Raw genomic sequence first — 55,804 nt, 5'->3', positions numbered from 1 at the left:
GCCCGAGGAGTTGCTGGAGTCCTGGCGGGCCGCCTTCCACCCCGACCACGTGGACCACTTCCGCGGTGACGACACCCAGGCACTCGCCGAGCGGATCGGCCCGCTGCTCGCCGGGAGGGCCATCGGTCCGGTGCTGCCCTCCAGCCTGCTCGCCGTGGACGCCGAGGACCGGGTGGTCGCCGGGGCCGTGCTCACCGACCGCGACGGCCTGCCGTGGGTCGCCGAGGTCTTCCGCCACCCCCGACGCGGCTACCGCGGCCTCGGCGCCGAGCTGCTGCGCCGGGCGATCGCCGACGCCGCCGAACGCGGGCTGGCCGACGTGCACCTGGTGGTGTCCGAGGGCAACCCGGCCCGCCGCGTCTACGAGTCGCTGGGATTCCTGCTGCAGGAGACCTCGCTGACCGTGATCGTGCCGGACGCCGGCTAGCGACCGAGGCCCCGGGTTCCAACGGCTCACGGCGCACAGCTCAGGGCGCACAGCTCAGGGCACAGGGCGCAGGGCTCACGGCCGGGCGAGTTCCAGGACGGCGATCCCGCCCAGGACGGTGAGCGCGGCGGTCAGCCGCAGCCGCCCGAGGCGCTCCCGGAACACCACCGTGGTGACCAGCGCGGCGATCCTGGCCTGATGGCTCTTGTTCCACGGCCCACGCTTGTGTCGCTCGCTGCGCGAGACCAGTGTCTTGACGTCCTCCCCGCCCCAACGGACGGGGACTCCCCCGCGCCTGCGGCACGGATACCCGTGGTCCGCAGGTCGCCAAGGCGGGTTCCCCGTTCAACGGGCCGTGCCTGGCGCGGGATCGCCACGCCGGGTCTCACCGGCCCTCCAGGGGCGTTTAGCCTGTCCGCCTGCCCGGCGGCCAGGATGTTCCGAGCAGCATTGAGGTCACGGTCGTGCACCACGCCGCACGCCGGACAGGCCCACTCCCGAACGTGCAGGGGCTTGGGCCCGTCGCGGTGTCCGCACTCCGAGCAGAGCTGGGAGGACGGGAACGCGCGGTGCACGACGACGACCGTGCGCCCGTAGCGGGCGGCCTTTTCCTCGAGCAGACGGCGGAAAGCGGACCACCCGGCGTCGTGCACGGACTTGGCCAGCGGGCCGCGGGCCAGGCCGCGCACATTCAGGTCCTCCAGGTACACCGCTTGAGTTTCGCGGATGATCCTGGTGGTCTGCTTGTGCAGCCAGTCCATGCGGGGGTCGGCTACCTTGGCGTGCGCCCTGGCGACCTTCCTGCGGACCCGTTGTGGACGCACTCGCCCAAACCCTGCTGGCACTGCGCGGGCCGCGCGCGGAGCAGGCTCTGCGCCTCTCGGCGGACGCCTGCGCGCGCTACGTCTACTAGGGGAAGCGCCCGTGAGCAGGCTAGGAGCGGGGGCCGTGCGTGCCCTCGACCCTGGCGCCGCGCACCACGACCATGGTCAGGCCCACCGCGACCAGCAGCTCCGCCCAGAAGAACGCCGCGTAGTCCAGCAGCGAGCCGATCGGCGGGTTGCCGGGTGCGGCGTTGCGCATGCCGACCAGGGCGAACAGGGTCGCCGCCATCCAGCTCAGCGCGGGCCAGATGATGCCGCGCCGCTGCCGCACGATCAGCCAGGCCGCCAGCAGCACCGCCAGGGCCAGCGCCCACATCGCCGCCATCATGAACCAGGCCAGGATGAAGGTGCTGCGCGAGCGGCTGATCCGCTCGGTGACCGCGACGCCGTTGCCCTCGCTCAGCGTCGCGGTCTGCTTGAAGGCGAAGAAGGGGTCGCCCTCCTCCAGCCCGATCACCAACGGGACGGGCCGCCCGCCGACGGTGGCCTGGAAGCCGATGATCGCGCCGTAGTGGTCGAAGGGGTAGTCCGACACCCGTCCGTCGAACAGGTTGAACGTCACGGCGCTGGAGCCGATCTGCTGGCCCGCGGGATACCTGAGCGTGGTCTGCTCCAGCGAGGTGGTCTCCAGCACCACGTCCCCGGCGGGCACCAGCAGGCTCTCCGCCGTCTGCAGGGCGCCGTGGGGCTGCACCACGACCTTGGCGGTGACGGTCTGCGCGGCCGCGTCCACCCGCTGGAGCACCACGTCGACCTCCAGGAAGTCCGGGCCGGGCGCGGTGGCGCCCGCCACCTGGGCGTGGCTGCGGCTGGAGCGCTCGTTGAAGTAGAGCAGCAGCCCGGCGGCCACCGACAGCGCGATCGCCACCACCACGACGTACGCCCGCCACGGCCGGACCTTCGGCCGGACGGCGCCCGCGACGGAACCACGCGCCCGGGCGTGGATCCGGACCCGGGGGCGGGCCGTGGGGCGCGACGGCCGGACCACCCGGCGGTACGGCGGTGTCCGACGCTGCGGCGGCGTGCTCATCGACCTGCTCCCACGGTCGGCGGCGGCACCCGCTGCCGCCCGTCCCGCCAGCGTCCGCACGTCGCCCCCTCCCCCGCAACCGGGGCGGGCCGGTCGGGGCCTGCCCGGAGCTCGGGAAAGCCGCCGGTCGGAGGTGCTGTGTAGGCTCAATACCCATGGTGAGGGTGACACGGGACGATGTGGCGCGGGCGGCGGGGACGTCCACGGCGGTCGTGAGTTATGTGATCAACGACGGACCCCGGCCGGTGGCGCCGGCCACCCGGGCCCGGGTGCTCGCCGCGGTCGAGGAGCTCGGCTACCGCCCCAACCGGGTCGCCCAGGCGATGGCGCGGCGGCGGACCGATCTGCTCGGCATGGTCGTGCCGGACGCCCGGCAGCCCTTCTTCGCCGGGCTCGCCCACGCCGTCGAGCAGGCCGCCACCGAGCACGGCCGGCTGCTGCTGATCGGCAACTCCGACTACGCCGACGAGCGTGAGGCGCACTACATCCGTGCCTTCCTCGGCATGCAGGTGGACGGCCTGATCCTGGTCACCCAGGACCCGGCCACCCCCGGGCTGACCGGCTTCGACTCGGCCGACGGCACCCCGGTCGTCCTGCTGCACCACCGCGCGGAGAGCGCCGGCGGCGTGGCCGTGGTGGCGGACGACGAGGGCGGAGCCCGCGAGGTGGTCCGCCACCTGCTCGACCACGGCCACGCCGAGGTGCACTGCTTCGGCGGCACCCTGGCGCTCAGCCCGCTCGACCCGGTCACCGGGCGGACGGCCGGCTGGGCCGCGGCGCTGGCCGACGCCGGGCTGTCCCCCGAGGGGCGGCTCACCCAGGCGCCCTTCGACCGGGTCCGGGCGCACGCCGAGGCGCTCACCCTGCTGAGCCGGCCCGACCGGCCGTCCGCCGTGTTCTGCGCGACGGACGACCAGGCGATAGGCCTACTGCGGGCCGCCGACGACCTCGGCATCCGGGTGCCGGAGGACCTCGCGGTGGCCGGCTTCGACGACATCGCCGAGGCGGTGATCGCCGGACCGGCGCTGACCACCGTCACCACCGCGCCGGACGCGATGGCCCGGGCCGCGCTGGAACTCGTCCTCGGCGGGCCGGAGCGCCGCGCCGCCGGGGCCCGGACCTTCCCGGCCGAGCTGGTGGTGCGGCGCTCCTGCGGCTGCCCGGCCCCCGACCGGGCAGCTGGCCTGACGTAACGTCAAAGCCGTGGACCGGTGGGTCAGTTCAGCTGGAACGTGGCCTCGACCGGGTAGTGGTCGCTGGGCGCGTTGGTGTCCAGCTGGCCCGGCGTCCAGCCGGCCTGCGGGTCGAAGTCGACCTTGACGGCGGACATCCCGGCCGGCACCGGGCGGCCCGGGGCGTTGAGGTAGCCGATGTAGTCGAGGTCGTCCCGGTAGTCCTTCGGGAAGGTCTCGACGCCCGCCATGTACTGGCACCAGGAGGAGACCGGGCAGTCCATGGTGGTGCGGTCCTGGCTCGCGTCGGTGGCCGGGGTGCCGAGCACGCCGTTCACCGCGTTCTGGGCGTTGGTGTAGTCGCCGCGGCTCTGGCCGTGGAAGTACTCGACGTTGAGGTCGCCGCCGATCAGCACCGGCGCGCTGCTGCCGACGATCCCGTCGACCCAGGCGCGGATCTCGGCGAGCTGGCCGAGCCGGGTGGACTGGGTGGTGTCGGTGGAGACGTCCGACTCGTCGGCCTGCAGGTGGGTGCCGACCACCCAGGAGGTGTTGCCGCCCTTGTTGACCTGCACCAGCGCCGCGCCCTTGTCGGCGTGGTAGTCCCAGGTGCCGTAGGTGGAGTTGCTGAAGACGTGGGCGTACTGGGCGGTGATCGGGTACTTGGAGAGGATCATCGTGCCGCCGTTGATGACGAACCACGAGCTGGAGCAGTTGCCGCTGATGCCGGTCCAGCCGCCGCCGGAGCAGGTCCCGCCGACCACCGGGGTGCGGTACGGGTAGAGGTCGGCGAGCTTGCTGTTGATGTCGGCGGTCGAGCTGTTGTTGAACTGCTCGTCCAGGATGACCACATCGGCGTTGTGCTGACGGACGATCTGCTCGACCACCGGGGTGCGGCGGGCGGCCTGCTCGTTCTGGGTGCTGTCGACGATGGCGGTGCCGAGGTCGACGTTGAAGGCGAAGACGGACAGCGTGGTCGGGCTCGCCGAGGTGGTGGCGGAGGCGGTCGGGGCGGTGCCGCCGAGCAGCAGTGCGGCGGCGGCCGCCGAGGTGAGGGCGGTGGCCGTGCGACGCGAGAGCATGGGCGTTCTCCTGGGGAGGGATCCGTCAATCCGGTGGGGCCCGGCGCCGGGGTGACCGGCCGCCGGGGATTGGCGGGGGAACGCTAGCTACCGCTCGGTACTTCGGGAAGAACGCCAGGCGATCAGTTCCGGCAGATCACGTGGCCATGAGATGTCTGTACAGCTCTGGGCGGGTGGACGACAAGATGTCTGTACACCCTTGCACCCGGCGGTCGGGGTCCGGTGAACCGCCGTCAGCCGTCCAGAAGTTCGTCCGCGAGCAGATCCATCAGCAGGTTGTCGTGCCAACTGCCGTCCGGGCCACGCTCGTACTGGCGCATGGTGCCCACCGGGCGGAAGCCGACCTTGGCGTAGCAGCGGATCGCGGCCGCGTTGTCCGCGGCCGGGTCGATCACCAGCCGGTGGTAGTGGTGGTCGTGCACCAGGTGCCGGGCCATCACGCGGACGGCGTCGGTGCCCAGGCCCAGGCCGTGCACCGACGGGTCCAGGTAGAGGTCCATCCCGGCGTGCCGGTACTCGTCGTCGTTGTTGGCGTACCACTGGATGGCGCCGACCACCTTGCCGCCCAGGTCGATCGCGAAGGTCTCGGTGTCGGGCGATTCCAAGTCCCCCGCGACCTCGTCGGCCAGGTCGTCGCCGCCGCGCCAGCGGGCGAACACCTCGGGCGTGCTGCGGATCGCCACCAGCGCCGGGATGTCGTCCTCGGTGGCCGGGCGGAGGGTGACCAGGGTGCCGTGCAGAATCGTCCCCATATGGGGCATGTTGGCACGGAATCCGTTCCGCGGCGAGCGGTTTGACCGCGTCGCCCGGGCCTTCGACCGCGTTGCCCGCACCCCGTGCGACCAGGGATGATGCTCCGCCGTGACACACCTCATCATCATCGTCCTGGTCGTGGCGATCTCCGCCGCCGTGACCAAGGCCAGGAAGTCCAAGGCCACCACCTGGGCGCAGAGCGATTTCGACGCCGCGGCCTACGGCCTCGTCCCCCGCGAGCGGCTCGACCCGCACCGGGGCGGCCCGCCGCCGGCCCCGCACCGCCGCAAGGAGTCGCAGGCGATGGCCGACGCGGCCTGGGCCGGGAACTGGCGGCCCGCCGCCGAGTACGTCGAGGCCGCCGGGCAGGACTGGGACGAGCGGTGGTCCCGGCTGGAGCTGCTGGACTCGATCGCCGGCCAGGACGACGCCTGGCTCAAGGCCTGGCGCGCGGCCGACCCGGGCCACTGCGACGCGGCGGCCCTGGAGGCCAGCCGGATGGTGCACGCGGCGTGGGAGATCCGGGGCGGCAAGTACGCCCACGAGGTGCCCGAGGAGGACATGAACGCCTTCCGGGCGATGCTGCCCGCCGCCATCGAGGCGGCCAAGCGGGCCTCGCTGCTCGACCCGGCCAACCCGGCGCCCTGGGTGGTCATGGTGACCGCGGCGCGCGGCGCCCAGTACCAGCCCGAGCAGTTCGAGGAGCTGTGGCGCGGCCTGATCGAACGGGCGCCGTTCCACTACGCCGGCCACCTCCAGGCGCTGCAGTACTGGTGCGCCAAGTGGTTCGGCTCGGACCGGAAGATGACGGCCTTCGCCGAGAAGGCGATGGACGCGGCCCCGGCCGGCAGCCCGCTGGCCGGCGTCTACCTGTTCGCGCTGTACGAGCTGGAGCTGCGCAAGACCCTCGGCGGGCTGACCAGCGACGCGACCCAGCGCCGGCTGAAGCAGGTGGCGGCCTCGCTGGCGCGGGTCCGGCCGGACGACCAGCGGCTGACCATGCTGCGGCACCTGCTCGCCGCCTACGCGGGCCGGGCGGAGCTGTACGACGTCGCGCTGGAGCAGTTCCGGGCGATCGGCCCGTACTGCGGCTGCAAGCCGTGGACCGAGGCCGACGACCCGGTGGCCGCCTTCGAGCTGGCCCGCGGGGCGGCCGTGCGGCTCTCCGGGGCGCAGCCGCTGCCGCCGGAGCTGCGACCCAAGGCGGCTCGCCCGTAAGGGCGTTGGGGCCGACCGGCGGGGTGGGCCTGGGGGGACGCCCGTAACGGCGCCGGGGGGCTACCCGGCGGGCTGGGCCTGGGCCGGGTCGCCGAGCGGGCCGAGCCAGACGGCGGTGACGGAACTGACGTAGCGGGCGCCGCAGTGGTCGTCGGGGACGACCAGCTGCGGGCCGGCGGTGTCCAGCGGGGCGCCGTCCATGCTGGTGGCGAGCAGGATCCGACGGCCGCCGAAGTCCGGGTCGATCTCGGCCCAGGAGACCACGGCCCGGTGGCCGTCGGCGCCGACCACGTTGAGCAGGAAGCGCAGCCGCTGCTTGCGGCCGGAGAAGTCGATCCGGGGCCGGGCGGCGAGCAGGACGTCCAGCAGGGCCGGGCCCTCGTAGCCGTGGCGCTGCTCGCCCTCGGTCCGGCAGTCGAAGCTGACCTCGACCCGGTGCGCGGGGAGGGTGCGCAGTTGCTCGACGGTCAGCTCGGCGGGCTCGTCGAGGTGGCCGTGCAGCCGGACGGTGGGTCTCGCCGGGGTCATGGTGCTCCCTCCTCCCGGGCCGCGCCGCTGCGGCCCGGGAGATGGGTACCCGAGGGGGAGCCCTGGCATTCGCAGCTGCGGCGCTGAATGCCTTCTTTCATCGGCAGCTGCGATGACTGGGAGGGTTTTCGGCCCGCAACTGCGAGTCCTCGTACGGGGCGCGCCGGAGGAGACGGCTCGGCGCGCCCCGCACCCATGGGAGCAGCCCGGCAATCGGGCGGACGACTGGTTCCGGGCACCAGCCGCAGGCCCCTTCGCTGGATGATCCGACAAGAAGGTTCACGGTCTCTCAGCTGGCATTTACGATGCGAATGAGGCCTTCGTCCTCGCATGTGCAAGAGATGTAGGTGCGACGTACCACCGCGACACCCGGGCGAGAGCGAGCGAGAGATGATCGTCGGAGACCTGCTGCACCTCGACGACCTGTCCATCCGGGTGGCCTGGGGCACCCCCGAGCTGCTCGACCGCCCGGTCACCGGCGTGAGCTCCACCGACCTCCAGGACCCGGCCCGCTACCTCCAGCCCGGCGAGCTGGTGCTCACCGGACTGGTCTGGTGGCAGCCCGCCGACACCTCCGGCGCACTGCGCTTCGCCACGGCCCTGCGCAGCGCGGGCGTGGCGGCGCTGCTGGCCGGCGAGGGCACCCACGGCAGCATCCCGGACAGCCTGGCCGAGGCCTGCCGCACCCACGGCATCCCGCTGCTCGCGGTGCCCGCCGGGGTGAGCTTCCGGGCCGTCACCGACCGGGTCTACCTGCGGCTCTGGGGCGACCTGCGGGCCGGGGCCCAGGACACCGCGGCCATCCCGGAGACCGTCCGGCGCGAGCTGCTCGACCTGGTCCGCGCGGAGGCCGGGCCCGGCGAGGTGCTGGCGCACGCGGTCGACCGGCTCGGACTGCCGGACTGCTCGCTCACCACCGCCGGCGGCCGCCCCCTCGCCCCCGGTGCCCCGCCCGCCGCGACCCGGGAGAGGGGGTCCGCCGGACGCGGCGAGGCCGGGCTGCCGGTCGGCCCGCAGGACGGCTCCCCCTTCGACGGCTGGCGGCTGCGGGCCCACCCGCGCACCCCGGCCGCCGACCCGGCGCTCCAGGGCCTGGCCGAGCTGCTCGCCCCGCTCGCCGCCCGCGCCCAGGCCGCGGCGGGCGCCCGGCGCCGGGCCGCCGGACGCCTGCTGGACGCGCTCGCCGACGACGGCCGACTCGCCGAGCCGCTGGCGGCCTGCGGGCTGGACGGCGCCGGGCCGCTGGTGGCGGTCAGCGTGCGGATCGAGCCCGGCCGGTCGGGCGACGAGGTGCCGGCCGGCTGGGCGGCGCACGCGCTGGCCGAGGCGCTGCACCCGCTCGACGCGCCCTACGCGGCGGGCACCGACCGCACCGGGCTGGCCGCCGCGCTGGTGGCCGCGCCCGTGGAGCGGGTCGCCGAGCGGTTGCGCCGGGCCCACCCCGCGCTCCAGGCCCGGCTGACCGGCCGGCGCACCCTGCGGCTCGGGGTCGGCCCGGCGGCCCCGCCCGACCCCGAGCCGTTGCGGGCGGCGCTGGTGCAGGCCCGGTACGTCCTGGCGGGCCCGGCCGGTCCGGTCGCCAGCGCGGCCGAACTGGACACGCTGGACAGGCTGCTGCGCGGCATCCCGGCGGAGGTGACGGCTGCCTTCCACACCCGGCTGCTGGCCCCGCTGACCGCCCACGACGAGCAGAACGGCGTCTCGCTGCTGGGCACCCTGGCGGTGTTCCTGGACCACGACGGCTCCTGGGCGCGGACGGCGGAGTCGCTGCACATCCACGTCAACACCGTGCACTACCGGATCCGCCGGATCGAGGAGCTCACCGGCCGCGACCTGGCCCGACTGCGGGACCGGACCGACCTGCGGGCGGCGCTGCTGTGCGCGCCTCAGGCCCTGTCGAGCTGAAGCGCCTCACGGATGAAACCCGTGGCACCCAGGTGGCATCCGACCAGGACGACGTCCTCGCCCTCCCGACACTCGATCACGTCCCAGTGCTTCCTGATCGCCGCCGGATCGCCCTTGCGCCACCTGCGCACCTCGACCAGCTCCAGGCCGCCCCTCGGCAGGCACGGACGGCGCAGCCCACGGACCCCGCCGCGGAAACCGGCGGAAAATTCTTCCTGGCGGGTGTCGATCCGTCGCCCGCCCGATCGACGCAGGGGTGAGAGGCGGGGAGAGACCCCGCCCGCACGACCGAGGAGTCACCATGCCGCGCTTCATGACGCTGATCCGCATCGACGAGAACGCCCGCGGCGGCTGGGAGCCGGACCCGGGCTTCGAGCAGCGGATGGGGGCGCTGTTCGAGGAGATCACCAAGGCCGGGGTGATGCTGGAGACCGCCGGGCTGACCCCGACCGCCGAGGGCACCCGGCTGACCTGGGCCGACGGGAAGATCGACTACACCGACGGGCCGTTCACCGAGACCAAGGAGGTGGTCGGCGGCTACGCGATCCTGCAGTGCAAGGACAAGGCCGAGGCCCTGGAGTGGACCCGCCGCTTCCTGCGGACCCACCCGGCGACGTGGACCGTCGAGGCGGAGGTCCGGCAGATCGACGAGATGCCGCAGCCCCCGCAGTGATCGCCGGGGCGGCCGGAACCGCCGGGGCAGTGTTTGCCTCCCTCTCCGCCGACTGCTCTGATGGGTGGCCGTGACGGAGAGGGAGGCGGCGGCGGTCGTCGAGGCGGTGTTCCGGATCGAGTCCGCGCGGATCATCGCCGGGGTCGCCCGGATCGTACGGGACGTGGGCATCGCCGAGGAGCTGGCGCAGGACGCGCTGGTGGCCGCGCTGGAGCAGTGGCCGCGCGACGGCGTCCCGGACAATCCGGGCGCCTGGCTGACGGCCACCGCCAAGCGGCGGGCGATCGACCTGGTGCGCCGCCGGGAGGTCTACGCCCGCAAGCTCGCCGAGGTGGGGCGGTCGGTGGAGGACGTGCCGCCGCCGGAGCCGGTCGAGCCGGACGACATCGACGACGACCTGCTGCGGCTGATCTTCACCGCCTGCCACCCGGTGCTGTCGGCGCGGGCCCGGATCGCGCTCACCCTGCGGCTGCTCGGCGGGCTGACCACCCCGGAGATCGCCCGCGCCTTCCTGGTGCCCGAGGCGACGGTGGCGCAGCGGATCGTCCGGGCGAAGCGGGCGCTGGCGAAGGCGGACGTGCCCTTCGAGGTGCCGTACGGCGACGACCGGGCGCAGCGGCTCTCCTCGGTGCTGGAGGTCATCTACCTGATCTTCAACGAGGGGTACTCGGCCACCGCCGGGGACGACCTGCTGCGCCCGCAGCTGTGCGAGGACGCGATGCGGCTGGCCCGGGTGCTGGCCGCGCTGATGCCCGCCGAGCCGGAGGCGCACGGGCTGGCCGCGCTGCTGGAGTTCCAGGCCTCGCGGACGGCCACCCGGACCGGGCCGGACGGGCGGCCGGTGCTGCTGGCCGAGCAGAACCGGGCCCGCTGGGACGGGCTGCTGATCCGGCGCGGCTTCGACGCGCTCCAGCGGGCGGGCACCGGGCCGTACTCGGTGCAGGCCGCGATCGCCGCCTGCCACGCGAAGGCGCGGCGGTACGAGGACACCGACTGGGCCACGATCGCCGCGCTGTACGGGCGGCTGCTCGTGCTGACGCCCTCGCCGGTGGTGGCGCTGAACCGGGCGGTGGCCGTCTCGATGGCCCAGGGACCGGCCGCCGCACTGGAGTTGGTGGACGCGCTGGCGGCGGAACCGGCCCTGCGCGACTACCACCTGCTGCCGAGCGTACGGGGTGATCTGCTGGCCCGGCTGGGGCGGGCGGCGGAGGCCAGGGCGGAGTTCGAGCGGGCGGCGGGGCTGACCCGCAACGAGCGGGAGCGGGAGCTGCTGCGGGAGCGGGCGGCCTCGCTGGGGAACCGACCCGCTGGAGACTGACTCGCCGGAGACCGACTCGCCGGAGACCGACTCACCGAGGAGTCGACTCGCCGAGGAACTAAGGGGTTTCGTCCTGGCGCAGTCGGGCGCTGACCGCGCCGAGGCCCTCGGCGAGGACGGCCAGTTGCTCGCGGGTGAGCACGTCGATCAGCAGCTCGCGCACCAGGGCGACGTGCCCGGGGGCGGCCTGGCGGATCATCTCCCGGCCCTGGTCGGTGAGTTCGGCGATGACGCCGCGCACGTCGCTGGGGCAGGAACGGCGGGCGACCAGGCCCATCCGCTCCAGCTGGGTGACCTGGTAGGTCAGTCCGCTCTTGGAGGTGACCAGCTTGTCGGCCAGCTCGGTCATCCGCAGCGAGTCGCCCGGGGCGGCGGACAGGTGCACCAGGATCTCGTACTGCTGGTGCGAGAGGCCGGAGTCGTCCTTGAGCTGGCGTTCCAGCCGGCGGTTGAGCAGGTTGCTCGCGACGACGAAGCCCCGCCAGGCGGCCATCTCGTCCTGGTCGAGCCAGCGGGGTTCGTTCAGTGAGGACATGGGTGAAGCCTACTCCTGTTGTTCAAATTCGAACGAAGGTGTACCGTCGGCCGCGAAGGTTCAAATTTGAACTACTCCGTCATCCAAGCCCCGATTCCCGGTCCGATCCCGGTCCGATCCCGAGGAGGACGCCATGAGCGCCGCGGCCCCCGAGCGCATGCCCGCCCTGTACCTCTCGCACGGCGCGCCGCCGCTCGCCGACGACCCGGTCTGGCCGGGCGAGCTGGCCGCCTGGTCGGCCGACCTGCCGCGCCCCAAGGCCGTCCTGATGGTCTCCGCCCACTGGGAGGAGGCCCCGCTGGCCGTCGGCGCCGTCACCACCGTCCCGCTGGTCTACGACTTCTGGGGCTTCCCCGAGCACTACTACCGGGTGCAGTACGCCGCCCCCGGCGCGCCGGAGCTCGCCGAACGCGTGCGCAAGCTGCTGCGCGCCCCCGGCACACCCGTCCAGGACATCCCCGACCGGGGCCTCGACCACGGCGCATACGTGCCGCTGGTGGAGATGTTCCCGGAGGCCGACATCCCGGTGCTGCAGATCTCCATGCCCACCCTCGACCCCCAGCGCCTGCTGGAGATCGGCCGCCGGCTCGCCCCGTTGCGCGAGGAGGGCGTGCTGATCATCGGCAGCGGCTTCTTCACCCACAACCTGCGGGCGCTCAGCAACGACGGCCGGGTCACCTCGGTGATGGCCGAGTTCGACGACTGGGGCCGGCGCGCCCTGGACGCCCACGACCTGGACGCGCTGCTCGACTTCGAGCACAAGGCCCCGGCCGGGCGCCTGGCCCACCCGCGCACCGAGCACTTCGCCCCGCTGTTCGTCACCCTCGGCGCCGGCGAGGCCGACCTCGGCAGCCAGCGCAGCGTCATCGACGGGTTCTGGATGGGGCTGGCCAAGCGGTCGATCCAGCTGGGCTGACCGAGGGCTACAGCGAGCAGCAGGTGAAGCGCTCACCGATGTGCTCGGGCTGCTCGATCTCGTCCACCAGGGCGACCGCGTAGTCCGGCACCGAGATCCGGCTGCGGCCCTCGGAATCGGTGAGCAGCTGCTCCAGGCCGGTCCGGTAGCGGCCGGTCCGCTCCCCCGGGCCGATCTCGGCGGACGGGCTGAGCACCGTCCAGCGGATGTCGGAGACCGTCCGGTAGTAGTCCAGCGCCTTGCCGTGGGCGTGCATGATCTGCAGGAGCGGCTCCGGCAGGCCCGGGGTGTCCCAGACCCGAACGCCCGGCGCGGTCTCCAGGCTGCCCGCGCCGCCGACCGCGACCAGCCGGGGCGCCCCGTCGCCGAGCGCGCGCAGGCCCTCGACCAGGGAGCGGGCGGCGGGTTCGATCAGCGCCAGGTGGCCGGGGCCGTCACCGCCGCCGACGGCGCTGACCAGGACCTCCTGGCCGCCCGCGACCCGGGCGACGTCGGCCGGGTCCAGCACGTCGGCGCGCTCCACGGAGGCGGCTCCGCCCCGGTAGCGGTCCGGGTCGCGGACCACGGCGGTGAGCTCGTGCCCACGGGCCGCCGCCTCCGCGACGACGGCGCTGCCGATGCTGCCGTTGGCGCCGATCACGGCGATTCTGGCCATGGGGTACCTGCCTGGTTGCTGGTGTCGGGGGATGGCGTCAGACAGGGTCGATTATCGGACTCACGTCCGCCGGCGGCTCGGGGCCTGGGCCTTTCGTGTGACGGTCCGTCTCGTGCGACGGCCCCTCTCGTGCGACGGCCCGTCGAAGGAGTGATCGTGCGCAGCGGCGACACGGCCGCCCGCGTGCGTCCTCGTGGAACCGGCGGGCGGCCGTGGGCGAGTGGTCGGAGCAGGGCGCTCGCTCAGGCGTGCGCGGTGGCGACGCGCTCGGCCTTGCTGCGCTCGACGCAGAACTCGTTGCCCTCGGGGTCGGCCATGGTGATCCAGCCCGTGCCGTCCGGCCGGCGGTGGTCGGCCAGCACGGTGGCGCCCAGGGCGACCAGGCGCTCCGCCTCTTCGTCCCGGTCGCGGTCCTGCGGCTGGAGGTCGAGGTGGACCCGGTTCTTCACCGACTTGCCGTCGGGCACCTTGATGAAGAGCAGCGAGGCCCCGGCGGAGTTCACCACCGCCTCCGGGTCTCCCGGGTTGTCGTCGTCGGCCAGGGTCCCGTCCAGCGCCTGTGCCCAGAAGCTCGCCAGGGCGAACGGGTCGGCGCAGTCGATCGTCACATGTCGTACCAGAGAAGCCATGCGCCTACTCTGGCCTGCGCCGTTCGGACGCGTCCAGCCTTTTCCGGGAGTGCCGGTGGCCGTCCAGCGGATACGGCGGGAAGGCCGGGACGATCTCCGCGAAGGCGTAGCCGCTCTTCTCCGCGACCCGGCAGGAGGCGTCGTTGTCGCCCTCGTGCAGCAGGTCGATCCGGAGCAGGCCGTCGTCGGCGAAGGTGTCGAAGGCCCAGACGGTGAGGGCCTCCACCGCGCGCGGGGCCACGCCCCGGCCGCGCGCCGGGGCCGCCGTCCAGTAGCCCACCTCGGCCGACTCCCCGCCCGGGGCGCCGCGCTTGAGCACGACGTTGCCGACCAGTTCGCCGGCTTCGAGGACGGCGAAGGCGTAGCGGGTGCCGGTCGCCCAACCCTCGTACTGCGTGCTCAGCCAGCGCGCGGCCTGTTCGGCGTCGGACACCGGGGTGCGGATGAAGCGGCGCAGTGTCTCGTCCCGGTAGGCCTCGATCAGGGCCGGCGCGTCGGTGTCCTCGAAGGGGCGCAGCAGCAGGCCGTCGGCCGTCGGGTAGGTGGTCACGGCGAGGGTCATCGGAGGCCCTCCCGGTGGAGGGCGTCGGGTCGCTGATGGCTCATGGGTGGTCTCCCCCTGGGTTCGGAACCGTGCGTTGCGATCTTCCTGACGGACGGTCGGCGGCTCCACCGCGGTTCCGGGCCCGTCGTTCGCGGCTCCGAGGAGCCCGGCTTGACCCTGACGCCAGTGGCAGGGTCGGAGGGTTGTCCGCATGAGCAACGAGAACACGGTGGAGCAGCGGGTCGTGGTGGTCACCGGGGCCGGGACGGGGATCGGGCGGGAGACGGCGCGGGCCTTCGCGGCCGAGGGGGCGCGGGTGCTGGCGGTCGGGCGCCGGCCCGGGCCGCTGGCGGAGACGGCGACCGCCCACCCGGGCCTGATCGAGCCGCTGGTCGCGGACATCACCGGGCCGGACGCGCCGGAGGCGATCGTCGGGGCGGCGCTGGAGAAGTACGGGCAACTGGATGTGCTGGTCAACAACGCCGGGATCGTACCGAGCGGGCAGGGCCTGGGCAGCTACCACGCGGCGGGTATCGGGGCGTTGCTGGCCGTCAACCTGGTCGCCCCGGTGCTGCTCGGGCAGGCCGCTCTCCCGGCGCTGACCGAGAGCCGGGGCGTGGTGGTCAACGTCAGCACCGCCGTCGGACAGCGCGGCTGGCCGACCAACTCGGTGTACGCGGCGAGCAAGGCCGCGTTGGAGACCGTCACCCGCAGCTGGGCGGTCGAACTGGCCCCGCGCGGCGTCCGCGTGGTGGCGGTGGCGCCCGGGGCGATCGACACCCCGATCGGCGACCACTCCGGGTACGGCCCCGAGCAGCTCGCGGCGATCCGCAGGTGGCAGATCGAGCACACCCCGCTGGGCCGGATCGGCCGACCGGCGGAGGTGGCCTGGGCGATCACCCGACTCGCCTCGCCGCAGGCCTCCTTCGTGACCGGCGTAGTGTTGTCGGTCGACGGGGGCGCGCTGGTGGGCTAGGCAGTGGGGCGGGTACGGGTGCGGATCGGTGAGCTGGCACGGCGGACGGGCAGCACCGCCCGGGCGCTGCGGCACTACGAGCGGGCCGGGCTGATCGACTCCGAGCGCGCCGCCAACGGCTACCGGGAGTACGGGGAGTCCACGGTCGTGCGGGTGCGCAACATCCGCGCGCTGGTGGGCGCCGGGCTCACCCTGGAGGACCTCCGGCCGCTGCTGGGCTGCCTGGACGGGGACGTGCTCGCGCACCCGCCGTCCGAGCGGGTGTTGCGGATCGTCCGGGAGCGGCTGGCGGTGCTGGAACGCCGGATCGCCGCCCAGACCGAGGCACGGGACCGTCTGGTGGCGGCACTGGCGGCCACCGGGAGTCCTACGGACGGGTGACACCCCCGATCGGGGGTGTGCAGGGGGCCCGCGCAATAGGACAGTGGGCGCATGCAGATTCCACTCTCCGTGATGGACTTCCTCGACCGGGCCGAGCTGGTCTACGGCGACCGGGTCGGCATCGTCGACGAACCCGTGCAACCGGCCGAATCCTGGGGCGAACTGAGCTACCGCCGGATCGCCGAGCTCGCCCGGGCCCAGGCGGCCGGGCTGGACCGGCTCGGCGTCGGGCCGGGCGAGCGGGTCGCGATCGTCTCGCACAACTCGGCCCGGCTGCTGACCGCCTTCTTCGGGGTGAGCGGGTACGGCCGGGTACTGGTGCCGGTGAACTTCCGGCTGAAGGCCGAGGAGGTCGCGTACATCGTCGAGCAGAGCGGCGCCTCCGTGCTGCTGGTCGACCCCGAACTCGCCGACGCGCTGGACAAGGTGGTGGCCGAGCACAAGTTCGTGCTCGGCGCGGACAGCGACGCCGTGCTCTACGACTTCGACAAGGCGCCCCGCCGGTACGCGATGTCCGAGAACGACACCGCCACCATCAACTACACCAGCGGAACCACCGCCCGCCCCAAGGGCGTTCAGCTCACCCACCGCAACATCTGGCTGAACGCGACGCTGATGGGCCTGCACTACGGCGCGAACGACCGGGACGTGTACCTGCACACCCTGCCGATGTTCCACGCCAACGGCTGGGGACTGCCGTTCTCGCTCACCGGGCTCGGCGCCCGGCACATCGTGCTGCGCAAGGTGGACGGCGCGGAGATCCTGCGCCGGGTCGAGCGGCACGGGGTGACCTTCCTGTCCGGCGCGCCCGCCGTGGTGCAGATGGTGCTGGACGCGGCCGCCGACTGGGACGGCCCGGTGCCCGGCCGGGACCGGGTGCGAATGATCGTGGCCGGCGCGCCGCCGCCGACCTCGGTGGTGCAGCAGGTCGAGGAGCAGCTGGGCTGGGAGTTCATGCAGCTCTACGGCCTGACCGAGACCTCCCCGATCGTCACGGTCAACCGCTCGCGCGCCGAGTGGGACGCCCTGCCGGCCGCCGAGCGGGCCGAGAAGCTGGTGCAGGCCGGCGCCCCGTCGCTCGGCACCCAGCTGCGGGTGGACCCCTCCGGCGAGGTGCTGGTGCGCTCCAACACCGTGCTGGACGGCTACTGGCGGCAGCCCGAGGCCTCGGCCGATGCGCTGCGGGACGGCTGGTTCCACACCGGCGACGGCGGCACCCTCACCGACGGCCAACTGACCATCTCCGACCGGAAGAAGGACGTCATCATCAGCGGCGGGGAGAACGTCTCCTCGATCGAGGTGGAGGACTGCCTGTACAGCCACCCGGCGGTCGCCGAGGCCGCGGTGATCGGGGTGCCGCACGAGAAGTGGGGCGAGACGGTCAAGGCGCTGGTGGTGCTCCGGGAGGGCCACGGGGCCGTCACCGAGGCGGAGTTGATCGCGCACTGCAAGCAGCGGCTGGCCGGCTACAAGTCGCCCACCTCGGTGGAGATCCGGGACGCGCTGCCGCGCACCGCCACCGGGAAGCTGCAGAAGTTCCGGCTGCGCGAGCCGTACTGGACGGGGCGGGAGCGCCGGGTCAACTGAGGTGGGGGCTCAGCCGAGGAGGCCGGACTCCCGGGCCGCGAGGGCGAGTTCGGTCCGGTTGCGGACGCCGAGCTTGTGCATCGCGGCCTTGAGGTAACCGGTCACGGTGTTGCGGGTCAGACCCAGTCGGGCGGCGATCTCCGGGTTGGTCCGGCCGGTCGCCGCCCAGCGCAGCACCTCGTGCTCGCGCGGGGTCAACGGCCTTACCGGGGCGGCCGGTCGGGGTATCGTCCGGTTCCAGGCCGCCGCTCCGGCGAGGGCCAGGGTGGCGGCCGCCGCCAGCTTGCCGACCGCGGCGATCCGGACGTCCCCGAACGGGACGACGGTGCGCAGCGAGGCGTACACCACGCCGTGCACGGTACCGCCGCCCATCAGCGGGACGGTGAGCATCGCGTACAGGTCCTCGGCGGCCACGGCCGCGTCGTAGTGGTGCGAAATGGTCGTCGCCGCACGGTAGTCGGGCACCCAGGTGGGCGCGCGCTCGGCGAGCGCCCGGCCGCCGAGGCCGAGTCCGGCCGGGACGGGCACGTCGTGCAGCAGGTCCGCCCGGGTGCCGGCCCAGTGGCGCAGCACCATGCCCTCGCTGCCGGGGCAGCTCCCGGGCAGCGGCTCGGGCACGCCGACCAGGCCGACGTCGGCGCCGCACTCGGCCACCACTCGGCGGGCGAGGTCGCCGAGCACGGCGTCCCGGACCAGCTCGGCGGCGCGCGCGGCGAGTTCGGGGTCGTCGGGGCGCACAACGCCGTCGGGTCGCACGGCGTCGTCGGGTCGAGCGGCATCGTCGGGTCGCACGGCGTCATCGGCTTGGCCGGCGCCGTCGACGGGTTGCGCAAGGTGGGGGTCCGCGGCCCTGGTCATCGCGGAATTGTCACACGCGGTGGGGCCGGTGGCGAGAGTCCTGACATGCGTGTTTCGTGGAGTGGCGGACGCCTGCGGCCGGCTGGGCGTAGGGTGCGGCCGTGTACTACCGGCGGGTAGCAACTGCCTTGACGGAACTCCTCGGGAGGGGAAGCCGATGACCGACCCGAACGCCCCGGGCGACGTCCTGGGCGGGCTGCTGGCGGACCTGCGGGCCGAGACCGCCGTCCTGGACGCTCTGGTGGCCGACCTCGCGGCCGGGGACTGGGCCCGGCCGACCCCCGCCGAGGGGTGGACGGTCGCGCACCAGATCGCCCACCTGGCGTGGACCGACGACTGGACGGCGCTGGCCGCACGCGACCCGGAGGGCTTCACCGCATCGCTCGGTGGCCGCTTCACCGAGCTGCTGGCCTCCGGGGCCGACCCGGTCGAGGAAGGGGCACGGGAGGGCGCGGCCGCCGAGCCCGCGGAGCTGCTCGCCCGCTGGCGGGCCGGTCGGGAGGAGGTACTGGCCGCGCTGGCCGCCGCCCCGGCCGACGCCCGGCTGCCCTGGTTCGGCCCGCCGATGAAGCCCGCCTCGATGGCGACCGCCCGGCTGATGGAGACCTGGGCGCACGGCCAGGACGTCGCGGACGCGCTCGGCGCGACCCGGGAGCCCACCGCCCGGCTGCGGCACATCGCCCACCTGGGGCTGCGCACCCTGGGCTTCGCCTTCGCCGCGCACGGGCTGCTCGCGCCGGAGCACCCGGTGCGACTCGAACTGACCGCCCCCGACGGCGGATCGTGGGCCCTCGGCCCGGCCGACGCGCCGGATGTGGTGACCGGCCCGGCGTTGGACTTCTGCCTGCTGGTGACCCAGCGCCGCCACCGGGACGACCTCGCCCTCACCGCGACCGGCCCGGTCGCCGCCGCCTGGCTCCCGATCGCCCAGGCCTTCGCCGGACCGCCCGGCAAGGGGCGGCGGCCCCAGGCGTAGGGGCTGTCGGACCCCCGGGGTTCAATGGCGGTCATGAACGACCTGCTCAGCCGCCTGCCCGCCATCCCCGACCTGCGCAACCGCTGCCGCGCCCTCGCCACGCTGGACGTGATCCTCAGCCCTGGCGACTGGGAGCCCCGGTACCACACCTTCACCGGCGCCTGGGCGCCCGGCGAGGAACTGAGCTGGGTGCGCAACGGGCAAGGGGACGACTGGTTCGTCGTCTTCTCCCCCGCCGGCGTCTACGGGCGCGGCTTCGACCACGAGAGGCCCAACGCCCCGGAGTTGCTGGACGCCGTCCCCCCGGCGTTCCACCGGTTCACCGGGGAGCCGGCCTTCGGGGACGTGGACGGCCCGACCGTCACCGCCTGCTTCTGGCGGGCGCCCGGGGACGCGGCCTGGCAAGGCGTGTCCAGCACGCCGGGCGACGGGGAGCTCCTCGAACTCCTGCTGGACGGCTCCGCCGAGGCCTACCGGGACTGGGCCGAGGAGTACTTCGAGCCCGAGCAGGAGCTGGACCTCGACGCGATCGGGCACGTCCTGGCGCTGCGCCCGCTCACGCCGGCCGCGGTGGCGGCGCTCAACCCGGAGACGGACCTGGAGGAGCTGGCCGAGGACCTCGCGGAGATCGGCTATCCGCACTGACGGACGTGCTCAGAGGCCGATCCGGAGCGGGGTGAGCCGGGTGGCGATCAGGTTGGTGGCGCCCCGGTCGCGCTCGATGTGGCCGTGTACCAGCAGGCCGGCCCGGTCCAGGGCGGTGCGGCGCTGGGACTCCCAGACCGGGCGGTTGCAGACCACGTTGATCAGGCCGGTCTCGTCCTCCAGGCTGAGGAAGAGCACCCCGCCGGCCGTCGGCGGCCGCTGCCGGTGGGTGACCAGGCCGCCGACCACCACCGCCGTTCCCGGTGGCACGTCCGGGAGTTGGGCGGCACAGAGCGCGCCGCCGCGTTCCAGATGGGTGCGCAGGTGCTGGAGCGGGTGGCTGGTGGCGGAGGTGCCGGTGGCCCACAGGTCGGCGATGGTCGCCTCGACCGGGCTCAGCTCGGGCAGCTCCGGCGCCTCGGTGCCGGGCGTGGTGCCGGGGAGCAGGTCGGCCGAGATTCCGGCGAACGCCCCTGCCGCCCATAGCGCCTGACGTCTCGTCAACCCGAAGCAGTCGAAGGCTCCGGCCGTCGCCAGCGCCTCCAGGACGGGCGCTGGCAGGCCAGTGCGACGGGCGAAGTCCTCCAGGTCCGCGTACGGCTGCCCGGCCGCGATCGCCTCGGCCTGCGGGGTGCCGATGCCGCGCACCGTCTCCAGGCCGAGCCGGATCGCCGGCTGCGGGCGGCCGGCGGTCAGCGGCGGCTTGGGCGTCGGGCCCCGGTACGGTTCCAGGGTGGGGCGCGGCCCGCTGGCGTTGACGTCCACCCCGCGCACCCGCACGCCGTGCCGCCGAACGTCCGCGACCAGGCTGAGCGGCGAGTAGAAGCCCATCGGCTGGTTGGCCAGCAGGGCGCAGGTGAAGGCCGCCGGGAAGTGGTACTTGAGCCAGGCGCTGGCGTACACCAGGTAGGCGAAGCTGATCGCGTGGCTCTCCGGGAAGCCGTAGCTGGAGAAGGCCTCGATCTTGCCGTAGACGTCCTCGGCCACCTCGGGCGGGATGCCGCGCTCGGCCATTCCGCCGAGCAGCCGCTCGCGCAGCCGGGCGACCCGCTCGTGCGAGCGCTTGGCGCCCATCGCCTGGCGCAGCCGGTCGGCCTCGGGCGGGGTGAACCCGGCGCAGTCGATGGCGAGTTGCATCATCTGCTCCTGGAACAGCGGCACCCCGAGGGTCTTGCCGAGGGCGTTCTCCATCAGCGGGTGCGGGCAGCCGGGCGGCTCCACTCCGGCGCGGCGACGCAGGTACGGGTGGACGGAGCCGCCCTGGATCGGGCCGGGGCGGATCAGCGCGACCTCGACCACCAGGTCGTAGAAGTGGTCCGGCTTGAGCCGGGGCAGGGTGGCCATCTGCGCCCGGGACTCGACCTGGAACACGCCCACGGTGTCGGCGCGGCGCAGCATCGCGTACACGCCCTTGTCGTCGTCCGGGATGGTGGCCAAGTCGTAGCGCAGGCCGTGGTGTTCGGCGACCAGGTCGCAGGCGTCGTGCAGTGCGGCGAGCATGCCGAGGCCGAGCAGGTCGATCTTCACCAGCCCGGCGCCGGCGGTGGACTCCTTGTCCCACTGCAGGACGGAACGCCCGGGCATCCGGGCCCACTCGGTCGGGCAGATCTCGCCGATCGGCTCCTTGGTGAGCACCATGCCGCCCGAGTGGATACCCAGGTGCCTCGGCAGGCCGTGGAGTTGGGTGGCGAGCGAGAGCACGTCGGCGGGGATGACGGCGTCCGCGCCGGGGGCGGAGCGGAAGTCGGTCTGCCGGCTGAAGGCGTCCACCTGCCCCTGCGGGTAGCCGAGCACCCGGGCGGCGTCGCGGATCGCCAGCCGGGGCCGGTAGGTGATCACGTTGGCGACCTGGGCGGCGTGCTCGCGGCCGTAGCGGCGGTAGACGTACTGGATGACCTCCTCACGGCGGCGGTTCTCGATGTCCAGGTCGATGTCGGGCGGCCCGTCCCGGGCGGTGGAGAGGAAGCGTTCGAACAGCAGCTTGTAGTGGACCGGGTCGACGGCGGTGATCCCGAGGGCGAAGCAGACCGCCGAGTTGGCCGCCGAGCCACGGCCCTGGCACCAGATGTCCTCGCGACGGCAGAAGTCCACGATGTCGTGCACGATCAGGAAGTAGCCGGCCAGGTCGAGGTCCTCGATCACGTCCAGTTCCCTGGCGAGCTGGCGGCGGGCGGCGGCGTTGCCGGGGCCGAAGCGGGCCGGGCCGCCGGCCGCGACCAGGGCGCGCAGGTGGCTGATCTCGGTCTCGCCCTCGGGGACGGGGTAGCCGGGCAGTTCCGGGTCCAGCTTGGCGAAGTCGAAGGCGCAGGCCCGGCCGAGTTCGACGGTGGCCCGCTGCACCCCGGGGAAGCGGGCCAGCCGGGCGGCCATCTCCCGGCCCGAGCGCAGGTGCGCGGTGCCGGCCGCCCGGGTCCAGCCGGCCGCCTCCTGCAGGGTGCGGCGCTCGTGCAGCGCGGCCAGGCTCTGCGCCAGACGGCCCTGGGCGGGGCCGGCGTGGTGGGCGTTGGTGGAGGCGACGACGGGCAGCCGTGCCTCGGCCGCGAGCGCGGCGAGGGCGTCGTTGCGCCGGTCGTCGCCGGGCAGCCACTGGTCGATCAGCTCGACGTGGACGTTCTCCCGGCCGAACGCCTCGGTGAGGGTGCGGAGTTGGTGTTCTGGTCGCTGCTTTCCGTTGGATGCGGTTGCGTTGGGTGCGGTTGCGTTGAGTGCGGTTCCGTTGGGCGCGGTTGCGTCGAGTGCGGCGGGGACCCGGCCGAGGCGGCAGCCGGTGAGCACTGCCCAGTGGCCGTCGTGCGCCCCGGCCAGCGTCGCGAGGTCGTACGCCGGGCGGCCCTTGGCACCGCCGGCCAGCTGGGCGGCGGCGATCGCGGCGGAGAGGCGGCGGTAGCCGGCCGGGTCGCGGGCGAGGACCAACAGGTGTTCGGTGCCGGCGGATTCGTGACGGATGGTCAGCTCGGCGCCGAACACGGTGGCCACGCCCGTCCCCCGGGCCGCCTCGGCGAGCCGGACGGCGCCGTACAGGCCGTCGTGGTCGGTGATCGCGAGGGTCTCCACACCCAGCCGGGCCGCCTCGGCGACCAGGTCCTCCGGGTCGCTGGCGCCGTCCAGGAAGCTGAAGGCGGAGTGGACGTGCAGTTCGGCCCAGGGTTCGTCGCTGTCGGTCCTCACGGCGGGGCGTTCCTCGGCGGGGCGTTCCTCGGCAGGGCGGCGCAGCGGGACGACCGTACGGTCCGGCGCAGCGCCGGTCAGCCGTCGGTGCAGCTCGCTCCAGGGGAGGGTGGGGTGGCTGGTGAAGCCCATCGGGGGTTGCCTTCGTCGTTCTCGTGCTCTTCCTGCTCCCCCCTGCTCCCGGGTTCCGGGACCGCTAGTCGTAGCCGGCCTCCAGGTACCACGCACCCCCCTCCACGGTGAGGAGCAGCGCCCGACCACCGTCCACCACCATCTGGAACCGTGCCCGGCGGCGGGCGAGCGACTGGTCCCACCAGTACTCGACCGCCGGCCAGGGCCCGGTCCAGCCCGACACCCGCTCCTCCCGGCCCCGGACCACGACCAGGGCCGGCCGGGCCGACACCCCCGCCCGGCCGTCCACCGTGACCGGCTGCCCGGCCTCGTCCAGCACCCGCACCGGCGCCGGCTCGCGCAGCACCACGGCCGGCCAGAGGTCCGCCAGCCGTCCCGGCCAGGGCGCGTCGGCCGGGGCCGCCGCCTCGTACGGCTCACCCCACGGCACCTTGACCTGCTGCTCACCCGGGCCGCGCCCGCCGGCCGGCTCGATCCGGCGCAGCCCGGCGTGCCCGAGCACCGCTTGCACCCGGGCCACCGCGCGCTCCACCCGGTCGTCCGCGACGGCCTGGCCCCACAGGGCGAGCTGGCGGCCCTGGTCGGGGGAGAGGCCGTCGGGGGCCAGGCGGAGCAGGGTGAAGCCCTCCTGGCCGCTGCCCGCCTGGCCACCTGCCCGATCGCCGGGGCGGCCGTCTGTTCGGCCGTCCGTTCGGCCGTCCTCGAAGGCGCCCGCGCTCTGCCAGGCCTGGAGCTGCCAGCGGACCCGCTCGGCCAGCGCCGTCGCCGACAGCCGGCCCTCGTGCCGCCACAGCCGCGAGGCCGTCCGGCCGTCCGCGCAGGCCACCTCGACGGCCACCCGGCGGCAGGTCAGCCCGGCCCCGGCCAGCCGCTGGTGCAGCCGCTCGGCCAGCGTGCGGGCAACGAACACCAGCGGTTCGGCGAGCGGCTCCGGCGGGTCGAAGCGCTGTTCGACGGAAAGGTCCGGCTCCTCGTCGCGCGGCACCAGCGGGCGCGGCTGCAGGCCTCGGGCCAGCCGGTGTGCGACCGTTCCGGCCGGGCCGAAACGGTCCGCGACCGCCTCCGCGGGCAGCGCGGCGAAGGCCCCGACGGTGGGCAGGCCCAGTCGCCCGAGCAGCTCGGCCAGCGCCTCGTCGCCCAACGCGCCCACCGGGTAGGGGGCGAGGAACTCCGCCGTACGACCGGCGGGCACCAGCACCCCGGCGCGGGCGGCGAGCACGGCGGCGAACAGGCCGTCGGCGACGCCGATCCGGGCGTGGGGGACGGTCTGCGGTTCTGTCGGTCCTGTTGGTCCGGTTGGTCCTGCCGGTTCTGTCGGCTCCGTGGAGGGTTCGGCGGTCGCCTCGGGGACCGCCACCGCGCCGGGGACGGCGTCCGGGACGGGCGGCCGGCCGAGCGCCTCCGCCACCGCCGCGCCGACCTTGGCCGCCAGCGCCTCCTCGCCGCCGAAGTAGCGGCCCGGCCCCTTCACCGGAATGGCGCACAGACCCGGGCGGATCACCTCCACCCGGGGCGTGAACGCCTCCACCGCCGCGACCACCGGCTCGAAGCGGCGGGTCTCCGCCTCCGGGTCGCGGTCGCGCAGCTCCAGCTCCGGGCAGAGCCGCTGGGCCAGCTTGAGGCGCTGCCCCTGCCGCACCCCGGCCGCCCGGGCGCCCGCCGAGCAGGCGAGGATCCGCCCGTCCTCGGTCACCGCCACCGGGTCGTCGCCGGTGACGGCCACCACTGGCCAGTCCGGGCACCAGACCACCAGCACCCGGGGGGTTCGGTCGCTGTCGGACATCGTCGGCACGTCACACCACCGCCGCCACTGCCTGTGGGTGCTCCGCCTGGACGGGCTGCTCCCGGACCGGGCGCACCGCGCCGTGCTCGTCCGGCAGCCAGAGCCGGGCCGACCGGCCGCGTACCGCCGAACCGCGGCCCTCCGCCACCACCTCCACCTGTCGCCCGGCGAGCTGCCCGTAGCCGTCGCCCAGCCCGAACCAGCGCCCGGACCGCACACCCAGCCGCAGTACCGCCCCCGGCCAGGGCCCGGCCACCAGCAGCACGCAGCCGCTGCGCCGCAGCGCCGCGGCCAGCCGGGCGGCCAGCTTCGGCGGCACCGGGCCGTCCGGGCGCAGCATGATCAGCTCCACCGCGCCGGCCAGCACCGACACCACCTCGGGCCAGTGCGCCCCCGGGTCGTCCGCGACCAGCAGGCGGCGCAGGTCCAGCCCGTACCCCTCGGCAGCGGCCAGCCCCAGGTCCGGCAGCCCGACCGCCGCCGCCCAACCGCCCTCGGTCTCCCGCACCCCGGCGGCCAGCGCCAGCAGCAGCCCGACGTCCCCGCCCGCCACCGACACCGCCGTCCCCCGCCGCAGCCCGCCGTCCGGCAGCACCTCCCGCAACGCGGGCACCACCGGCACCAGCCCGCGCACCGCCGCTTGCCCGCCCTCGGGGGCGACGGCCGGCGCCACCGGCCGGAGTGTCACCGGTTTCGCCCTTGCCTCCCTCGGTCCCCCCTGGTCCCCCTGCTCCCCCGGCTGCCCCGCCAGGGCAGCCGGGAGCGCCACCGGCCGGAGCGTGGGGCGTTCGGGCTGCTCGGCGGCAGATTCGAAAACAGATTCGAAAACGGGCACAGCTCCAGGATCGAACATCTGTTCGCAAAGATTCAAGTCCGCTCCATCCACCCCACCCGTCACTCTCCGTGCCGGTCACAGCAGGCCGTCCGGCCGCTGACGGGCCACTGACGGGCTGCCGCCAGGCCCGTTCCCCCGCGACAGCGGCTGCGGATACCGGGCTGGGCGACACGAGCGGGGGCACGGGATCGCGCCGCTGCCGGGCAGCCCGCACACGCTGTCCGGTTCGAACGGGCTGAGCCGACCAGGCGGCCCGGGAGGGCCGAGGGCTTCCTGCGCGCTCTCCGGGGTCGGAGCCCGGCGGTCAGCGCCCGGTTTCGGTGCGCCAGACGACGGCCTCGGTACTCGGTTGGCGTTCGGAGAAGGGGCCCGGCCCGAGGAGGCGGCGGAGGTCCGTCTCGAAGGCGTCCCGGTCGGGGCCGAAGAGGTGCGGGGTCGAGGAGGAGAGGGAGAACACCCCGGCGACCACGTCGTCCGCCGAGCGCTCCAGCGGCCGCCCGCCGGGGACGACCAGCCGCCGGGGCCCGGTGAAGCCCGCCCGGGCGAGGACGGCGGACTCACCGGCCGGAGTGCCCTGCGGCAGCAGGCCCCGGCCGGCGCGGCGGACCGGGCCGAGGTAGTGCCGGACCAGTCCGGCGATCGCGGCGTACGGGACCGGCGGGTGCGGCAGGCCCTCGGTGGGGCGGGGTTCGGCCTTCAGGTCCGAGATGTGCACCAACGCACCACCCGGGCGCAGGAGGCGCCGGACGGTCACCGCCACCAGGTCGCGGTCCATCCAGTGGAAGGACTGGCCGAAGGTCGCCACGGTGAAGGTGCCGAGGCCGGGCGGCAGTTCCTCGGCCCGGGCCCGCACCCAGGTGACCCGGCGCTCCCCCGCGCCCGCCCGGCGCGCCTCGGCGATCATCCCGTCGTCCGGGTCCACCCCGACGACCTCGGCGAACAGGTGCGTCAGCCCCAGTGCCAGCGTCCCCGGTCCGCACCCCACGTCGAGCAGCCGACCCGTGCCGTCCAGGCCCAGCGCCTCGGCCAGGGCCTCCGCCAGGCCGGGCGCGTAGGGCAGTCGACCGCGCGTGTAGTGGGCTGCCGTTCCGGCGAACAGTGTCTCGTCCCAGGTCCAGTCGTCGGTCATGCCCGATCTCCTGTCGTGGGGTTCGGTCTGCGGCCCCGATGATGGCACGGTCTGATCCATCGCCAGGAAGCGAATTCGATGGACAGCCTCCCTGCGATCAACAGACTGATCCCATGAGCGAGACAGACGACAAGAACGATCTCCGGATCTACATCCAGGACGCCCGTGACGCCCTGCTGTGGAAACTCGACGGCCTCTCCGAGTACGACCTCCGGCGCCCACTCGCCCCCACCGGGACCAACCTGCTGGGGCTGGTCAAGCACGTCACCGGGGCCGAGGTGCTGTACTTCGGCGACACCTTCGGGCGGCCCTTCCCCGAGCCGACCCCGCTGTGGATCGTCGGCACCGCCGAACCCAACGGCGACCTGTGGGCCCGGGCGGACGAGAGCACCGAGGAGATCATCGGGCGCTACCGGCGGGTCTGGGCGCACTCGGACGCCACCATCGAGGCGCTGCCGCTGGACGCGGTCGGCCAGGTGCCGTTCGGCGACCGCCACAAGCAGACCCTGCACCGGGTGCTCGTCCACATGATCGCCGAGACCCACCGGCACGTCGGCCACGCCGACCTGGTCCGCGAACTCATCGACGGCGCCACCGGCCAGCGTTCGGACGGCGCCAACACCGCCCCGGGCGACAAGGACTGGTGGCAGGCACACCACGACCGCGTGGAGCAGGCCGCCCGGGAGGCCGGCGGGCTGGCATGACGTGGGCGGAGCAGGGCGTGAGGGTGACCGTCCGGTGTGCGGACTGCGGGGACGCTGCCGTCCGGAGCGTCGGGCAGTTCCTGCACGGTGGGCGGGAGTTGTGGTGGGAAGCCGAACGCCACCGCCCGTCCTGCGGCGTCGCCCAGTGCGAGCACGCGGGCCCGGAGGGGGCGCCGGCGGACGTCCGCGAGGCGTTGCTGATCGCTCACGGCCCGGCCCGGCCCGGCTGCGGCTCGCGGGACCGCTCGGCGATCCGGTGGCCTCGCTGCGGGTGCTGCGGGAGGGGGCGGGGGTGTCGCTCGGGCGGTCTCGTGAACTGCTGGCGGAGCTACGAGAGTTCGGGCTGAGCGGAACGGCCGTCGAGATGGCGTACTGGCGGGTTCGGCGGGGTGAGCGGGGTGCCGCGACGAAGGTCGAGGAGGGCTTCGGGCGGGCGTACCGGTACGTGGGGCCGCCGGAACTGCGGGAGTCGGTGACGGGTGGCGGCCCTGGTGGTCAACGGGTGCGGACGGCGGGCGAGTTCGCCACCTGGGTGGACGTGCGGACGGCCGCGGAACTCGCGGAGCCGTTCACCTTCGTGGTCGACCTGGGCGGGGTGCTGCGGCTCGCTCCACGCCGCAGCGAGCATGTGGCGTGCGCGGGCGGGGAGTTGGTGCTCGGTGCCGGGGAGGTCGGGTTCCGGCGCTCGGGCGGCGGCGGTCAGGGGGTTCGGGAGGTGGAGACGGTCGGCAACCTGTCCACCGGCTACTGCCCGGACGTCCGCTCCTGGCCCGCCGTCGCCGCGGCCCTCGACCGGGTCGGGCTGCCGCACCCGGGCGGTACGGTGGCGGCACAGAGCGCGGCGCACCCACCCGGTGGTGTTCCGGCGTTGCCCGGAGTGCGGGCACTGCGGGATCGTGCGGGAGGAGCGCTACGTGTGTGTGTTCTGCGACGTGGATCTGCCGGGTCCGGGGCACGGGAACGTCGACGGGGTGCCGCCGGCGCAGGACGCGCCGCCGCTTCGCCGGGCGACACGTCACGGTCCCGCCCCGACCCGGGAAACCCCCGTGGCCCTGTCGGGCGGGCCCGCTAGGGTCTGGTGGGTCAGGGGCAGAACCGTGAAGGGTGGGGCACGTGGGGTGTGCGCGGGTGACCGGGGTGCCGGGCGGGGTGGTGCACGAGAGCAGCCGGGAGTTCCTGCTGCGGGTGGGGCTGCCGACGACCGGGGCGTTCCTGGACTTCGGGGTGCTCGACGACGGGTCGCTGAAGGCCTTCCCGGGTGGGGCGGAGCGGCTGTTCGTCCTCGGCGAGACGGACTACTGCACGCCCTTCGCCGCGGTCGGCAACCTGGTGCTGCTGGACGGGACCACCGGTGAGGTGTTCCTCGGTGACGGCGGGCCGAGGCGCGATCCGCTGGCCTCCGACCTGACCGCGCTGGCCGCCCTGGTGCGGGAGGTGGACGCGGTGGGCGAGGCCGCCCGGCGGCCCGAGGCGCTGGACGGACGGCGCGGACCGGCGGTGGTGGCCGAGGTGATGGCGGAGGCCGAGCGGCGGATGCGGGAGATCGACCCCGTGCTGTTCGAACGGAGCGCCGCACCGGCGCACTGGGGGACGGCGCTGCTGGTCCGGGCGCTCGGCTGGGGTGCTCTGCCGGGCGGACCGGACGGGCCCGCGTACGAGGTCGGCCGGGAGCTGGTGGCCGAGCTCGCGGCGCTGACGGACGAGGACGGCGGGGCCGGCCTGGTGCACCGCTTCCGGCCGGAGGGGCTGCCCGCCACCCTGGTGCACGAGCCGACCCGGCGGCTGCTGACCGAGGTCGGGCTGCCGCTGGGCGGGGCGATGTTCGGGGTCTGCGAGGAGCCGCTGGTCACCATGGCGGAGGCGTACCCCGAGTACTTCGACGGTGAGGAGGAACGCCCGTACCAGCGGGACTACCTCGCGCTCGGGGACTGGCCGACCGACCTCACGATCGCCCTGGACGGCGCCACCGGCCGGCTCGAACTGCCGGACTGGTACGACGACGGCCAGCCCGAGGCCTACCTGAACCGCGACCTGTCCGCCCTGCTCTACGCACTGTGGACGTACGAGCGGCTGCGCGCCGAGTGGGAGCGCTGGGACTACGGCCGGGGACGGGAGACCTGGGCGGTGTTCGACCCGCAGTCGCTGCTGAGCACCGTGGTGGACCGGCTGGTGGAGGCCGTCGACCCGGAGGCCTTCGCCTCGCCGGGCCGCTCCTGGCGGCTGCTCGCGGAGGACGGGCACATGGGCGGGCTGCTGGGCTGATCAGGGGCGGGGGCTGCTGCGGTGGTCCCCGGCCTGCGGTCCGCTCGGGTGTCCGGGCCGGGCCGGGGCCGTCCGCGCCGGTACGCTGCCTCGGTGACGAACATCCGTACGGCGGCCGGGCGAAGACGGGCGATGCTCCTCGGCATCAGCGCCGCCCTCTCCCTCGCCTCCGCCGGCGCGCTGTACGGCCTGCTGTACGTCCGGTCGCTGGATTACGGTGAGCGCTGCGAGCACGGCCTGGTGCGGGGCGGCGGACGACTGCTGGAGACGGGTGCGTCCTGGCTGCCGCCGGACGCGTGGTGCCGGTTCGAGGACCGGAGCCTGTCCACCACCCCGTTCTGGGCGCTGCTGCTGTTCTACGGGCTGCTGACCATGGTCGTCTGGTCGGTCAGCTCACTGGTGCGCACCCTTCGGCCGCGCCCGAACCCGGGGCTGGACTGGCAGCCGGGGCACGGCGTTCCGCGCTGGTAGCCGCGCGCGCCGGTACCGACGCCGGTACCGATACGGGTGCGGGCGCGGGCACGGGCGCAGGCGCAGGCGCAGGCGACTGCATGCCGCCGTGCGGGAGGGGGCCTGGGGGCAGCCGGTGCTCAGGGCACTGGTCACGGCGCTGCGGGCGACGGCCGCAGGCCCGGCGCGGTGACGGCCAATGGCCCGGCGCGGTGACGGCCAATGACCTGGCGCCGTAGGCGGGGGTTCCGAGGGCTTGAAGCTGCCGCAGCGGCAGCTTCTACCGTCGTGACCGGGGCCGGAGGAACCGGCCCTGGTCCAAGCGACGCGAGAGACGTGGAGAGGAGACGGCCATGGCCTGGCCCATCGCGGAGGTCGCCCGGATGTCTGGGGTGACCGCCCGGACCCTGCGGCACTACGACGAGATCGGGCTGCTGCCTCCGGCCTGGATCGGTTCCAACGGCCACCGCTACTACGAGGAGCGGCAGTTGCTCCAGCTGCAGCAGGTCCTCGTGCTGCGGGCACTGGGCGTGGGGCTGACCGAGATCGCCCGGATCCTGGGCGACCAGGTGGACGAACTGGAGGCTCTGCGGGGCCACCACCGCCAGCTGGTCACCGAACGCGACCGGCTCGACGTTCTGGCCGCCACCGTCTCACGCACGATCGCCGACCTGGAACGCTCCCGGAAGGACGGCACACCCATGACCAGCATCAACCGGCCCGAGAACCTCTTCGAGGGCATCCAGCCCGCTGACGTCGACATCAGCCTTCGCGACTTCCCCGAGCACGCCGAGGCGGCCCGGCTTGCGACCGCCGAGATGACCCCGGTCGAGATCGAGGCCGGCCAGCGCGAGCGGACCGCGCGGATGGTCCACCTGGCGGAGCTGATGGCGGGCGGCCACCCGGCCGACGCCGAGCCCACGCAGCACATGATCGACGAGGAGTACCAGCTACTCAGCGAGCTCCGGGCCGTCCCGGTGGAGGAGTACCTCGCGATCGCCCGCTCCTGCACGGAGAACGAGATGTGGAGCGCCGCGTACGAGGCCATCGCCCCTGGTCTGGCCGCCTACCAGCGCGCCGCCATGGAGGCGTACACGGCGGCACGGCTCTCCTGAGCCGGGCGGGGTGGGCGCGGGGCGGGGTCGGGGACGGGGTCGGGGACGGGCCCGACCCTTCCGGCCCGACCGCCCGCGCCCGTCCCCCCGCCGTCACTCCGTCCGCCGTCACTCCGTCCGCAGCGCCGTGACCGTCCGGGTACGGGCCGCCCAGGTCGCGGGCAGGAGGGCGCCGAGCAGCGCCAGCACCAGGCCGCCGAGTATCAGCGGCCCCACCACCGACGGGGCGAACACGGCGAGGTCCGCGTCCGGCACCCCGAGCCCGGCGGCGCTGGCCATCGCCGGCATCACCTGATGGTGCACCAGGATCCCGATCGGGACCCCGATCAGCCCGGCCACCAGCCCGCTGCCGCAGACCGAGGTGAGCACCATCCCGACCGTCTGCCGGGGCGACATCCCGAGCGCCTTGAGCACCCCGAGGTCGTGCACCCGCTCCCGGGTGTCCAGCAGCACCGTGTTGAGCACCCCGAGCCCTGCCACCACGGCGAGCAGCAGCGTGAGCGTGCCCGCCAGGGTGTTCATCGCCAGCACCACGATGTTGATGTGCTCCTCGCCAGGGTCGGCGCTCAGACCCTGTTGCTCCACGACCTGGTCCAGCCCGTCGGCGTAGGCCTTCGCGTCGGTCCCCGGGGTGAGGTCGATGTGGAAGGAGAGCGCCTCGCTGTGGACCGCACCGCCGAGCGGCGTCAGCGCGGCCCGGTCCAGGAACACCAGGTCCTCGGTGGTCACCACCTCGCCGGTGATCTTCGCCGGAGTGCTGTGCCCCTGGTCGCTGAGGGTGACGGTGTCACCGACCTTCACCTGGTTGGCACGTAGGAAGGCGGCGCCGACCACGACCTCGCCGGGGCCGTGGAACCAGCGGCCGGAAACCAGCTGGAAGCCGCTCCAGGAGACGTCACCGGTGAACGCGACCACCTGGGAGCGCCCGGTGTTCCCGGCCACGGTGACCGGGGTCGGCACGCTGCTGTACCAGGCCCGGGTGCCGGGGCGGGACTCGATCGCCTTCGCCACGGCCGCCTCGTCCACGTGGTCGACGGGCTTGGCGGAGCCCTCGATCGGCGGCTGGACGAGCACCTTGCCCGCCCGGTCGGCCGTCAGGGCGTCCTGGAGGGAGCCGAGCGACAGCGTCAGACCGACGCAGAGGGTGACCCCGACCGTGCCGAGCACCACCGCCGCGGCGGTGGTCGCCGAGCGGCCCGGCCGGTTGAGCGGGGACGCCAGCCCGAGGCTGAGCGCGCGCGGCACCGGCAGCCGGCTGATCCGGTTCTGCACCCGGGACAGCAGGCCCGCTGCTCCGGCCCGTTCCGTCGTGCCGTCGGCGGCCGCCCGCTTGGCACCCGGCGCCGTTCGGCCGACCGCGAGCGCCTCCACCGTGCGCAGCCGCCCGGCCCGCAGCGCCGGCACCAGCGCGGTACCCGTCACGGCGGCCAGGGCCACCACCACGACCACCACGTCCACCCAGAGCGGGATGCCGAGCAACCCGCCGCGCAGGGCCTTGTGGGCCATCCCGAGGACCGGAACGGAGAGCAGGTTGCCGCCGAGCACGCCGAGCGCCGTGCCGACCCCGGCGGGGATCAGCGCCTGGCCGACGTAGGCGCGCGCCACCTGGGCCGGGGTGAAGCCCATGGACTTGAGGATGCCGATCCGCCGGGTGGCGGCGCTCACGGCGCCGCTGACCACGACCCCGATGATCAGCACCGACATGGCCAGGCCGAGCACTCCGAAGGCGGTGACGAACGGGACGAAGGTCGAGGCCGTCCGGTTGGCCTCCTCCCGGGCGGGCCGGTAGGAGGTGGCCTTGGTGAGCGCGCCGTTCGGCACCGCGGCGGCCAGCGCGGCGTGGTCGGCCTCCACCTCGGCGTCGCTGTCGGCGTGGGCGAAGCGGTAGAGGTACTGGGCGGCGGGCGTGGTGCCGGGCGCGGTCAGCCCGACCACCTGCTCGGGGGCGATCCAGCCGTCCGCACTCCAGGAGACCGAGGAGGCCAGGCCGACGACCTTGAGCGTCGGGTGCCCCGGCAGGTCCGGGAACTGCATGCTGTCGCCGACGGCCAGTGGGGAGTGCCCGTCCAGGAACACCACCTCACCGGGACCGGTGACCCAGTGGCCCATGGTGAGCCGCAGGCCGTCCATCGGGCCGTCCTGGGCGCGGCCGACCAGCGTCATCGGCGGCAGCAGGCTGCCGGCCGGCGGGAACTGCGTGCCCGGAGCGGAGCGCGGCTGCACGGTGACCGCGGAGTAGGGGCCGGCCGAGGCCGTCACGCCGGGCGCGTGGGCGGCCGCGGCGAGCTGGGCGGGGCTCGCCTTGGCCTGGTCGTACAGCACGTTGAGGTGCGCGCCGTGCTGGTCGGTGAAGGAGCGCTGGTACGGGCCCTGGGCGGCGACCAGCAGCCCGACCGCGAGGATGCACGCCGTCACGGACATCATCGTGGTGAGCACCATGACCAGGGTCTGCACGCGCTTGCGGCCGACCCCGGCGCGCACCACCTTGCTCAGAGCACTCATGCGGCCACCTCGCTTCGTCCGGCAGGGGCGTTCGCCCTCCCACGCCTTTCCTCGGTTCGCTCGCTCCGCTCGTTCACCGGGCGACCCCCGGAGCCGGGACGGCCGCCGTGTCCCGGGCCAGTCGGCCGTCGAGCAGTTCGATCGTCCGGTCGGCGCAGGCCTCGGCGAGTGCGGTGTCATGGGTGACCAGCAGGATCGTCTGGCCCTCCGCGTTGAGCCCGCGCAGCAGGTCGCGGACGTCGGCGGCCGAGGCGGTGTCGAGCGCTCCGGTCGGCTCGTCGGCCAGCAGCAGCGGCGGGTGGTTCATCAGCGCCCGGGCCACCGCGACGCGTTGGCGCTCGCCGCCGGAGAGCCGGCCGGGGAAGGCCCTGGCGTGCCGGGCCACCCCGAGCCGCTCCAGCAGCTCCCCGGCCCTGGCCCGGGCCCGCTCCCGCCGCATCCCGGCCAGCTGGGCCGGGAGCAGCACGTTGTCCTCCACGTTCAGATCGTCCAGCAGGTTGAAGAACTGGAACACCATGCCGATCCGCGTCCGCCGGTACTCGGCCAGCGCGGCCTCACCGAGCTGGTGGACGGCCACGCCGTCCACCTCGACGGCGCCCTCGCTCGGGCGGTCGAGGCCGGCGATCAGGTTCAGCAGGGTGGACTTGCCGCTGCCCGAACGGCCGAGCACGGCCAGCGCCTCGCCGGCCCGTACCTCCAGATCGAGCCCGGCCAGGGCGGGGCGGGCGGCGTCGGATCGGTCGTACGTCTTGCTGACGCCGCGGATCCGGATGATCGGCGCGTTCACGGGCCCTCCACGGTTCGGGGTCCGGCACCGGGAGGCCCGGGCCGGCTGACGGGACATGACGCTACGAATCCGCGGCGGGGTGCGGACAGCCGCCTAAACGGCCTCTCGGGGGTGTATCCAGATACACCCCGAACTGGGTGTTCAGGCCTAGAGCGCCGGGCGTCCGCGCCCGGGCAGACTGAGCCACCGAAAGATCGGAACCGGGGCTCCACGGGCTTCGGGACCCAGGCTTCGAGGCCTCTGCACAGGGGCTCCGGAACGATGAGGGGGCTCGTCATGAGGACGGGAGTGATCGGCAAGGCGGTCCGGCGGTTGGGCCGGGCCTGCGTGGACGGCGTGCGCGCCTGGTACGTGGTGACGTTGGCCGTGACGGGGCTGGTCTCACTGCTGGCCGGGCCGATCGTGCTGGCCGCCGCCCTGTTCGGCCCGGACGAGTCCCGGCCGTTCTCCCCCGGCGGGCCGCTGATCCTGCTCGTGCCGATGGCGCCGGTCGCCCTCTGGGCGCTCTGCTGGGCCACCGGGGGCGGCGGCCGGGCGGTCGGGGCCGCGCTGTTCGCCCCGGGCGCGCTCGCGGTGATGGCGACCCACCTGTACGGCGGCGCCGCGCCCGGCGACCGCTCCGTCTCGCTGTGGACGGCTCCTTCGCTGCTGGTGCTCGGGCTGTTCGGCGCGCGCTGGGCCGCCACCGAGAGCCGGCGGGTCGTCGAGCGGTGGAGCGGGCAGCCGGTCCCGGTGCCGTACCGGCGCCCGGCCGGCGAGTTCGGCCCCTGGCGGCTGCTGCGGTCCGGCGGCTGGCTGACCGACCCGGCGACCTGGCGGGACCTCGCCTGGGCGCTCCTCACCGGCTTCGCCGTACTGTTCACCGCCGCGATCGTGGTGTTGACGCCGGTCGCCCTGGAGGTCTTCGGCCGGAACGGGCCGTTCTTCCCGCTGATCCTCGTCTACGGCATGGGCGTCTGGATGGCCCCGTTCGCCATCCTGTGGGCCGCCCCGCCGGTCCTGCGGATGCACGAGAAGGCGGCCCGGATGCTGCTCGGGCCGTCCCGGCAGGCCGAACTCGCCCGCCAGGTCAGCCACCTGGCCCGGACCAGGGCGGACACCATCGACGCCGGGGCGGCCGAGCTGCGCCGGATCGAGCGGGACCTGCACGACGGGGCGCAGGCCCGGCTGGTGGCGCTGGGCATGCTGCTGACCGTCGCCGAGCAGGTGAAGCACGACCCGGACGCCCTCGGGCCGCTGCTGGCCGAGGCCCGGACGTCCTCGGTGAAGGCGCTGAGCGAGCTGCGGGACCTGGTCCGGGGCATCCACCCGCCGGTGCTGGCCGACCGCGGCCTGGTCGACGCGGTGCAGGCGACCGCACTCGACCTGCCGCTGCCGGTCACCTTCACCGGCGGTCTGCCCGGCCGGGCCCCGGCCCCGGTGGAATCGGCCGCCTACTTCGCGGTGAGCGAGCTGCTGGCCAATGTGGTCAAACACGCCGGGGCCTCGCACGTATGGATCGAGATAGGGCACAGTGACGGGCTGCTGCGGATATCGGTCACCGATGACGGGCGCGGTGGCGCCGACCCGTCCCGGGGAACCGGCCTCAGCGGAACCGAACGCCGACTGGCCGCCTTCGACGGGGTGCTCGCGATCAGCAGCCCGTCCGGTGGTCCGACCATCGCGAACCTGGAGATCCCGTGCGCGTTGTCATCGCCGAAGACCTCTTCCTCCTCCGGGACGGGCTGACCCGGCTGCTGGAGGCCAACGGCATGAAGGTCACCGCGGCGGTCGAGAACGGCGAGCAGCTGCTCGCCGCAGTGGCCGCCGACCGGCCCGACATCGCCGTGGTCGACGTGCGGCTGCCGCCCAGCTTCACCGACGAGGGGCTGCGTGCGGCACTGGCGGCCCGTCAGGCACACCCGGGCCTGCCCGTGCTGGTGCTGTCACAGTTCGTGGAGCAGCTGTACGCCCGCGAGCTGCTGGCCGGCAGCACCGGCGGAATCGGCTACCTGCTCAAGGACCGCGTGCTGGACGGTGCCCAGTTCATCGACGCCGTCCAGCGGGTCGCCCAGGGCGGTACCGCGATGGACCCGGAGGTGATCACCCGGCTGCTCACCCACAACTCCTCGGCCGGCCCGGTCTCCACCCTCTCCCCGCGCGAGCGGCAGGTGCTGGCGCTGATGGCCGAGGGCCGCTCCAACGCGGCGATCGCCCAGCAGCTGGTGATCACCGAGCGGGCGGTCGCCAAGCACACCGCGTCGATCTTCGTCCGGCTCGACCTCCAGCCCTCCGACGACGACAACCGCCGCGTCCTGGCCGTCCTGGCCCACCTCAACAACTCCTGAAAGACCTCGACACCCCCAGAAGGGAGCCGCCGATCACCACACCGCCGCTTTGAGGGTCCACACTTTTGAGGGGACGCGGACAAGTGATGGGCGGCCCTCCGCCGCAGGGGGCTCGCCCGCTGTGGAAGCGGTCATCTACGCTGGTGAGGTGCTCATCCTTGTTCGCCGCCGCCACGTGGACCTGCTCCGCGTGACGAGCATGTCCTGTCGACGCTCCGGCTGAACCTCGCACCCTCACCCTCAACGGCGGCCCCGAGCGGCCGCCGCCACCTCCCGGCTCCCGGAGCACCCGCCGCACCAGGCGCAGCTCCGGCCAGCTCCCGGTCGACCACCGGGACCGACCGGGACGAGACCTAGCGGATGTCACACATGACGCAGCAGCACACGCCCATACCCGGAACCGGCTCCACCGAGGCGCTCCCCGACGCCCTCCCAGTGATCGATCTCTCGCTCGCCGACGGAAGCCCGGAGGACCGCCGTCGCCTGCACGACGGGCTGCGCACCGCGGCCACCGGCGTCGGCTTCTTCCAGCTCGTCGGCCACGGCGTCACCCCGGCGGAGACGGCCGCGCTCACCGCCGCCATGCGCGCCTTCTTCGCCCTCCCCGACGCCGACCGGCTCGCCGTGAGCAACCTCAACTCCCCGCACTACCGGGGCTACACCCGCACCGGCGACGAGCGCACCGGCGGCAGCCAGGACTGGCGCGACCAGCTGGACATCGGCGCCGAGCTGCCCCCGCACGTCCCCGGCACCGGCGAGCCCCCGTACTGGTGGCTGGAGGGCCCCAACCAGTGGCCGGCCGCCCTCCCCGGGCTGCGCACCGCCGCCCTCGGCTGGATCGACCACCTCGGCGACATCGCCCGTCGACTGCTGCACGAACTCCTCGCCGCGATCGGCGCCCGCCCCGACTTCTACGACGAGGCCTTCGCGGGCCACCCCCACCTGCGCCTCAAGCTGGTCCGCTACCCCGGCACCGCCCCGAACGGCGCCGGCCAGGGCGTCGGCGCCCACAAGGACTACGGCTTCATCACGCTGCTGCTCCAGGACACCGTCGGCGGCCTCCAGGTCGAGCGCCCGGACGGCACCTTCCTGGACGTCCCCCCGCTCGACGGCGCCTTCGTCGTCAACCTCGGCGAACTCCTGGAAGTGGCCACGGACGGCTACCTCAAGGCCACCAGCCACCGTGTGGTCAGCCCGCCCGGCGCCCGCGAGCGCTTCTCCGTGCCCTTCTTCTACAACCCCCGCCTCGACGCCCACATCGAGCCGCTCGACTTCCCGCTCGCCCACCACGCCCCCGGCGCCACCGAAGACCCCGAGAACCCCCTCTTCGCCGACTTCGGCCTCAACGAATGGAAGGGCTACACCCGAGCCCACCCCGAAGTCACCCGCCGCCACCACGCCACCCTGGCCGAACCCGCCGCCCTGGCCGCACCGGCCGCCCCCGCCGCCCACTGACGCCGGACGAACCCTCGTCGACGCCCCTGCCACCGATCGGACCCGGCACAGCAACCCGGTCCCGGCGGTGGCGGGGGCGTCGCCGTGCCACCCCGGCACCGATGCGGCTGCCTCGGCACGCCGGTGGCGCGGGCCCCGAAGGGGTCGCGGCACCGGCGCGGGACAGCGGCGAAGGAATCCGACCGGTCGGCTCAGCAGAGCGGGCCGCCATCGCGCCGGCCCAGAGCCGCCCGCGGCTCGACCTCGGTTGCCGCACCCGCCGAGCAGTACGACACCAGCAGGCTCGCGGCCCGCGCCAGCACCCGGACCGACGACGGATCCGACAGCGCCGCCCGGCGCTCACCGACCCAGCGACCCGCGACCTGCCGCCACATCACCGAACCCCGAGCCAGTCCCATCGCGCCCATCGCCTCCCGACGGTTGGCACGCACGGCGTCCGTCGCACGTAGCGCCCTCCCCTCCCCGCAGCGACAGCCCGACGGCCCAACACCCCAACACCCCAACACCCCGGCAGTCCGGCAAGCGGTGGACCCGCGGAGCGGCCACTGTCACACTGCTGGTGTCACAGCAGGAGTGTGCCAGCGCGGGAGGCAGCAGATGGGGGAGCACGGCGCCGTTGTGGGGGAGGTGCGGCTGACGGTGGACGAGTTGGCGGCGCGGGCCGGGGTGACGGTGCGGACGGTGCGGTTCTACGGAACGAAGGGGTTGCTGCCGCCACCGGAGTTGGGGCCGCGCCGGGTGGGGTTGTACGGGGCGGCGCACCTGGACCGGTTGGGGCTGATCGAGGAGTTGCAGCGGCAGGGGCTGACGCTGGCGGCGATCGAGCGGTACCTGGCGCGGCTGCCGGAGGACAGTACGCCGCTGGATCTGGCGATCCACCGTGCACTGGTGGCGTCCTGGACGCCGGAGACCCCGGAGGAGGCCACCCGGGCACAGCTGGAGCGGCGGGCCGGGCGGGGGCTGTCCGAGCAACAAGTGGAGCGGCTGGTCGCGATGGGCGCGCTGGAGCGGACGGCGGATCCGGAGGTGTTCCGGGTGGATCCGGGTCTGCTGCCGCTGGGGGTACGGATCCTGGACGTGCCGATCCCCCTGGAGACGCTGCTGGCCGCGCGGGCCGTGGTGCTGGAGCACAGCCGGGCGACGGCCCGGGAGTTGCAGCGGCTGTTCCGGGAGACGGTGTGGAAGCCGTACCGGGAGAGCGAGCCGGCCCCGGACGAACTGGCCCGGATGAAGGCACTGACCGACCACATCCAGCCGATGGTGGCGCAGGCGCTGGTCACGGCGTTCCAGCGGTCGCTGCGGGAGGAGCTGGGCGAGGAACTCGCCGGGGAGCCCAGCGGGAATCCGACCGAGGACCCGAACGGGTACCCCGACGAGGCCCCGGACAGGGACCCCGACGAGGCCCCGAACGGGAAGCCGAACGGGGACCCGAAGGAGAAGCTGGACGGCGACTCGGGTGAGGCCGTGCGGGACACGACCTCACCCGAACTCGGATCCGCCTGAACCGGGGACCGGATCAGTCCGTGAAGGTCCGCCCCTCCGCCGCGATCCGCTCCAGCAGCGCCGGGGGCGCGAACCGCTCGCCGTACGCGGCGGCGAGTTCGCGGGCGCGGGCCGCGAAGCCGGCCGGGCCGCCCTGGTAGCCGTTGATGTACTGGAACACGCCGCCCGTCCAGGCCGGGAAGCCGATACCCAGGATCGAGCCCACGTTGGCGTCGGCGACCGAGGTCAGCACACCCTCCTCCAGGCAGCGCACCGAGTCCAGCGCCTCGCTGAACAGCATCCGCTCCTTGAGGTCCTCGAACGGGACCTCGACCCGGTCAACATCGTCGACGCCGTCGGCCGCGCCGCTGCCAGGACGCGCGAAGTGCTCCCGCAGCCCCGGCCAGAGCCGCCCGCGCTTGCCGTCCTCGCCGTACTCGTAGAAGCCCGCACCGCCACTGCGCCCTGGGCGGCCGAACTCGTCGACCATCCGGTCCACCACCGCGTCCGCCGGGTGCGGCGTCCAGGTGCCGCCGGCGGCCTCCACCGAGCGCCGGTGCTCGTCGCGGATCTTGCGCGGCAGGGTGAGGGTCAGCTCGTCCATCAGGGAGAGCACCTTGGCGGGGTAGCCGGCCTGGGCGGCGGCCTGCTCGATGCTGGACGGGTGGATGCCCTCGCCGACCATGGCGACGCCCTCGTTGAGGAACTGGCCGATCACCCGCGAGGTGAAGAAGCCGCGGGAGTCGTTGACCACGATCGGGGTCTTGTCGATCTGCCGGACCAGGTCGAAGGCGCGGGCGAGCGCCTCGTCCCCGGTCTGCGGGCCACGGATGATCTCGACCAGCCGCATCTTGTCGACCGGCGAGAAGAAGTGCAGGCCGATGAAGTCGCCGGTACGCTGGACGCCCTCCGCGAGCAGGCCGATCGGCAGGGTGGAGGTGTTGGAGCAGAGCAGCGCGTCGGGAGCGACGAAGCCCTCGATCTCCTGGAACACCTTGTGCTTGAGCTCGGTGTTCTCGAAGACGGCCTCGATCACCGCGTCACAGCCGGCCAGGTCGGCGGCGTCGGCGGTGGGGGTGATCCGGGCGAGCAGGGCGTCGCGCTTGGCCTCGGTGGAGCGGCCGCGGGCGACGGCCTTGTTCAGCAGCCCCTCGGAGTAGGCCTTTCCGCGCTCGGCGGCCTCCAGACTCACGTCCTTGAGCACGACCTCGATGCCCGCCTTGGCACAGGCGTAGGCGATGCCGGCGCCCATCATCCCGGCCCCGAGTACCGCGACCTTGCGGACCAGCCGCTTCTCGAACTCCTTGGGGCGCCCGGCACCGGAGTTGACCGCCTGCATGTCGAAGAACAGCGCCTGGATCATGTTCTTGCTGGTCTGCCCGCAGGCCAGCTCGGTGAAGTAGCGGGCCTCGATCACCATCGCGGTGTCGACGTCGACCTGGCTGCTCTCCACCGCGGCGGCCAGCACGTTGCGCGGCGCCGGGTAGGGCGCGCCGTTCAGCTGCTTGCGCAGGTTGGCCGGGAAGGCGGGCAGGTTGGCGGCGAAGGCGGGGGTGGCCGGGGTGCCGCCGGGGATCTTGTAGCCCTTGACGTCCCAGGGCTGGACCGCCGTCGGGTTGGCCTCGATCCAGGCCTTCGCGCGGGCGGCCAACTCCTCGGGGGTGTCGACCAGTTCGTGTACCAGGCCGTGCTCCAGCGCCTGAGCCGGGCGGTACTGGCGGCCCTGCAGCAGGAACTTCAGCAGGGCGTCGGTGATGCCGAACAGCCGTACCGTACGGACCACTCCGCCGCCGCCCGGCAGCAGGCCGAGGGTGACCTCGGGCAGGCCGATCCGGCTGGCCGGGGTGTCCAACGCGATCCGGTGGTGGCAGGCGAGGGCGATCTCCAGGCCGCCGCCGAGCGCGCTGCCGTTGACAGCGGCGACGACGGGCTTACCGAGGGTCTCCAGGGTGCGCAGCGAGCGCTTGATCCGCATGGACTTCTCGAAGACGGCCTCGGCGTCCCCGGGCTGGGCGGCGGAGAGCATCCGCAGGTCTCCCCCGGCGAAGAAGGTCTTCTTGCCGGAGGTGATCACTACGCCGCGCAGGGCGTCCCCGAGCCCGGCCAGCCGCCCGACCACGGCCTCGAAGTCGGCGGTGAAGGCCTCGTTCATGGTGTTGACGGACTGGGTGGGGTCGTCGAGGACGAGGGTGACCACGCCGTCCTGGTCCTGCTCCCAGCGGATGGTGGTGGTGTCGCTCATCAAGTTCTCCAGGTCTACCGGTCTGCTGGGGAGGGGGTCAGACGCGCTCGACGACGGTGGCGATGCCCATGCCGCCGCCCACGCAGAGGGTGATCAGGCCGTAGCGCAGGTCGCGCCGCTCCAGCTCGTCGATCACGGTGCCGAGCAGCATCGCGCCGGTGGCGCCGAGCGGGTGGCCGAGGGCGATCGCGCCGCCGTTGACGTTCACCTGGTCGTGGCGGAAGCCGAGTTCGCGGATGAAGCGGAGCGCGACCGCCGCGAAGGCCTCGTTGATCTCGACCAGGTCGATGTCGGCGGCGGTGAGGCCGGCCTTGGCGAGCGCCTTGCGGGTGGCCGGGGCCGGGCCGGTGAGCATGATGGTGGGCTCGGAGCCGGAGACGGCGGCGGAGACGATCCGGGCGCGCGGGCGCAGCCCGTACCGCTCGCCGACCTCACGGTTGCCGATCGCGACGAGCGCGGCGCCGTCCACGATGCCGGAGGAGTTGCCCGCGTGGTGGACGTGGTCGATGGCCTCCACCCAGTGGTACTTCTGCAGCGCGACGGCGTCGAAGCCGCCGGCCTCGCCGATCTGTGCGAAGGAGGGCTTGAGGCCGGCCAGGGTCTCGACGGTGGTGCCGGGGCGGATGAACTCGTCGCGCTCCAGCACGACCAGGCCGTTGCGGTCGCGCACCGGAACCACCGAGCGGTCGAACAGGCCGTCCGCCTGGGCCTTGGCGGCGCGGGCCTGGGACTCGGCGGCGAAGGCGTCCACGTCGGTGCGGGAGAAGCCCTCGATGGTGGCGATGAGGTCGGCGCCGATGCCCTGCGGGGCGAAGTTGGTGTCGTACGCGGTCATCGGGTCGGCGAACCAGGCGCCGCCGTCGGAGGCCATCTTGACCCGGGACATCGACTCCACGCCGCCGGCCAGGATCAGGTCCTCCCAGCCCGAACGGACCTTGGCGGCGGCCAGGTTGACGGCTTCCAGGCCGGAGGCACAGAAGCGGTTCTCCTGGACGCCGGCCACCGTGTCGGGCAGGCCGGCCGCGATGGCGGCGATCCGGGCGATGTCGGAGCCCTGGTCGCCGATCGGGCTGACCACGCCGAGCACGATGTCGTCGATCGCAGCCGGGTCCAACTCCGGGTAGCGGCTCCGCAGTTCACGGATCAGGCCGACGACCAGGTCGATCGGCTTGGTGCCGTGCAGCGAGCCGTTGGCCTTGCCGCGGCCGCGCGGGGTGCGGATCGCGTCGTAGACGTACGCTTCGGTGGTCACGATGGAAATGCCTTTCGGGGCAGGGGGGGTTCCTGAGGGTTCCGAGGGTTCCCGAGGACTCCGGAGGGTTCCCGAGGGTTCCGGGGGTTCCGGGGGTTCCGGTGGTTCCTGAGGGGGCTCAGCCGAGGATGGAGCGGCCGACGATCTCCTTCATGATCTCGGTGGTGCCGCCGTAGATGGTCTGGATGCGGCCGTCGGTGAACGCCCGGGCGACCGGGAACTCGCTCATGTAGCCGTATCCGCCGTGGAGCTGGAGGCAGCGGTCGGCGGTTCGCTTCTGCAGTTCGGTGGCCCACCACTTGGCCATCGAGGCATCGGCCGGGGTGAGCGCGTAGCGGTTGTGCTCGGTGATGCAGCGGTCGACGAAGGTCCGGGTGATCGCGCACTCGGTGGCCAGTTCGGCGATCTCGAAGCGCACGTGCTGGAGCTTGGCCAGCGGACGGCCGAAGGCCTCGCGCTGCTTGACGTAGTCGGTGGTGATCTCGACCAGGTACTCGGCGCCGGCGATCGCCGCGGCGGCGATGGTGAGTCGCTCCTGGGCGAGGTTCTGCATCAGGTGGATGAAGCCGCCGTTGAGCTCGCCGACCAGGTTCTCCTTCGGCACCCGGACGTCCTCGAAGAACAACTCGGCGGTGTCCTGGGCCTTCTGGCCGATCTTGTCGAGGTTGCGGCCGCGCTCGAAACCGGGCATGCCGCGCTCGACGGCCAGCAGGCTCAGGCCGTGCGAACCACCCTCGGGGGTGGTGCGGGCGACCACGATCACCAGGTCGGCGAGGATGCCGTTGGAGATGAAGGTCTTGGCGCCGTTGAGCAGGTAGTGGTCGCCCTGGTCGACCGCGTGGGTGCGGATGCCCTGCAGGTCGGAGCCGGTGCCCGGCTCGGTCATCGCGATCGCGGTGATCAGCTCGCCGGTGCAGAAGCCGGGCAGCCAGCGGCGCTTCTGCTCCTCGGTGGCGAGCGAGGTGAGGTACGGGCCGATGATGTCGTTGTGCAGGCCGATCGCCAGCCCGGACACACCGGCCCGGGTGAACTCCTCGGCCAGCACGGCGGCGTAGCGGAAGTCCGGGGTGCCGCCGCCGCCGTACTCCTCGGGGACGGCCAGGCCGAGCAGGCCCTGGCGTCCGGCCGCGAGCCAGACGGAGCGGTCGACGATGCCCGCCTTCTCCCAGCGGTCGTAGTGCGGCAGCACCTCCTTGGCGAGGAAGGCCTTCACGGTGGCCCGGAAGTCCTCGTGCTGCTCGGTGAAGATCTCGCGCTGCAACGCTACGCTCCTTGTTCCGCTTCGGAGTTGACGGCCGACGGGTCGAGGGACGGCACGCCCCAGTCCCGGGCGACCTCTGCGGTGTCCGCGCCCGGCCGGGCCGGCGGGCGGCGCAGCGCGCCGGGGGTGACGGAGAAGCGTGGGGCGGGGGCGGGCTGGGTGACGCCGTCCGCCTCGACGTACGTACCGCGCGCCGTCAGGTGTCCGTCCGCAGCTGCCTGACGCATGGTCAGCACAGGTTCCACGCAGGCGTCCGAGCCGGTGAAGACGGCCTCCCACTCGGCCCTGGTCCGGGTGGCGAAGCGGGCGGCGATCCGGGTGCGCAGTTCGGGCCAGCGGGCGAGGTCGTACTGTCCGGGCGCGTCCGGGCCCAGCTCCAGCAGCCGGGCGAACTCGGCGTAGAACCGGGGCTCCAGCGCGCCCACCGCGAGGTGTCCGCCGTCGGCCGCCCGGTAGATCGCGTAGAACGGCGCACCGCCGTCCAGCAGGTTCACGCCCCGGCGGTCCTGCCAGTGCCCGGCCGCGAGCAGGCCCCACAGCATGCTGCCCAGGTGCGCCGCGCCGTCCACGATCGCGGCGTCGACCACCTGGCCGGCACCGGTCGCCCGGGCGTGGTGCAGCCCGGCGAGCAGGCCGACGACCAGATAGAGCGAGCCGCCCGCGTAGTCCCCGAGCAGGTTGGCCGCGATCCCCGGCGCCTCGCCCGCTCCTCCCTGCGCCGCGACCATCCCGAGCACCCCGGCCACCGCCGAGTACCCGAGGTCGTGCCCGGCGGTCGCGGCCCGCGGCCCCTGTTGCCCCCACCCGGTCATCCGCCCGTACACCAGCGCCGGATTGCGCGCCAGACACGCCTCCGGCCCGACCCCGAGCCGCTCCGCGACACCCGGCCGGTAGCCCTCGATCAGCAGATCCGCCCGCTCCACCAGCTCCAGCACCCGCCCGGGCCCCTCGGGCGACTTGAGGTCGATCAGCACCGACCGCTTGTTCCGGTTGGTCAGGTCGTACGCCGGATCCGTCCCGAGCGGCGAGGGATCCGGCCGGTCCACCCGCACCACGTCCGCCCCGAGATCCCCCAACAGCATCGCCGCGAACGGCCCCGGTCCGATCCCCGCGAGCTCCACCACCCGCACACCCGCCAACGGCCCCGGACCGCCGACGCCGCCCGCTGGACTGCCTGTGTCACGCACTGGCCGCAGACCCCTTCAGGGTTTGACAGTAAAGCTGTAACACTCGCGATGATAGGGAAGCGACCGGCCGGTAACAAGCCCTCCTCCCCCGCCCCGCATCGCCGGCTCCCCCATGGTGAACCCTCGACGAACCCGGCAACTCCCCGCGCAACCGGCACCACGGAGGGCGCGGACGCGCGAGCCGATCCCGCGGCCGGGAGAAATGGGGGACGCGCGTCAATGTAATGGCCTATGGTGCCACCTATCTATTACGGACACCGCGGGGAAGTGCCATGACCACTATTGACCGGACCACCACTGCCCGGACCACCACCGCCCGCACGATCGTCGCCGTCTCCGAGCGGCTGGTGCTGACGCGGCCGCAGGAGGACGACGTGGAGGCGATGTTCGCCATCCACGGGGATCCGGAGACCAACCGGTACAACCCGCATGGGCCGCAGCGGGACATCGCGCAGGCGCAGGAGATGCTGGACGGGTTCGTGGCGGACTGGCCGCGGGACGGGGTGGGGTACTGCGCGGTGGCGACGCGGGAGGAGCCGGGGGTGATCATCGGGTTCGCCGGGCTGTATCTGCACACACTGGACGGCGAGCAGGTGTTCAACCTGTACTACCGGTTCCGGCCCTCCGCGTGGGGCAAGGGATACGCCGCGGAGGCGGCGCGGGCGGCGATGGCGGAGGCGCTGCCGCGGTTCCCGGGGATTCCGGTGATCGCGCTGATCCGCGCGGACAACCTGCCCTCGCGGCGACTCGCGGAGCGGCTCGGGCTGGTGGCGGACCCGGACGGGCGGGTCGACCACGAGGAACGGCTGATCCACCGAATGGCGTGAGCCCGAAGATCCCCCGCCGGGGGGAGGGGGATCGGACGCCGGGCGGAGGCGGCGGCCCGGGGCGCGGGGCGACCGTGGGGGCATGAAGATCGATGAGGACGCGGTACGGGCCGGAGCGGCCTGGACCGCGGTGGCGGCGACGGTGCCGTACCTGACGCTCAAGGTGCTGTGGCTGACCGGGTGTCCGGTGGGATCGGACGATCCCGGGCAGCTGGACCGGCTATGGCTGCTGAACCTGCTGACCTTCGGAATGGACGCCATCGCCGTGGCCCTGGCGCTGGCGTTCGTACGGCCGTGGGGGCGGCGGGTGCCGGCCGGGCTGGTGGCGTTCCCGATGTGGGTGGCGACCGGGCTGCTCGGCACCATCCTGGTCGCGCTGCCGCTGTACCTGTCGAGCGTCCTGGTGCTGGGGCCGGAGCGCAGCAGCGGGCAGAGCGCCGACACCGGCATCACCGACTGGGTGTTCCTCGTCGTGTACGGCGGGTTCACCGTGCAGGGGTTGGCGCTGATCACCGCTTTCACGCTGTACGCCCGTGAGCGCTGGGCCGACCTCCTGCGGGCGCGGATCGGCGACCTACCGCGCTCCCCCACCCTGGCCGCGCAACGCAGTCTCGGCTGCGTCGCGACGCTGCTCGGCCTCGGCGTCGCGGCGGCCCGGGTGTACTGGGCGGCGGGCGGCACGGCCGGGATGCCGATCGCGATGGCGGAGGAGCACCCCCGGGGCGTGGCGGTGATGGACGCGGTGGCCGCGGTGATGGCGGTGGCCGCGCCCGCGGCGCTGCTGGTGCTGGTGTTCCGGGTCCGGCCGGGCGGGCGGTTGCGCGGTCCGCTGCTGGTGGCCTGGACGGCGGCCGGATCGCTGTTCGGCTGGGGCAGCTGGCAGTTGGTGGCCTTCGGCGTGACGACGACCAGGGTGACCGAGCTGCGGACGGCGGTGCCCGGGCTGATGCCCCTGGTGCAGGCCGGACAGGTGGTGGCCGCGGTGTTGGTGCTGGCCGTGGGCGCGATGGCCCTGTGCGAACGGGCCGCCGTCAAGGAGTCGGCGCCACCGGGCGAACGGGCGGCGGACGAGGAGCCGGCGCCGTCGAGCGAACCGGCGACCAGGTGACGCCGACCCGCCGGGCACCCGCTGACGTAGAGTCACCCGAGTGAACACGGGGGGCGGTCGACTGCGGTCGGCGGTGGAGGCGTTGTTCGGGCGGCGGGCCCGGCTGCGCTGGGTGCATCTGGTGCTGGGCGGCGCGCTGCTGATGCCGTACTGGCTGCTGTCGGTGGTGGCGCTCGGGGCGCTCGACCCCGAGCAGCAGCACCTGTGGCAGGTTCTGCTGCAACTGCTCGCGCTGTTCACCTCGCTGCCGATGGCCGCCGTCACCGCGCTGGTGCCGACCGTCAGGGGACTGGAGGGCGCGGCCGCGCGGGCGCTGTGCGTGGTGGAGCGGCCGGAGGAGCTGGCCACCGGGCCGGCTCGGTCGTGGGGGGCGAGGTGGCGCACCGCGGTCTGGTTCGTGCTGCACCTGTTCTGCGGCGGGGTGGTCGCCGGGATGACGCTCGCCGGGGTGCCGTTCTCGATCGTGCTGGTGATGAGCCTCGGCGGATCCCAGGACCTAGGCCGGTACTGGGAGAACCGTTTCCCCGGCTGGATGCTCACCGGCCCGGCGCTGGGTCTGGCCGTCCTGCTGCTCGTCGTCGGCACCAGCGCCGCCTGCGGCGCGCTGCTCGCCCGGTGGGCGCCCGCCCTGCTCGGGCCGACTCCGGAGGAGCGGCTGGCCGCCGCCGAGCGGCGGGCCACCGTGCTCGCCCAGCGCAACCGGCTGGCCCGCGAGCTGCACGACTCGGTCGGGCACGCGCTCAGCGCGGTCGGCATCCAGGCCTCGGCGGCGGCCCGGGTGCTGCGCACCGACCCGGACTTCGCCGCCGAGGCGTTGCGGGCGATCGAGGAGACCGCGCGGGGGGCCGTCGCCGAACTGGACACCGTGCTCGGGCTGCTGCGCGAGGAGGAGGCCACCGCCGGACCGGCCGGGCCCACGCTCGCCGAGCTCGACGACCTGCTGCGCCAACTCGCCCGCACCGGCGTGACGGTGGACGCCGAACTGGACCCGGGCCTGACCGCGCTGCCCGCCGAGGTCTCCCGCGAGGCGTACCGGATCGTGCAGGAGGGCCTGACCAATGTGCTGCGGCACGCCGGGCCCGCCCCGGCCGGACTGAGGGTCGCGCTCGGCACGCGCCGACTGGAGATCGAACTGACCAACCCGCTCGGCCCCGCCCGCCCCAGCCGCCCCGGCGGCGGGCGCGGACTGCGCGGGATCGGGGAACGCGCCACGGCCCTGCGCGGCGGAAGCACGGCGGGGCCGAGCGAGGACGGAACGACGTGGCGGCTGGCCGTCTGGCTGCCGGTGGGAGGGACACCGTGAACGAGAACACCGCTACCGGGACCATCCGCGTGGTGATCGCGGACGACGAACGGCTGGTCCGGATGGGCCTGCGGGTGGTGATCGACGCCGAACCGGACCTCACCGTGGTCGGCGAGGCCTCCGACGGCGCCGAGGTCGTCCCGCTGGTGCGCGAGCTGCGCCCGGACGTGGTGCTGATGGACGTCCGGATGCCCGGCATCAACGGGATCCGGGCCACCGAGCAGCTGGTCGGCGGGATGGCCGAGCCGCCGAGGATCCTGGTGGTCACCACCTTCGAGCACGACGACCACGTGTACGACGCGCTGCGTGCGGGCGCGGCCGGGTTCCTGCTGAAGCGGGCGCGGGCGGAGGAGATGGTCCAGGCGGTGCGGCTGGTCGCGCGCGGGGACTCGCTGCTGTTCCCGGCGGCCGTACGCGAACTCGCGCTGCGCCACGGCGCGGACGGCCGCCGGGACGCCGCCGCGGACCGGGGACCGATCGGGCGGCTGACCGAGCGGGAGGGGCAGGTGCTGCGGCTGATGGCCTCCGGGCTCAACAACGGCGAGATCGCCCGGCAGCTGGTGGTGAGCCAGGAGACGGTGAAGACGCACGTCGGCAGCGTGCTGGCCAAGTTGGGCGCCCGGGACCGCACCCAGGCGGTGATCGCGGCGTACGAGTCGGGGTTCGTGCTGCCCGGCTGAGCCCCGGGGAGGCGTTCGTACGGGCACGTACCGGCGCGCACGGAGGTTCCGTCCGCCCGCTACCAGCAAGTAGAGTTCGGCATTCCTCTTAGCCGTCCGATACCTCCCGTATCGCCTGGAACGAACTGGTGGCCGCATGACAGTCCGGACCAGCCCCGCGCTGTGGTGGCGCATGGGCATCGTGCTCTCGGCGGGCCTCGGCCTGTCCCTCGGGGCGGCGTCGCTGGTGTACTTCACCGTGCAGAGCAACGTGATCGTGCTCGGCTACTTCATCGGCGCGGTGTACTGGATGGTCGAGCGCGACACCGTGGACGCGCCCGCGCCCCGGCTGCGCGGCGCCGCCACGCTGTACATCCTGATCACCGGGCTGGTCTCGCACATCCTGCTCCAGCACGGCGCCAGTCCGCTGCCCGGGCTGGTCGGCGGTCCGGACCGGCTGGCGCACTGGTCGTCCTTCTTCCTGCACTACGTGACCCCGGTGATGGTGCTCGTCGACTGGCTGCTGCTGAAGCCCCGCAACGCGGCGGCCTGGAAGGACATCCCGCTCTGGCTGGCCTTCCCGCTCGGCTACGCGGCGATCGTGCTCGCCCGCAACGCGCTGTTCGCCGACTTCCCGACGCCGTACCCGTACTTCTTCTTCGACCCGACCACCAAGGGCTACGGCTACGTCTGGGGCCAGATCGCCCAGCTGACCGTCGAGTTCGTCGTGCTCGCCGCACTCGTCGTCGGGCTGGACCGGCTGGGCACCCTGGTCGCGGCCAGGCTCAGGCCCGCGAGGGCGTGAGAACCGCGGCGGCCGGCCCCGGACCCGTCCAGGGCCTCAGATCCGCCAGACGCGGATCCGGTCGGCCGCCGCGTACACGTCCGCCCGGGCGTCGGCGATGTCGCGGGCCAGCTCGACCAGCGCCCCGTACGGCGGGTCGATCCCCTCTCCGGCCGCGTGCATGTACGCGGCCGTCGTCATGCAGGCGTACAGGTTGTTGCGCACCGGGAGCGGGCGCAGCAGCACGATGGTGTGCATCAGGGTGGCCGCGCACCAGGCGGGGTCGGCGTCGTGGCCGAGTTGGGCGGTGTTCACCCGGTGCCGGGCCACGGCGGCCTGCAGCGCCGAGTAGTCCCGCACGCTGAGGTCCTCCGGGGAGGCCAGCTCCTGCACGTCGAGCAGCCAGCGCAGGTCGACGTGCAGGAGTGTCACGCCCTCGTCCCTCACCGCGCTCCGACCCTCACCGAGCCAGGTCCCGACACCGCGCCGCCGCCCCTCACGCGGCGGGCGCGTCCTCCGGGAACGCGGCGTCGAACTCCGCCTGGTGCGCCTTCCAGAACGCCACGGCGTGGTCCACGAACACCCGGCGCTGCTGCTCCCGCACGCTCAGGTCGTGGACGTACGCCCTCACACTCTTGCCGTCCGCGGCGGCGGCCTCGCGGATCGCGGCGAGTTCGTGCTCCGTGTACTCGATGTTGAGCGCAGGCATGTCGCCGATGGTACTGCAGCGCAGGCAAGTTGGGAGCAGGTCAAGAGGTGGTCCCTCCGAACCGGCCACCGCACCGGCGCCCGCGCCGGGGCAGCGCCGACCGCCGCACCGGCGCCCGCCACACCCCGCTACATCGGATCCACCCCCCTCAGTTCGCCGTCCAGTTCCAGCCACCTGGTCAGCCCCAGACCGCGCAGGAACGGCAGGTCGTGGCTGACCACGATCAGCGCGCCCTGGTAGGCGGCCAGTGCCTGGGTGAGCTGGCGGACGCTGGCGAGGTCCAGGTTGTTGGTCGGCTCGTCGAGCAGCAGGAGCTGCGGCGGCGGGTCGGCCAGCAGCAGGGCGGCCAGCGTCGCCCGGAACCGCTCGCCGCCGGACAGGGTGGCGGCCAGCTGGTCCGCCCTGGCGCCGCGGAAGAGGAAGCGGGCCAGCCGGGCACGGATCGCGTTGTCCCCGGCGGCCGGGGCGAACAGCTTGACGTTCTGCGCGACGGTCAGTTCGCCGTCCAGCAGGTCGAGCCGCTGCGGCAGGTAGCGCGAGGATACCGGGGTGGTGATCTCGCCCTCCAGCGGGGCGAGTTCGCCCGCGATGGTGCGCAGCAGGGTGGTCTTGCCGGAGCCGTTGCGCCCGACCAGTGCGATCCGTTCGGGGCCGCGCAGGTCGAGGTCGGCGGTGGCGCCGTAGGGCAGCCTGACCTTCTGCAGGGTGAGCACGGTGCGCCCGGCCGGCACCGCGGTGCGCGGCAGGTCGATCCGGATCTCGGCGTCGTCGCGCACGGCCTCCTCGGCGGCGGTGAGCCGCTGTTTGGCCTCCTCCAGTCGCTCGGTGTGCATGCCGGTCAGCCGGCCGGCCGTCTCCTGGCCCTTGCGCTTGAGCATCCCGGCGAAGATGTGCGGGTCGTTGCGGGTGACCGAGCGCTTCTTGCCGTAACTGGCGCTGCGCTCCAGCTTGGTGCGGGCCTCCACCAAGTCCCGCTTCTGGCGCTGGACGTCGGCCTCGGCGTTGCGCAGCAGTCGCTCGGCCGTTTCCTGCTGGGCGGCGAGGGTGCGCTCGTACTCCGCGAAGTTGCCGCCGTACCAGGTGACTTCGCCGCCCCGGAGGTCGGCGATCTGGTCGACGTACTGGAGCAGCTCGCGGTCATGGCTGACGATCAGCATGACGCCGTTCCAGCCGGCCACCGTCTCGTAGAGCCGCTCGCGGGCGGCCCGGTCGAGGTTGTTGGTGGGTTCGTCGAGCAGCAGGACGTCCGGGCGGCGCAGCAGCAGGGTGGCGAGCCGAAGCAACACCGCCTCGCCGCCGGAGAGTTCACCGGTGGTGCGGTCGAGGCCGAGGTGGTCCAGGCCGAGCCGGTCGAGGGTGGCGCGGGCGCGCTCCTCGACGTCCCAGTCCTCGCCGACGGCGTCGAAGTGCCGCTGGTCGGTGTCGCCGGACTCGATGGCGTGCAGGGCCTCGCGGGCGGCCCGGATGCCGAGCGCCTCGTCGACCCGCATCCCGGTGTCGAGCGTCAAGCCCTGCGGCAGGTAGCCGAGTTCGCCCTCGATCCGGACGGTGCCGCCGGTGGGGGTGAGCTCGCCGGCGATCAGTCGTAGCAGGGTGGACTTGCCGGCGCCGTTGAGCCCGATCAGTCCGGTGCGGCCGGGGCCGACGGCGAGGTGGAAGCCGTCCAGGACGGGCTTGCCGTCGGGCCACTCGAACGTGAGGTCGGTGCAGAGGACGGCGGTGGTGGGTTGTGCCATGTAGGGCCTCCCGGATGGTTGCTGAAAGGGGTGGTGAGCAACACGGGGAGACACCGCGGGTGCGGAACCGGAACGGCCTGAGGACAGGGGGCGCGGCAAGGCGCCACGGGGCCGTGACTGAGGTCGCACACTCACACGCCGCGCTACGGCAGCAGGGCCTGCGCGGCGGGGCGGTGTCCCGGGACCTCAGTAGAGCAACGGCCTTCTCCTTGTCTGGCTGATGACGTGTTCCACGGTAGGGAGGTCGACGGACGCCTGCAACCGATTTACCCGGGCCCCGGTTTCCGTGCCCCGGACGGAGGACGGGTGCCGATCCGGTGCCGATCCGGTGACAGCCCCGTACCGGCCGGGGGCGGATGTAAGGAGTTCCTTATCCGCATGGCAGACTCCTCACCTGCCATACCTGCGGCCCCGGGGCCGCACCCGCGGAACGGGCCGTATGGCGGTAGTCAACAGGGGGAATTGAACTCATGTCACCGATATCCCGGTCGAGCCGTGCCGTCCTGGGCGCCTCCGTCGCCGCGCTGACCATGGTGGTCGCCACCGGCTGCGGGCCGGACAACAGCGACCCGGCCGGAGCCCAGACCGCGGCTCCCAGCGTCGCGGCCAGCGCCTCCGGCAAGCCGGGCGCGGCCCCGATCAAGCTTCCGACGCTCGAAGAGCTGAAGACCTGGAAGCTCGAGGACTGGGACAAGTGGGCCCAGGCGAACGTCATCACCCCGGCGGCCAAGGGCTACTGGACCCTGCAGAAGCTCCTGAACGCCAAGCCCAAGCCGCTGCCGCAGGCGCCCGCCCAGAGCCCGACGCAGGCGCCGGCCCAGCCGACCGCGGCGCCGACCAGCGCCGCCCCGGCCCAGCCGACCGCCGCCCAGCCGCCGACCGGGCCGGACCAGCTGCCCGCCGTGGTCCCGGCGAAGCCCGTGGCGCACCCGTTCCCGAAGAACATGCACGTCAACGGCAAGATCTTCTTCAAGGACGGCAACGACGACTACGTGTGCTCCGGCACCGTCGTCTCCGACCCGGCCAACCCCGGCAAGAGCAACCTGGTGTGGACCGCGAGCCACTGCCTGCACGGCGGCAAGGGCAACAAGTACTACACCGACATCACCTTCGCCCCGGCCTTCAACAGCAACGGCGTGCTGAGCAACGGCAACGCGCAGAAGTCCAAGCTGGAGGACGCCGAGCCGTACGGCGAGTGGGGCGCCACCGCCGGCATGGTCTCGCCGCAGTGGACGCAGGAGGCCGACCCGGAGAAGGGCGGCCCCTGGAGCCAGTACGACTTCGGCATCATCAAGGTCGCCAACCCCGACCCGAACGGCAAGTCGCTGGAGGAGACCGTCGGCGGCTCGGTGCCGCTGTGGTTCAACGCCCCGCGTGACCAGCTGTCCGCCGTCTCCAACTACGGCTTCCCGGAGGGCAAGCCCTTCGACGGCGTCGAGCTGGAGCACTGCGACGGCGGCAAGCCGGCCGCGAAGGCCGGCGTCCCGGACCGCCCGGCGATGCTGATGATCGGCTGCAACATGACCGGCGGCAGCAGCGGCGGCGGCTGGTACGCCACCAAGGACGGCAAGCCGGCCCTGGTCAGCGACACCTCCATCGGCAACGGCGCCAACACCTACGAGGCCGGCCCGTACCTGGAGGACGTCGCGGCGCACATGTTCGACTACTTCTCCAAGAAGGCCAAGTGAGCCGCTGAGAAGTGATCCACGCATGATCCCGGGGGCCGCGGCCGCGTTCCAGCAGCCGCGGCCCCCGGGCCTTTCCGGCCCACCGCCCGCTCCCCGGTCACGGGCTTTTCCGGTGCCGACCCCGCTCCTCCTACAATCGGCGACATCATGAGCGCCACACTCGTAGTCAAGGACCTCAGCGCCGGCCACGGCGAACGCACCCTCTTCTCCGGCCTGGACCTGGTCGTCGCCCCCGGCGACGTGATCGGCCTGGTCGGCGTGAACGGCGCCGGGAAGTCGACCCTGCTGCGCCTGCTGGCGGGCCTGGACACCCCCGAGGCCGGCTCACTGCGGCTCAGCCCGGCGAGCGCCAACATCGGCCACCTGCCGCAGGAGCCGGAGCGGCGCCCGGGCGAGTCGGTGCGCGACTTCCTGGCCCGGCGCACCGGCGTGGCGGCCGCGCAGGCCGCGCTGGACGAGGCCACCGAGGGCCTGGTCGAGGGCCGGGAGGGCGCCGACGACGCGTACGCGGCGAGCCTGGACCGCTGGCTGGACCTCGGCGGCGCCGACCTGGAGGAGCGGGCCGAGGAGGTCGCCGACTCGCTCGGGCTGAAGGTCTCGCTCGACCTGCCGATGACGGCGCTCTCCGGCGGTCAGGCCGCCCGCGCGGGCCTGGCCTCGCTGCTGCTCTCCCGCTACGACGTGTTCCTGCTGGACGAGCCCACCAACGACCTCGACCTGGACGGCCTGGAGCGGCTGGAGTCCTTCGTCAAGGGCCTGCGCGCCGGCACCGTGCTGATCAGCCACGACCGCGAGTTCCTGGCCCGCACCGTCACCAAGGTGCTGGAGCTGGACCTGCACCAGCAGCAGGTCAACCTGTACGGCGGCGGCTACGAGGCGTACCTGGAGGAGCGGGCGGTGGCCCGCCGGCACGCCCGCGAGGAGTACGAGGAGTACGCCGACACCAAGTCCTCGCTGGAGGCCCGGGCGCAGATGCAGCGCAACTGGATGGAGCACGGCGTCCGCAACGCCCGCCGCAAGGGCGGCGACAACGACAAGAAGGCCCGCGCCACCCGCGCGGAGTCCACCGAGAAGCAGGCCTCCAAGGCCCGGCAGACCCAGCGGATGATCGAGCGGCTGGACGTGGTCGAGGAGCCGCGCAAGGAGTGGGAGCTGCGGATGGAGATCGCCACCGCGCCGCGCTCCGGCTCGGTGGTCGCCACCCTGCGCGGGGCGGTCGCCCGGC

The 55,804-nt window shown here is 73.7% G+C and carries 51 protein-coding genes and 1 pseudogene (1 of these 52 cut by a window edge); 27 read left to right on the top strand and 25 right to left on the bottom strand.

The window, feature by feature from the left end; genetic code table 11:
• Window positions 1-427 carry the 3' portion of a GNAT family N-acetyltransferase gene (locus ACFVWU_RS14995; protein WP_387620019.1) on the top strand. 329 nt of this gene lie to the left of the window's left edge, so only the last 427 of its 756 coding nucleotides appear in the window; its start codon lies beyond the left edge, outside the window; its stop codon occupies window positions 425-427.
• Between the two features lie 131 nt (window positions 428-558).
• Here ACFVWU_RS14995 and ACFVWU_RS14990 read toward each other — a convergent pair whose 3' ends face one another.
• The gene (locus ACFVWU_RS14990; protein WP_387620016.1) at window positions 559-1,251 is read right to left on the bottom strand and encodes an RNA-guided endonuclease TnpB family protein; all 693 of its coding nucleotides are present in this window, start codon (window positions 1,249-1,251) and stop codon (window positions 559-561) included.
• A 109-nt stretch (window positions 1,252-1,360) separates the two neighbouring features.
• Window positions 1,361-2,341, bottom strand: coding sequence for a DUF4436 family protein (locus ACFVWU_RS14985; protein ID WP_387620014.1), 981 nt, complete (start codon window positions 2,339-2,341; stop codon window positions 1,361-1,363).
• A gap of 155 nt (window positions 2,342-2,496) precedes the next feature.
• Here ACFVWU_RS14985 and ACFVWU_RS14980 point away from each other — a divergent pair, with 155 nt between their 5' ends.
• Complete coding sequence (locus ACFVWU_RS14980) at window positions 2,497-3,534, top strand: LacI family DNA-binding transcriptional regulator (RefSeq protein ID WP_387620011.1); 1,038 nt, start codon at window positions 2,497-2,499, stop codon at window positions 3,532-3,534.
• Window positions 3,535-3,557: 23 nt separating this feature from the next.
• Here the strand turns inward: ACFVWU_RS14980 and ACFVWU_RS14975 are convergent, their stop codons facing one another.
• Together ACFVWU_RS14975 and ACFVWU_RS14970 are read right to left on the bottom strand one after the other, a co-directional pair.
• The gene (locus ACFVWU_RS14975) at window positions 3,558-4,595 is read right to left on the bottom strand and encodes a sphingomyelin phosphodiesterase (protein ID WP_387620008.1); all 1,038 of its coding nucleotides are present in this window, start codon (window positions 4,593-4,595) and stop codon (window positions 3,558-3,560) included.
• A gap of 233 nt (window positions 4,596-4,828) precedes the next feature.
• Window positions 4,829-5,347, bottom strand: a complete 519-nt coding sequence (locus tag ACFVWU_RS14970) for a GNAT family N-acetyltransferase (protein ID WP_380611731.1) — start codon at window positions 5,345-5,347, stop codon at window positions 4,829-4,831.
• Window positions 5,348-5,456: 109 nt separating this feature from the next.
• On the opposite strand from ACFVWU_RS14970, the gene ACFVWU_RS14965 reads away from it, so the two are divergent.
• Window positions 5,457-6,566, top strand: a complete 1,110-nt coding sequence (locus ACFVWU_RS14965; protein ID WP_387620005.1) for a hypothetical protein — start codon at window positions 5,457-5,459, stop codon at window positions 6,564-6,566.
• Between the two features lie 60 nt (window positions 6,567-6,626).
• Here ACFVWU_RS14965 and ACFVWU_RS14960 read toward each other — a convergent pair whose 3' ends face one another.
• Window positions 6,627-7,094 carry a molybdopterin-dependent oxidoreductase gene (locus tag ACFVWU_RS14960; RefSeq protein ID WP_387620002.1) on the bottom strand — a complete coding sequence of 156 codons (468 nt, stop codon included), beginning with the start codon at window positions 7,092-7,094 and terminating at the stop codon, window positions 6,627-6,629.
• Window positions 7,095-7,484: 390 nt separating this feature from the next.
• On the opposite strand from ACFVWU_RS14960, the gene ACFVWU_RS14955 reads away from it, so the two are divergent.
• The 3 genes from ACFVWU_RS14955 (at window position 7,485) to ACFVWU_RS14945 (ending at window position 10,990) form a co-directional block, all read left to right on the top strand.
• Window positions 7,485-8,999 carry a PucR family transcriptional regulator gene (locus ACFVWU_RS14955; RefSeq protein ID WP_387619999.1) on the top strand — a complete coding sequence of 505 codons (1,515 nt, stop codon included), beginning with the start codon at window positions 7,485-7,487 and terminating at the stop codon, window positions 8,997-8,999.
• 301 nt (window positions 9,000-9,300) lie between these two features.
• Window positions 9,301-9,672 carry a YciI family protein gene (locus ACFVWU_RS14950; protein ID WP_387619996.1) on the top strand — a complete coding sequence of 124 codons (372 nt, stop codon included), beginning with the start codon at window positions 9,301-9,303 and terminating at the stop codon, window positions 9,670-9,672.
• 70 nt (window positions 9,673-9,742) lie between these two features.
• The gene (locus ACFVWU_RS14945; RefSeq protein WP_387619993.1) at window positions 9,743-10,990 is read left to right on the top strand and encodes an RNA polymerase sigma factor; all 1,248 of its coding nucleotides are present in this window, start codon (window positions 9,743-9,745) and stop codon (window positions 10,988-10,990) included.
• Window positions 10,991-11,048: 58 nt separating this feature from the next.
• On the opposite strand, the gene ACFVWU_RS14940 is transcribed toward ACFVWU_RS14945, so the two are convergent.
• Window positions 11,049-11,516, bottom strand: a complete 468-nt coding sequence (locus ACFVWU_RS14940; protein WP_380611815.1) for a MarR family winged helix-turn-helix transcriptional regulator — start codon at window positions 11,514-11,516, stop codon at window positions 11,049-11,051.
• A gap of 142 nt (window positions 11,517-11,658) precedes the next feature.
• Between ACFVWU_RS14940 and ACFVWU_RS14935 the strand changes: the two genes are divergently transcribed.
• Window positions 11,659-12,441 (top strand): dioxygenase, encoded by a 783-nt coding sequence (locus ACFVWU_RS14935; protein WP_387619991.1) that lies wholly within the window; start codon window positions 11,659-11,661, stop codon window positions 12,439-12,441.
• Between the two features lie 7 nt (window positions 12,442-12,448).
• On the opposite strand, the gene ACFVWU_RS14930 is transcribed toward ACFVWU_RS14935, so the two are convergent.
• The 3 genes from ACFVWU_RS14930 to ACFVWU_RS14920 all read right to left on the bottom strand — a co-directional run bounded on the left by ACFVWU_RS14930 (window position 12,449) and on the right by ACFVWU_RS14920 (window position 14,287).
• A complete protein-coding gene (locus tag ACFVWU_RS14930; RefSeq protein ID WP_387619989.1) occupies window positions 12,449-13,096 on the bottom strand; it encodes an NAD(P)-dependent oxidoreductase in 648 nt (215 codons plus the stop codon).
• 242 nt (window positions 13,097-13,338) lie between these two features.
• Window positions 13,339-13,725 (bottom strand): VOC family protein, encoded by a 387-nt coding sequence (locus ACFVWU_RS14925; protein ID WP_387619986.1) that lies wholly within the window; start codon window positions 13,723-13,725, stop codon window positions 13,339-13,341.
• Between the two features lie 4 nt (window positions 13,726-13,729).
• Window positions 13,730-14,287, bottom strand: coding sequence for a GNAT family N-acetyltransferase (locus ACFVWU_RS14920; protein ID WP_387619983.1), 558 nt, complete (start codon window positions 14,285-14,287; stop codon window positions 13,730-13,732).
• Between the two features lie 193 nt (window positions 14,288-14,480).
• Between ACFVWU_RS14920 and ACFVWU_RS14915 the strand changes: the two genes are divergently transcribed.
• The 3 genes from ACFVWU_RS14915 to ACFVWU_RS14905 are packed head-to-tail and all read left to right on the top strand — an operon-like array spanning window position 14,481 to window position 17,213.
• Complete coding sequence (locus ACFVWU_RS14915; RefSeq protein WP_387619980.1) at window positions 14,481-15,245, top strand: SDR family NAD(P)-dependent oxidoreductase; 765 nt, start codon at window positions 14,481-14,483, stop codon at window positions 15,243-15,245.
• An 18-nt stretch (window positions 15,246-15,263) separates the two neighbouring features.
• Window positions 15,264-15,626 (top strand): MerR family transcriptional regulator, encoded by a 363-nt coding sequence (locus ACFVWU_RS14910; protein WP_387619977.1) that lies wholly within the window; start codon window positions 15,264-15,266, stop codon window positions 15,624-15,626.
• Between the two features lie 51 nt (window positions 15,627-15,677).
• A complete protein-coding gene (locus ACFVWU_RS14905; RefSeq protein WP_387619975.1) occupies window positions 15,678-17,213 on the top strand; it encodes an AMP-binding protein in 1,536 nt (511 codons plus the stop codon).
• A 9-nt stretch (window positions 17,214-17,222) separates the two neighbouring features.
• Here ACFVWU_RS14905 and ACFVWU_RS14900 read toward each other — a convergent pair whose 3' ends face one another.
• Window positions 17,223-18,005, bottom strand: coding sequence for a LuxR C-terminal-related transcriptional regulator (locus ACFVWU_RS14900; protein ID WP_387619972.1), 783 nt, complete (start codon window positions 18,003-18,005; stop codon window positions 17,223-17,225).
• 223 nt (window positions 18,006-18,228) lie between these two features.
• Between ACFVWU_RS14900 and ACFVWU_RS14895 the strand changes: the two genes are divergently transcribed.
• Both ACFVWU_RS14895 and ACFVWU_RS14890 read left to right on the top strand, forming a co-directional pair.
• Complete coding sequence (locus ACFVWU_RS14895) at window positions 18,229-19,047, top strand: TIGR03084 family metal-binding protein (protein WP_387619969.1); 819 nt, start codon at window positions 18,229-18,231, stop codon at window positions 19,045-19,047.
• Between the two features lie 33 nt (window positions 19,048-19,080).
• The gene (locus tag ACFVWU_RS14890; protein WP_387619966.1) at window positions 19,081-19,692 is read left to right on the top strand and encodes a hypothetical protein; all 612 of its coding nucleotides are present in this window, start codon (window positions 19,081-19,083) and stop codon (window positions 19,690-19,692) included.
• A gap of 9 nt (window positions 19,693-19,701) precedes the next feature.
• Here the strand turns inward: ACFVWU_RS14890 and ACFVWU_RS14885 are convergent, their stop codons facing one another.
• The 4 genes from ACFVWU_RS14885 to ACFVWU_RS14870 form a co-directional block, all read right to left on the bottom strand.
• Window positions 19,702-22,992, bottom strand: a complete 3,291-nt coding sequence (locus ACFVWU_RS14885) for an error-prone DNA polymerase (RefSeq protein ID WP_387619963.1) — start codon at window positions 22,990-22,992, stop codon at window positions 19,702-19,704.
• A 64-nt stretch (window positions 22,993-23,056) separates the two neighbouring features.
• Window positions 23,057-24,775, bottom strand: coding sequence for a DNA polymerase Y family protein (locus ACFVWU_RS14880; RefSeq protein ID WP_387619960.1), 1,719 nt, complete (start codon window positions 24,773-24,775; stop codon window positions 23,057-23,059).
• A 10-nt stretch (window positions 24,776-24,785) separates the two neighbouring features.
• Window positions 24,786-25,448, bottom strand: a complete 663-nt coding sequence (locus tag ACFVWU_RS14875; protein WP_387619958.1) for a hypothetical protein — start codon at window positions 25,446-25,448, stop codon at window positions 24,786-24,788.
• A 466-nt stretch (window positions 25,449-25,914) separates the two neighbouring features.
• Window positions 25,915-26,739, bottom strand: coding sequence for a class I SAM-dependent methyltransferase (locus ACFVWU_RS14870; RefSeq protein ID WP_387619955.1), 825 nt, complete (start codon window positions 26,737-26,739; stop codon window positions 25,915-25,917).
• 113 nt (window positions 26,740-26,852) lie between these two features.
• On the opposite strand from ACFVWU_RS14870, the gene ACFVWU_RS14865 reads away from it, so the two are divergent.
• Entirely contained in the window at window positions 26,853-27,443 is a 591-nt protein-coding gene (locus ACFVWU_RS14865; protein WP_387619952.1) for a DinB family protein, read from the top strand.
• A 328-nt stretch (window positions 27,444-27,771) separates the two neighbouring features.
• On the opposite strand, the gene ACFVWU_RS14860 is transcribed toward ACFVWU_RS14865, so the two are convergent.
• Entirely contained in the window at window positions 27,772-28,290 is a 519-nt protein-coding gene (locus ACFVWU_RS14860; RefSeq protein ID WP_387619949.1) for a hypothetical protein, read from the bottom strand.
• Window positions 28,291-28,571: 281 nt separating this feature from the next.
• On the opposite strand from ACFVWU_RS14860, the gene ACFVWU_RS14855 reads away from it, so the two are divergent.
• The 3 genes from ACFVWU_RS14855 to ACFVWU_RS14845 all read left to right on the top strand — a co-directional run bounded on the left by ACFVWU_RS14855 (window position 28,572) and on the right by ACFVWU_RS14845 (window position 31,270).
• Window positions 28,572-29,705, top strand: coding sequence for an SUKH-4 family immunity protein (locus ACFVWU_RS14855; RefSeq protein WP_387619947.1), 1,134 nt, complete (start codon window positions 28,572-28,574; stop codon window positions 29,703-29,705).
• Window positions 29,706-29,798: 93 nt separating this feature from the next.
• Window positions 29,799-30,176, top strand: coding sequence for a hypothetical protein (locus tag ACFVWU_RS14850; RefSeq protein WP_387619944.1), 378 nt, complete (start codon window positions 29,799-29,801; stop codon window positions 30,174-30,176).
• A gap of 332 nt (window positions 30,177-30,508) precedes the next feature.
• On the top strand, window positions 30,509-31,270 hold the full coding sequence (locus ACFVWU_RS14845; protein ID WP_387619941.1) for a MerR family transcriptional regulator: 762 nt from the start codon (window positions 30,509-30,511) through the stop codon (window positions 31,268-31,270).
• Window positions 31,271-31,378: 108 nt separating this feature from the next.
• Here the strand turns inward: ACFVWU_RS14845 and ACFVWU_RS14840 are convergent, their stop codons facing one another.
• Both ACFVWU_RS14840 and ACFVWU_RS14835 read right to left on the bottom strand, forming a co-directional pair.
• Window positions 31,379-33,772 (bottom strand): FtsX-like permease family protein, encoded by a 2,394-nt coding sequence (locus ACFVWU_RS14840; protein ID WP_387619938.1) that lies wholly within the window; start codon window positions 33,770-33,772, stop codon window positions 31,379-31,381.
• A 73-nt stretch (window positions 33,773-33,845) separates the two neighbouring features.
• Entirely contained in the window at window positions 33,846-34,559 is a 714-nt protein-coding gene (locus tag ACFVWU_RS14835; protein WP_387619936.1) for an ABC transporter ATP-binding protein, read from the bottom strand.
• A gap of 276 nt (window positions 34,560-34,835) precedes the next feature.
• On the opposite strand from ACFVWU_RS14835, the gene ACFVWU_RS14830 reads away from it, so the two are divergent.
• The 3 genes from ACFVWU_RS14830 (at window position 34,836) to ACFVWU_RS14820 (ending at window position 38,341) form a co-directional block, all read left to right on the top strand.
• Window positions 34,836-36,287 carry a histidine kinase gene (locus ACFVWU_RS14830; RefSeq protein WP_387619933.1) on the top strand — a complete coding sequence of 484 codons (1,452 nt, stop codon included), beginning with the start codon at window positions 34,836-34,838 and terminating at the stop codon, window positions 36,285-36,287.
• The gene (locus ACFVWU_RS14825; RefSeq protein ID WP_387619930.1) at window positions 36,239-36,886 is read left to right on the top strand and encodes a response regulator; all 648 of its coding nucleotides are present in this window, start codon (window positions 36,239-36,241) and stop codon (window positions 36,884-36,886) included. The genes ACFVWU_RS14830 and ACFVWU_RS14825 overlap by 49 nt, the downstream gene beginning before the upstream one ends.
• A gap of 369 nt (window positions 36,887-37,255) precedes the next feature.
• Window positions 37,256-38,341: an isopenicillin N synthase family dioxygenase gene (locus ACFVWU_RS14820; protein ID WP_387619927.1), complete on the top strand. Its 1,086-nt coding sequence runs from the start codon at window positions 37,256-37,258 to the stop codon at window positions 38,339-38,341.
• Between the two features lie 191 nt (window positions 38,342-38,532).
• Here the strand turns inward: ACFVWU_RS14820 and ACFVWU_RS14815 are convergent, their stop codons facing one another.
• On the bottom strand, window positions 38,533-38,772 hold the full coding sequence (locus ACFVWU_RS14815; RefSeq protein WP_387619924.1) for a hypothetical protein: 240 nt from the start codon (window positions 38,770-38,772) through the stop codon (window positions 38,533-38,535).
• Window positions 38,773-38,938: 166 nt separating this feature from the next.
• Here ACFVWU_RS14815 and ACFVWU_RS14810 point away from each other — a divergent pair.
• Window positions 38,939-39,682 (top strand): annotated as a pseudogene (locus tag ACFVWU_RS14810) (MerR family transcriptional regulator); the annotation flags it as partial.
• Window positions 39,683-39,857: 175 nt separating this feature from the next.
• On the opposite strand, the gene ACFVWU_RS14805 reads toward ACFVWU_RS14810, so the two are convergent.
• The 4 genes from ACFVWU_RS14805 to ACFVWU_RS14790 all read right to left on the bottom strand — a co-directional run bounded on the left by ACFVWU_RS14805 (window position 39,858) and on the right by ACFVWU_RS14790 (window position 45,765).
• Window positions 39,858-42,065 carry a 3-hydroxyacyl-CoA dehydrogenase NAD-binding domain-containing protein gene (locus ACFVWU_RS14805; RefSeq protein WP_387619921.1) on the bottom strand — a complete coding sequence of 736 codons (2,208 nt, stop codon included), beginning with the start codon at window positions 42,063-42,065 and terminating at the stop codon, window positions 39,858-39,860.
• 37 nt (window positions 42,066-42,102) lie between these two features.
• A complete protein-coding gene (locus ACFVWU_RS14800; protein ID WP_387619919.1) occupies window positions 42,103-43,317 on the bottom strand; it encodes an acetyl-CoA C-acetyltransferase in 1,215 nt (404 codons plus the stop codon).
• 118 nt (window positions 43,318-43,435) lie between these two features.
• On the bottom strand, window positions 43,436-44,578 hold the full coding sequence (locus ACFVWU_RS14795; protein ID WP_387619916.1) for an acyl-CoA dehydrogenase family protein: 1,143 nt from the start codon (window positions 44,576-44,578) through the stop codon (window positions 43,436-43,438).
• 2 nt (window positions 44,579-44,580) lie between these two features.
• Entirely contained in the window at window positions 44,581-45,765 is a 1,185-nt protein-coding gene (locus ACFVWU_RS14790; RefSeq protein ID WP_387619913.1) for a CaiB/BaiF CoA transferase family protein, read from the bottom strand.
• Window positions 45,766-46,037: 272 nt separating this feature from the next.
• On the opposite strand from ACFVWU_RS14790, the gene ACFVWU_RS14785 reads away from it, so the two are divergent.
• The 5 genes from ACFVWU_RS14785 (at window position 46,038) to ACFVWU_RS14765 (ending at window position 50,467) form a co-directional block, all read left to right on the top strand.
• Window positions 46,038-46,592: a GNAT family N-acetyltransferase gene (locus tag ACFVWU_RS14785; protein ID WP_387619910.1), complete on the top strand. Its 555-nt coding sequence runs from the start codon at window positions 46,038-46,040 to the stop codon at window positions 46,590-46,592.
• Window positions 46,593-46,674: 82 nt separating this feature from the next.
• Window positions 46,675-47,700, top strand: coding sequence for a hypothetical protein (locus ACFVWU_RS14780; RefSeq protein WP_387619908.1), 1,026 nt, complete (start codon window positions 46,675-46,677; stop codon window positions 47,698-47,700).
• A gap of 40 nt (window positions 47,701-47,740) precedes the next feature.
• Window positions 47,741-49,003: a sensor histidine kinase gene (locus ACFVWU_RS14775; RefSeq protein ID WP_387619905.1), complete on the top strand. Its 1,263-nt coding sequence runs from the start codon at window positions 47,741-47,743 to the stop codon at window positions 49,001-49,003.
• A complete protein-coding gene (locus ACFVWU_RS14770) occupies window positions 49,000-49,683 on the top strand; it encodes a response regulator (protein WP_387619903.1) in 684 nt (227 codons plus the stop codon). The genes ACFVWU_RS14775 and ACFVWU_RS14770 overlap by 4 nt, the downstream gene beginning before the upstream one ends.
• A gap of 136 nt (window positions 49,684-49,819) precedes the next feature.
• A complete protein-coding gene (locus ACFVWU_RS14765) occupies window positions 49,820-50,467 on the top strand; it encodes a Pr6Pr family membrane protein (RefSeq protein ID WP_387619900.1) in 648 nt (215 codons plus the stop codon).
• A gap of 36 nt (window positions 50,468-50,503) precedes the next feature.
• Here the strand turns inward: ACFVWU_RS14765 and ACFVWU_RS14760 are convergent, their stop codons facing one another.
• From ACFVWU_RS14760 to ACFVWU_RS14750, 3 genes are all read right to left on the bottom strand, one after another.
• Window positions 50,504-50,878, bottom strand: coding sequence for a toxin Doc (locus ACFVWU_RS14760; RefSeq protein WP_387619898.1), 375 nt, complete (start codon window positions 50,876-50,878; stop codon window positions 50,504-50,506).
• Window positions 50,879-50,942: 64 nt separating this feature from the next.
• Window positions 50,943-51,155 (bottom strand): hypothetical protein, encoded by a 213-nt coding sequence (locus ACFVWU_RS14755; protein WP_387619896.1) that lies wholly within the window; start codon window positions 51,153-51,155, stop codon window positions 50,943-50,945.
• A 128-nt stretch (window positions 51,156-51,283) separates the two neighbouring features.
• Window positions 51,284-52,891 (bottom strand): ABC-F family ATP-binding cassette domain-containing protein, encoded by a 1,608-nt coding sequence (locus tag ACFVWU_RS14750; protein WP_387619893.1) that lies wholly within the window; start codon window positions 52,889-52,891, stop codon window positions 51,284-51,286.
• Window positions 52,892-53,361: 470 nt separating this feature from the next.
• On the opposite strand from ACFVWU_RS14750, the gene ACFVWU_RS14745 reads away from it, so the two are divergent.
• Together ACFVWU_RS14745 and ACFVWU_RS14740 are read left to right on the top strand one after the other, a co-directional pair.
• The gene (locus ACFVWU_RS14745; protein ID WP_387619890.1) at window positions 53,362-54,579 is read left to right on the top strand and encodes a trypsin-like serine peptidase; all 1,218 of its coding nucleotides are present in this window, start codon (window positions 53,362-53,364) and stop codon (window positions 54,577-54,579) included.
• A gap of 147 nt (window positions 54,580-54,726) precedes the next feature.
• Window positions 54,727-55,804, top strand: a 1,078-nt coding sequence (locus ACFVWU_RS14740) for an ATP-binding cassette domain-containing protein (RefSeq protein ID WP_387619887.1), incomplete at its 3' end; no start/stop codon positions are given.

The organism is Kitasatospora sp. NPDC058190 (genome assembly GCF_042883685.1).
GTDB lineage: Bacteria > Actinomycetota > Actinomycetes > Streptomycetales > Streptomycetaceae > Kitasatospora.
The sequence above is the reverse complement of the archived record's forward strand: the minus strand, read 5'-3'. Positions and strand labels throughout refer to the sequence as shown.

Bases quoted from the DNA above. Each gene is read 5' to 3' on its own strand.
- ACFVWU_RS14985 (WP_387620014.1), bottom strand. From the start codon at position 2,341: ATGAGCACGCCGCCGCAGCGTCGGACACCGCCGTACCGCCGGGTGGTC.
- ACFVWU_RS14980 (WP_387620011.1), top strand. From the start codon at position 2,497: ATGGTGAGGGTGACACGGGACGATGTGGCGCGGGCGGCGGGGACGTCC.
- ACFVWU_RS14975 (WP_387620008.1), bottom strand. From the start codon at position 4,595: ATGCTCTCGCGTCGCACGGCCACCGCCCTCACCTCGGCGGCCGCCGCC.
- ACFVWU_RS14970 (WP_380611731.1), bottom strand. From the start codon at position 5,347: ATGGGGACGATTCTGCACGGCACCCTGGTCACCCTCCGCCCGGCCACC.
- ACFVWU_RS14960 (WP_387620002.1), bottom strand. From the start codon at position 7,094: ATGACCCCGGCGAGACCCACCGTCCGGCTGCACGGCCACCTCGACGAG.
- ACFVWU_RS14955 (WP_387619999.1), top strand. From the start codon at position 7,485: ATGATCGTCGGAGACCTGCTGCACCTCGACGACCTGTCCATCCGGGTG.
- ACFVWU_RS14950 (WP_387619996.1), top strand. From the start codon at position 9,301: ATGCCGCGCTTCATGACGCTGATCCGCATCGACGAGAACGCCCGCGGC.
- ACFVWU_RS14935 (WP_387619991.1), top strand. From the start codon at position 11,659: ATGAGCGCCGCGGCCCCCGAGCGCATGCCCGCCCTGTACCTCTCGCAC.
- ACFVWU_RS14930 (WP_387619989.1), bottom strand. From the start codon at position 13,096: ATGGCCAGAATCGCCGTGATCGGCGCCAACGGCAGCATCGGCAGCGCC.
- ACFVWU_RS14925 (WP_387619986.1), bottom strand. From the start codon at position 13,725: ATGGCTTCTCTGGTACGACATGTGACGATCGACTGCGCCGACCCGTTC.
- ACFVWU_RS14920 (WP_387619983.1), bottom strand. From the start codon at position 14,287: ATGACCCTCGCCGTGACCACCTACCCGACGGCCGACGGCCTGCTGCTG.
- ACFVWU_RS14915 (WP_387619980.1), top strand. From the start codon at position 14,481: ATGAGCAACGAGAACACGGTGGAGCAGCGGGTCGTGGTGGTCACCGGG.
- ACFVWU_RS14905 (WP_387619975.1), top strand. From the start codon at position 15,678: ATGCAGATTCCACTCTCCGTGATGGACTTCCTCGACCGGGCCGAGCTG.
- ACFVWU_RS14895 (WP_387619969.1), top strand. From the start codon at position 18,229: ATGACCGACCCGAACGCCCCGGGCGACGTCCTGGGCGGGCTGCTGGCG.
- ACFVWU_RS14890 (WP_387619966.1), top strand. From the start codon at position 19,081: ATGAACGACCTGCTCAGCCGCCTGCCCGCCATCCCCGACCTGCGCAAC.
- ACFVWU_RS14885 (WP_387619963.1), bottom strand. From the start codon at position 22,992: ATGGGCTTCACCAGCCACCCCACCCTCCCCTGGAGCGAGCTGCACCGA.
- ACFVWU_RS14880 (WP_387619960.1), bottom strand. From the start codon at position 24,775: ATGTCCGACAGCGACCGAACCCCCCGGGTGCTGGTGGTCTGGTGCCCG.
- ACFVWU_RS14870 (WP_387619955.1), bottom strand. From the start codon at position 26,739: ATGACCGACGACTGGACCTGGGACGAGACACTGTTCGCCGGAACGGCA.
- ACFVWU_RS14865 (WP_387619952.1), top strand. From the start codon at position 26,853: ATGAGCGAGACAGACGACAAGAACGATCTCCGGATCTACATCCAGGAC.
- ACFVWU_RS14845 (WP_387619941.1), top strand. From the start codon at position 30,509: ATGGCCTGGCCCATCGCGGAGGTCGCCCGGATGTCTGGGGTGACCGCC.
- ACFVWU_RS14840 (WP_387619938.1), bottom strand. From the start codon at position 33,772: ATGAGTGCTCTGAGCAAGGTGGTGCGCGCCGGGGTCGGCCGCAAGCGC.
- ACFVWU_RS14830 (WP_387619933.1), top strand. From the start codon at position 34,836: ATGAGGACGGGAGTGATCGGCAAGGCGGTCCGGCGGTTGGGCCGGGCC.
- ACFVWU_RS14820 (WP_387619927.1), top strand. From the start codon at position 37,256: ATGACGCAGCAGCACACGCCCATACCCGGAACCGGCTCCACCGAGGCG.
- ACFVWU_RS14805 (WP_387619921.1), bottom strand. From the start codon at position 42,065: ATGAGCGACACCACCACCATCCGCTGGGAGCAGGACCAGGACGGCGTG.
- ACFVWU_RS14785 (WP_387619910.1), top strand. From the start codon at position 46,038: ATGACCACTATTGACCGGACCACCACTGCCCGGACCACCACCGCCCGC.
- ACFVWU_RS14780 (WP_387619908.1), top strand. From the start codon at position 46,675: ATGAAGATCGATGAGGACGCGGTACGGGCCGGAGCGGCCTGGACCGCG.
- ACFVWU_RS14765 (WP_387619900.1), top strand. From the start codon at position 49,820: ATGACAGTCCGGACCAGCCCCGCGCTGTGGTGGCGCATGGGCATCGTG.
- ACFVWU_RS14755 (WP_387619896.1), bottom strand. From the start codon at position 51,155: ATGCCTGCGCTCAACATCGAGTACACGGAGCACGAACTCGCCGCGATC.
- ACFVWU_RS14750 (WP_387619893.1), bottom strand. From the start codon at position 52,891: ATGGCACAACCCACCACCGCCGTCCTCTGCACCGACCTCACGTTCGAG.
- ACFVWU_RS14745 (WP_387619890.1), top strand. From the start codon at position 53,362: ATGTCACCGATATCCCGGTCGAGCCGTGCCGTCCTGGGCGCCTCCGTC.